The 55,419-nt window shown below is 41.2% G+C and carries 58 protein-coding genes; 27 read left to right on the top strand and 31 right to left on the bottom strand.

Features of this window, described 5'->3' with window-relative positions:
* Both JHD79_RS14095 and JHD79_RS14090 read left to right on the top strand, forming a co-directional pair.
* A partial coding sequence (locus tag JHD79_RS14095; protein ID WP_199119944.1) for an NAD(P)H-dependent oxidoreductase occupies positions 1-584 on the top strand: 584 nt, incomplete at its 5' end.
* Positions 581-865, top strand: coding sequence for a putative quinol monooxygenase (locus tag JHD79_RS14090; RefSeq protein ID WP_233164709.1), 285 nt, complete (start codon positions 581-583; stop codon positions 863-865). The genes JHD79_RS14095 and JHD79_RS14090, both read left to right, overlap by 4 nt.
* 100 nt (positions 866-965) lie before the next feature.
* Here JHD79_RS14090 and JHD79_RS14085 read toward each other — a convergent pair whose 3' ends face one another.
* Entirely contained in the window at positions 966-1,844 is an 879-nt protein-coding gene (locus tag JHD79_RS14085; RefSeq protein ID WP_199119943.1) for an NmrA family NAD(P)-binding protein, read from the bottom strand.
* A gap of 79 nt (positions 1,845-1,923) precedes the next feature.
* Here JHD79_RS14085 and JHD79_RS14080 point away from each other — a divergent pair, with 79 nt between their 5' ends.
* Together JHD79_RS14080 and JHD79_RS14075 are read left to right on the top strand one after the other, a co-directional pair.
* Positions 1,924-2,298 (top strand): helix-turn-helix domain-containing protein, encoded by a 375-nt coding sequence (locus JHD79_RS14080; RefSeq protein ID WP_199119942.1) that lies wholly within the window; start codon positions 1,924-1,926, stop codon positions 2,296-2,298.
* Positions 2,299-2,661: 363 nt separating this feature from the next.
* Positions 2,662-3,780: a PAS domain S-box protein gene (locus JHD79_RS14075; protein ID WP_199119941.1), complete on the top strand. Its 1,119-nt coding sequence runs from the start codon at positions 2,662-2,664 to the stop codon at positions 3,778-3,780.
* An 89-nt stretch (positions 3,781-3,869) separates the two neighbouring features.
* On the opposite strand, the gene JHD79_RS14070 is transcribed toward JHD79_RS14075, so the two are convergent.
* Both JHD79_RS14070 and JHD79_RS14065 read right to left on the bottom strand, forming a co-directional pair.
* A complete protein-coding gene (locus JHD79_RS14070; protein WP_199119940.1) occupies positions 3,870-4,748 on the bottom strand; it encodes a YXWGXW repeat-containing protein in 879 nt (292 codons plus the stop codon).
* A gap of 346 nt (positions 4,749-5,094) precedes the next feature.
* On the bottom strand, positions 5,095-6,516 hold the full coding sequence (locus JHD79_RS14065; RefSeq protein ID WP_199119939.1) for a PLP-dependent aminotransferase family protein: 1,422 nt from the start codon (positions 6,514-6,516) through the stop codon (positions 5,095-5,097).
* A 100-nt stretch (positions 6,517-6,616) separates the two neighbouring features.
* Here JHD79_RS14065 and JHD79_RS14060 point away from each other — a divergent pair, with 100 nt between their 5' ends.
* The 4 genes from JHD79_RS14060 to JHD79_RS14045 all read left to right on the top strand — a co-directional run bounded on the left by JHD79_RS14060 (position 6,617) and on the right by JHD79_RS14045 (position 9,496).
* Entirely contained in the window at positions 6,617-7,117 is a 501-nt protein-coding gene (locus JHD79_RS14060; RefSeq protein ID WP_199119938.1) for a cupin domain-containing protein, read from the top strand.
* Between the two features lie 21 nt (positions 7,118-7,138).
* Complete coding sequence (locus JHD79_RS14055; protein ID WP_199119937.1) at positions 7,139-8,038, top strand: dihydrodipicolinate synthase family protein; 900 nt, start codon at positions 7,139-7,141, stop codon at positions 8,036-8,038.
* 200 nt (positions 8,039-8,238) lie between these two features.
* On the top strand, positions 8,239-8,685 hold the full coding sequence (locus JHD79_RS14050; RefSeq protein WP_199119936.1) for a GNAT family N-acetyltransferase: 447 nt from the start codon (positions 8,239-8,241) through the stop codon (positions 8,683-8,685).
* Positions 8,686-8,755: 70 nt separating this feature from the next.
* Positions 8,756-9,496: an AAA family ATPase gene (locus JHD79_RS14045; RefSeq protein WP_199119935.1), complete on the top strand. Its 741-nt coding sequence runs from the start codon at positions 8,756-8,758 to the stop codon at positions 9,494-9,496.
* Positions 9,497-9,679: 183 nt separating this feature from the next.
* Here JHD79_RS14045 and JHD79_RS14040 read toward each other — a convergent pair whose 3' ends face one another.
* Both JHD79_RS14040 and JHD79_RS14035 read right to left on the bottom strand, forming a co-directional pair.
* Complete coding sequence (locus JHD79_RS14040; RefSeq protein WP_233164708.1) at positions 9,680-10,498, bottom strand: YoaK family protein; 819 nt, start codon at positions 10,496-10,498, stop codon at positions 9,680-9,682.
* 549 nt (positions 10,499-11,047) lie between these two features.
* Positions 11,048-11,797: a hypothetical protein gene (locus JHD79_RS14035; protein WP_199119934.1), complete on the bottom strand. Its 750-nt coding sequence runs from the start codon at positions 11,795-11,797 to the stop codon at positions 11,048-11,050.
* A 443-nt stretch (positions 11,798-12,240) separates the two neighbouring features.
* Here JHD79_RS14035 and JHD79_RS14030 point away from each other — a divergent pair, with 443 nt between their 5' ends.
* On the top strand, positions 12,241-12,960 hold the full coding sequence (locus JHD79_RS14030) for a LytTR family DNA-binding domain-containing protein (protein ID WP_199119933.1): 720 nt from the start codon (positions 12,241-12,243) through the stop codon (positions 12,958-12,960).
* A gap of 245 nt (positions 12,961-13,205) precedes the next feature.
* Positions 13,206-14,249 carry a sensor histidine kinase gene (locus JHD79_RS14025; RefSeq protein ID WP_199119932.1) on the top strand — a complete coding sequence of 348 codons (1,044 nt, stop codon included), beginning with the start codon at positions 13,206-13,208 and terminating at the stop codon, positions 14,247-14,249.
* 1 nt (position 14,250) lies between these two features.
* Here the strand turns inward: JHD79_RS14025 and JHD79_RS14020 are convergent, their stop codons facing one another.
* The 6 genes from JHD79_RS14020 to JHD79_RS13995 form a co-directional block, all read right to left on the bottom strand.
* Positions 14,251-17,193 (bottom strand): DNA polymerase III subunit alpha, encoded by a 2,943-nt coding sequence (locus JHD79_RS14020; protein ID WP_199119931.1) that lies wholly within the window; start codon positions 17,191-17,193, stop codon positions 14,251-14,253.
* 3 nt (positions 17,194-17,196) lie between these two features.
* Positions 17,197-18,354, bottom strand: a complete 1,158-nt coding sequence (gene dinB / locus JHD79_RS14015) for a DNA polymerase IV (RefSeq protein WP_199119930.1) — start codon at positions 18,352-18,354, stop codon at positions 17,197-17,199.
* Positions 18,355-18,514: 160 nt separating this feature from the next.
* Positions 18,515-20,506: a conjugal transfer protein MobC gene (mobC, locus tag JHD79_RS14010; protein ID WP_199119929.1), complete on the bottom strand. Its 1,992-nt coding sequence runs from the start codon at positions 20,504-20,506 to the stop codon at positions 18,515-18,517.
* Positions 20,507-20,515: 9 nt separating this feature from the next.
* Positions 20,516-21,766 (bottom strand): relaxase/mobilization nuclease domain-containing protein, encoded by a 1,251-nt coding sequence (locus JHD79_RS14005; protein WP_199119928.1) that lies wholly within the window; start codon positions 21,764-21,766, stop codon positions 20,516-20,518.
* Positions 21,751-22,143, bottom strand: coding sequence for a plasmid mobilization relaxosome protein MobC (locus JHD79_RS14000; RefSeq protein ID WP_233164707.1), 393 nt, complete (start codon positions 22,141-22,143; stop codon positions 21,751-21,753). Before JHD79_RS14000 ends, JHD79_RS14005 begins: the two co-directional genes overlap by 16 nt.
* Before the next feature lie 124 nt (positions 22,144-22,267).
* Positions 22,268-23,182, bottom strand: coding sequence for a CHC2 zinc finger domain-containing protein (locus JHD79_RS13995; protein ID WP_199119926.1), 915 nt, complete (start codon positions 23,180-23,182; stop codon positions 22,268-22,270).
* Between the two features lie 225 nt (positions 23,183-23,407).
* Between JHD79_RS13995 and JHD79_RS13990 the strand changes: the two genes are divergently transcribed.
* A complete protein-coding gene (locus tag JHD79_RS13990; protein ID WP_199119925.1) occupies positions 23,408-24,430 on the top strand; it encodes a kinase in 1,023 nt (340 codons plus the stop codon).
* 12 nt (positions 24,431-24,442) lie between these two features.
* Here the strand turns inward: JHD79_RS13990 and JHD79_RS13985 are convergent, their stop codons facing one another.
* A complete protein-coding gene (locus tag JHD79_RS13985; RefSeq protein ID WP_199119924.1) occupies positions 24,443-25,162 on the bottom strand; it encodes a LytTR family DNA-binding domain-containing protein in 720 nt (239 codons plus the stop codon).
* Complete coding sequence (locus tag JHD79_RS13980) at positions 25,152-25,808, bottom strand: sensor histidine kinase (protein ID WP_199119923.1); 657 nt, start codon at positions 25,806-25,808, stop codon at positions 25,152-25,154. The genes JHD79_RS13985 and JHD79_RS13980 overlap by 11 nt, the downstream gene beginning before the upstream one ends.
* Before the next feature lie 526 nt (positions 25,809-26,334).
* On the opposite strand from JHD79_RS13980, the gene JHD79_RS13975 reads away from it, so the two are divergent.
* From JHD79_RS13975 to JHD79_RS13965, 3 genes are all read left to right on the top strand, one after another.
* Positions 26,335-26,484, top strand: coding sequence for a hypothetical protein (locus JHD79_RS13975; RefSeq protein WP_199119922.1), 150 nt, complete (start codon positions 26,335-26,337; stop codon positions 26,482-26,484).
* Between the two features lie 408 nt (positions 26,485-26,892).
* Positions 26,893-27,174 (top strand): hypothetical protein, encoded by a 282-nt coding sequence (locus JHD79_RS13970; RefSeq protein WP_199119921.1) that lies wholly within the window; start codon positions 26,893-26,895, stop codon positions 27,172-27,174.
* 185 nt (positions 27,175-27,359) lie between these two features.
* Entirely contained in the window at positions 27,360-28,781 is a 1,422-nt protein-coding gene (locus JHD79_RS13965; RefSeq protein ID WP_199119920.1) for an ion channel, read from the top strand.
* 168 nt (positions 28,782-28,949) lie between these two features.
* Here JHD79_RS13965 and JHD79_RS13960 read toward each other — a convergent pair whose 3' ends face one another.
* The 3 genes from JHD79_RS13960 to JHD79_RS13950 form a co-directional block, all read right to left on the bottom strand.
* Complete coding sequence (locus JHD79_RS13960) at positions 28,950-30,179, bottom strand: DUF1016 N-terminal domain-containing protein (RefSeq protein ID WP_199119919.1); 1,230 nt, start codon at positions 30,177-30,179, stop codon at positions 28,950-28,952.
* Positions 30,180-30,226: 47 nt separating this feature from the next.
* Positions 30,227-31,462, bottom strand: coding sequence for a hypothetical protein (locus JHD79_RS13955; protein WP_199119918.1), 1,236 nt, complete (start codon positions 31,460-31,462; stop codon positions 30,227-30,229).
* Between the two features lie 222 nt (positions 31,463-31,684).
* Positions 31,685-32,287 carry a hypothetical protein gene (locus JHD79_RS13950; protein ID WP_199119917.1) on the bottom strand — a complete coding sequence of 201 codons (603 nt, stop codon included), beginning with the start codon at positions 32,285-32,287 and terminating at the stop codon, positions 31,685-31,687.
* A 225-nt stretch (positions 32,288-32,512) separates the two neighbouring features.
* Between JHD79_RS13950 and JHD79_RS13945 the strand changes: the two genes are divergently transcribed.
* Positions 32,513-32,857 (top strand): hypothetical protein, encoded by a 345-nt coding sequence (locus JHD79_RS13945; RefSeq protein WP_199119916.1) that lies wholly within the window; start codon positions 32,513-32,515, stop codon positions 32,855-32,857.
* Between the two features lie 179 nt (positions 32,858-33,036).
* Here the strand turns inward: JHD79_RS13945 and JHD79_RS13940 are convergent, their stop codons facing one another.
* The 9 genes from JHD79_RS13940 to JHD79_RS13900 all read right to left on the bottom strand — a co-directional run bounded on the left by JHD79_RS13940 (position 33,037) and on the right by JHD79_RS13900 (position 38,128).
* On the bottom strand, positions 33,037-33,798 hold the full coding sequence (locus tag JHD79_RS13940) for a hypothetical protein (RefSeq protein ID WP_199119915.1): 762 nt from the start codon (positions 33,796-33,798) through the stop codon (positions 33,037-33,039).
* Positions 33,799-33,974: 176 nt separating this feature from the next.
* Entirely contained in the window at positions 33,975-34,274 is a 300-nt protein-coding gene (locus JHD79_RS13935; RefSeq protein WP_199119914.1) for a hypothetical protein, read from the bottom strand.
* Positions 34,275-34,378: 104 nt separating this feature from the next.
* Positions 34,379-34,756, bottom strand: coding sequence for a hypothetical protein (locus tag JHD79_RS13930; RefSeq protein ID WP_199119913.1), 378 nt, complete (start codon positions 34,754-34,756; stop codon positions 34,379-34,381).
* 100 nt (positions 34,757-34,856) lie between these two features.
* Complete coding sequence (locus tag JHD79_RS13925) at positions 34,857-35,225, bottom strand: hypothetical protein (protein WP_199119912.1); 369 nt, start codon at positions 35,223-35,225, stop codon at positions 34,857-34,859.
* A gap of 28 nt (positions 35,226-35,253) precedes the next feature.
* The gene (locus JHD79_RS13920) at positions 35,254-35,589 is read right to left on the bottom strand and encodes a hypothetical protein (protein ID WP_199119911.1); all 336 of its coding nucleotides are present in this window, start codon (positions 35,587-35,589) and stop codon (positions 35,254-35,256) included.
* Positions 35,590-35,622: 33 nt separating this feature from the next.
* Complete coding sequence (locus tag JHD79_RS13915; protein WP_199119910.1) at positions 35,623-36,084, bottom strand: hypothetical protein; 462 nt, start codon at positions 36,082-36,084, stop codon at positions 35,623-35,625.
* Positions 36,085-36,104: 20 nt separating this feature from the next.
* Positions 36,105-36,587 carry a hypothetical protein gene (locus JHD79_RS13910; RefSeq protein ID WP_199119909.1) on the bottom strand — a complete coding sequence of 161 codons (483 nt, stop codon included), beginning with the start codon at positions 36,585-36,587 and terminating at the stop codon, positions 36,105-36,107.
* An 18-nt stretch (positions 36,588-36,605) separates the two neighbouring features.
* Positions 36,606-37,001, bottom strand: coding sequence for a hypothetical protein (locus JHD79_RS13905; RefSeq protein ID WP_199119908.1), 396 nt, complete (start codon positions 36,999-37,001; stop codon positions 36,606-36,608).
* 68 nt (positions 37,002-37,069) lie between these two features.
* Positions 37,070-38,128: a DUF932 domain-containing protein gene (locus tag JHD79_RS13900; RefSeq protein WP_199119907.1), complete on the bottom strand. Its 1,059-nt coding sequence runs from the start codon at positions 38,126-38,128 to the stop codon at positions 37,070-37,072.
* Positions 38,129-38,147: 19 nt separating this feature from the next.
* Between JHD79_RS13900 and JHD79_RS13895 the strand changes: the two genes are divergently transcribed.
* Both JHD79_RS13895 and JHD79_RS22995 read left to right on the top strand, forming a co-directional pair.
* On the top strand, positions 38,148-38,309 hold the full coding sequence (locus JHD79_RS13895; protein ID WP_199119906.1) for a hypothetical protein: 162 nt from the start codon (positions 38,148-38,150) through the stop codon (positions 38,307-38,309).
* Between the two features lie 105 nt (positions 38,310-38,414).
* Complete coding sequence (locus tag JHD79_RS22995) at positions 38,415-38,780, top strand: metal-binding protein (protein WP_370583337.1); 366 nt, start codon at positions 38,415-38,417, stop codon at positions 38,778-38,780.
* Here the strand turns inward: JHD79_RS22995 and JHD79_RS13885 are convergent.
* The gene (locus tag JHD79_RS13885; RefSeq protein WP_199119905.1) at positions 38,777-39,247 is read right to left on the bottom strand and encodes a JAB domain-containing protein; all 471 of its coding nucleotides are present in this window, start codon (positions 39,245-39,247) and stop codon (positions 38,777-38,779) included. The genes JHD79_RS22995 and JHD79_RS13885 overlap by 4 nt on opposite strands.
* Before the next feature lie 566 nt (positions 39,248-39,813).
* Here JHD79_RS13885 and JHD79_RS13880 point away from each other — a divergent pair.
* A complete protein-coding gene (locus JHD79_RS13880; protein ID WP_199119904.1) occupies positions 39,814-41,205 on the top strand; it encodes an HNH endonuclease in 1,392 nt (463 codons plus the stop codon).
* Between the two features lie 26 nt (positions 41,206-41,231).
* Here the strand turns inward: JHD79_RS13880 and JHD79_RS13875 are convergent, their stop codons facing one another.
* Positions 41,232-41,690 carry a hypothetical protein gene (locus JHD79_RS13875; RefSeq protein WP_199119903.1) on the bottom strand — a complete coding sequence of 153 codons (459 nt, stop codon included), beginning with the start codon at positions 41,688-41,690 and terminating at the stop codon, positions 41,232-41,234.
* 215 nt (positions 41,691-41,905) lie between these two features.
* Between JHD79_RS13875 and JHD79_RS13870 the strand changes: the two genes are divergently transcribed.
* Positions 41,906-42,418: an RNA polymerase sigma factor gene (locus JHD79_RS13870; RefSeq protein ID WP_199119902.1), complete on the top strand. Its 513-nt coding sequence runs from the start codon at positions 41,906-41,908 to the stop codon at positions 42,416-42,418.
* Here JHD79_RS13870 and JHD79_RS13865 read toward each other — a convergent pair.
* Positions 42,415-42,624, bottom strand: a complete 210-nt coding sequence (locus tag JHD79_RS13865) for a hypothetical protein (protein WP_199119901.1) — start codon at positions 42,622-42,624, stop codon at positions 42,415-42,417. The two genes, JHD79_RS13870 and JHD79_RS13865, sit on opposite strands and share 4 nt — an antisense overlap.
* A 174-nt stretch (positions 42,625-42,798) precedes the next feature.
* Here JHD79_RS13865 and JHD79_RS13860 point away from each other — a divergent pair, with 174 nt between their 5' ends.
* The 4 genes from JHD79_RS13860 to JHD79_RS13845 all read left to right on the top strand — a co-directional run bounded on the left by JHD79_RS13860 (position 42,799) and on the right by JHD79_RS13845 (position 50,058).
* Positions 42,799-43,941: a FecR family protein gene (locus JHD79_RS13860; RefSeq protein ID WP_199119900.1), complete on the top strand. Its 1,143-nt coding sequence runs from the start codon at positions 42,799-42,801 to the stop codon at positions 43,939-43,941.
* Positions 43,942-44,011: 70 nt separating this feature from the next.
* Positions 44,012-47,329, top strand: a complete 3,318-nt coding sequence (locus tag JHD79_RS13855) for a SusC/RagA family TonB-linked outer membrane protein (protein WP_199119899.1) — start codon at positions 44,012-44,014, stop codon at positions 47,327-47,329.
* Between the two features lie 11 nt (positions 47,330-47,340).
* Positions 47,341-48,723 (top strand): RagB/SusD family nutrient uptake outer membrane protein, encoded by a 1,383-nt coding sequence (locus JHD79_RS13850; RefSeq protein WP_199119898.1) that lies wholly within the window; start codon positions 47,341-47,343, stop codon positions 48,721-48,723.
* Between the two features lie 15 nt (positions 48,724-48,738).
* Positions 48,739-50,058: a TlpA disulfide reductase family protein gene (locus JHD79_RS13845; RefSeq protein ID WP_199119897.1), complete on the top strand. Its 1,320-nt coding sequence runs from the start codon at positions 48,739-48,741 to the stop codon at positions 50,056-50,058.
* Positions 50,059-50,105: 47 nt separating this feature from the next.
* Here JHD79_RS13845 and JHD79_RS13840 read toward each other — a convergent pair whose 3' ends face one another.
* The 3 genes from JHD79_RS13840 to JHD79_RS13830 all read right to left on the bottom strand — a co-directional run bounded on the left by JHD79_RS13840 (position 50,106) and on the right by JHD79_RS13830 (position 52,649).
* The gene (locus JHD79_RS13840; protein WP_199119896.1) at positions 50,106-50,450 is read right to left on the bottom strand and encodes a hypothetical protein; all 345 of its coding nucleotides are present in this window, start codon (positions 50,448-50,450) and stop codon (positions 50,106-50,108) included.
* Between the two features lie 82 nt (positions 50,451-50,532).
* Positions 50,533-51,003: a MauE/DoxX family redox-associated membrane protein gene (locus JHD79_RS13835; RefSeq protein ID WP_199119895.1), complete on the bottom strand. Its 471-nt coding sequence runs from the start codon at positions 51,001-51,003 to the stop codon at positions 50,533-50,535.
* Positions 51,004-51,467: 464 nt separating this feature from the next.
* Positions 51,468-52,649: a hypothetical protein gene (locus JHD79_RS13830; RefSeq protein ID WP_199119894.1), complete on the bottom strand. Its 1,182-nt coding sequence runs from the start codon at positions 52,647-52,649 to the stop codon at positions 51,468-51,470.
* 291 nt (positions 52,650-52,940) lie between these two features.
* Between JHD79_RS13830 and JHD79_RS13825 the strand changes: the two genes are divergently transcribed.
* From JHD79_RS13825 to JHD79_RS13810, 4 genes are all read left to right on the top strand, one after another.
* Complete coding sequence (locus JHD79_RS13825; RefSeq protein WP_199119893.1) at positions 52,941-53,543, top strand: RNA polymerase sigma-70 factor; 603 nt, start codon at positions 52,941-52,943, stop codon at positions 53,541-53,543.
* Between the two features lie 96 nt (positions 53,544-53,639).
* Positions 53,640-54,014, top strand: coding sequence for a hypothetical protein (locus tag JHD79_RS13820; RefSeq protein ID WP_199119892.1), 375 nt, complete (start codon positions 53,640-53,642; stop codon positions 54,012-54,014).
* 93 nt (positions 54,015-54,107) lie between these two features.
* Positions 54,108-54,527 carry a hypothetical protein gene (locus JHD79_RS13815; RefSeq protein WP_199119891.1) on the top strand — a complete coding sequence of 140 codons (420 nt, stop codon included), beginning with the start codon at positions 54,108-54,110 and terminating at the stop codon, positions 54,525-54,527.
* Between the two features lie 169 nt (positions 54,528-54,696).
* Positions 54,697-55,146 carry a hypothetical protein gene (locus JHD79_RS13810; RefSeq protein WP_199119890.1) on the top strand — a complete coding sequence of 150 codons (450 nt, stop codon included), beginning with the start codon at positions 54,697-54,699 and terminating at the stop codon, positions 55,144-55,146.
* Positions 55,147-55,419: the final 273 nt, after the last annotated feature.

Genomic DNA, 55,419 nt, shown 5'->3' with positions numbered 1-55,419 from the left:
AATTTGCCCATTCAGGAGGGCAGTTTAATGAGACCCTTACCACTTTCACCACCAATTATTTCAAATCATTGGAAGGTTATGAAGTAAAAATGACCAACATTAACGATGATTATGACGCTCAGGAAGAGGTTGAAAAATATGTTTGGGCCGATATCGTGATTTACCATACCCCAATTTGGTGGTTTCAATTGCCCTACCGTTTTAAACAATTTATAGATGAGGTTTTTACTGCAGGACACCAAACCGGCATTTACCATAGCGATGGCCGTTCGTCTAAAAGCCCAAGCCTTAATTACGGTACCGGTGGCATGCTTAAAGGGAAACAATATATGCTTACCACCTCTTGGAATGCGCCCAAGGAAGCATTTACCCTGCCAAACGAGTTCTTTATGGAAACCAGCGTAGATGATGGCCCTCTTTTTGGATTTCACAGAATGAATGCTTTCATTGGAATGACCCCACTGCCTAGCCTACATTTTCATGATGTAGAGAAAAATTCGAACATCGAGAGGGACCTTGGCCACTACCAACAACATCTACAAAACTTATTCCCTTTACCAACCAACGAAAAAGTACAATCATGATTTACTTAAATGCCATCATCAAAAGCAAACCAGAAAAGCTAGACGAAGTAAAAACAATGCTATCCAATTTGGTACCTCTTTCTAGGCAGGAAGTAGCCTGTATCCAATATGACCTTCATCAGGACATCAAAGACCCAAGTATTTTCTTCTTTTACGAAATATGGAAAGATGAGCAAAGTCTGACCCTACACCATTCACAGACCTATATTATAGCCTTTGGGGCGAACATTAAAACATTAGTTACCGAACCAATAATAATTTACCAAGGCCATTTAATATAAGCTGAAAAGAGAGGATCCAAAATCATTAGCTACTGTCATTCAGTGTCCCAATAGCTGCATGAACTAAAATGCCTTTGCATCCTCTCCTTTATTTAAATCATTAGCATTTTGCGGCGAATTCCTTAGCAAAATCCTCCAATTTGATCTTTCCATCTGCCACGCTCCCTCTTTCCTTAAAATCTGCCTGTATTTTACCTGTTCGCAGGCCAACCCCCATTTCTGTATAAAGGCCAGCCATTTCTTTCGGCAATCCGGCCTGTACCATTCCTTGTAAGGCCTGTTCATCGGTAAACTCTACCCATGGCAATTCTGGCAAGCCAATAGCAGCTCCAAGGGTCTTGGCCACATCATGAGGGGTACGTACGTTGCTCACCATATAACGTATATTTTTACCCTCAGCAGTTTTTTGTAACTCCTCTGCGGCGGCGGTGGCAATATCCTCTGGGTGTACTAACGGAACCTGAATGGTTGCTGGATAATTGGCTCCAGTAATGCCCATGCCTTTGATAAGGGGAATGTCGTTGTAAAAATTCGTATAAAAAAATCCAGCCCTGAGAAAAGTAACAGAAATAACATCGAGATGGTCATAAAGCTGTTCAATTTCATGTAGACCCGCTATAGGGCCATTGCCATTTGGTAAATCGGCACCTATACTACTCAGCATTACTATCCGTTTTACCCCTGCTGCCCCAATGGCTTTGGCAAAAGCTTTTCCAGCATTAATGGTATTGGCTATAATGTTACTTCCCCCCATATTGGGCGGTGTCATCGCAAAAACAGCATCGGATCCCTTAAAAATTTCAGCTAAGAAATTGGCATCACTTACCGAACCAATTGCGGCGTGGGCACCTAGTTTCGCTATCTCTTCTTTCCTATCGGCTTGGCTACTGACCACGGTAACTACATGTCCTGCTGCCACCAATTTTTGGGTCAGCGGTTTTCCTATGTTCCCTAAAGAACCTGTAATGGTAATTTTCATTTTTTTATACTTTTATTTAGCTTAACAAAAGTATATTTGTACTTACTTTTTCACAAGTACTTACCCTAAAGTATGTATAATGACCCGTATTAAAGAATATTCTACCATACAGGAAAATAAGCGGTTTGCCTTGGCACAATGTCCTGTAACCTATGTAATGGAAAAAATAGGTGGATATTGGAAACCCATTATACTTTATCAGCTTTCAATTAGCGACAAAAGATATAGTGAGCTGAGACGGGCTATTCCAGCCATTAGCGAAAAAATGCTGATCCAACACCTCAAACAGTTGGAAGCAGATAAATTGATCATCAGGGAGGCAAAACCAGTGGTTCCACCATTTGTTACCTACAGGCTAAGTGCTTCGGGCCATAGCTTAAAGACGATTATTGGAGACATGGCTGCATGGGCCATTGAAGATGCAAAAGGAACTTTTGAAAATGTAGAGGGATAATTTAACCCAATAAAATTATTTGATTTCAGAGTATTAAATAAGAAAGCGGGAATGATCTCCGATCAATTCCCGCTCTTCATCTAAATTAACGCTCTTATAAGGAAAGACGCTAAACAGCACTAAATATTGTATGACCAATTTTTTTTTTTAAAACAATATCCAACACAATTAACCCTTGGCCGATTACGGAGCGCGCTATTCAGCAATAAGCCACTACTCGCCGAATCTGTAAGATAAAGCGTAAAATTTACCTGACCGTAGGTCTGTTGCCCATGTTGTTTCTAGTTTAAATTCTTTTACCTATTTTTTAAATTAATTTGTAAATTAAGTCGCTGCTATCTTATTTGCAGCAATTAAGAATTAATGGCTTTCAATCAAGAACAAACTGATGCAAGTGCATCCTTAAAAATGGAGGGTTTAAAGATCATAGATGCCAATGCAGAACTTAAAAATGCATTGTTGTCTTCCATTGTAGAATTTTCGGACGATGCCATTGTGAGCAAAGACCTGAACAGTATCGTAACCAGTTGGAATAAGGGCGCAGAACGTGTATTTGGATACAAGGCTAATGAAATGATAGGTCGGTCTATATTGACCATTATTCCGCAAGAGCGAAAACATGAAGAAGCCATGATATTGGACAAGCTCAAGAACGGCAACCATGTTGACCATTTTGAAACCGTAAGGCAGCGTAAAGATGGAGCTATGGTCGATATTTCGCTTACTATTTCCGCATTACGCGACAAAAAAGGGAACATCATTGGGCTTTCTAAAATAGCTAGGGACATTACAGAGCGAAAACAACAAGAACAAATGAAGAACGAGTTCATGTCTATGGTGAGCCATGAACTGAAGACTCCTTTAACGGCCATCAATTCTTATCTGCAACTGTTATTGAAAAAAGTACCAAAAGTACTGCCCAAGAATGTCTTCATAAACCATGCCTTAAGTCGTGCAGAGACCCTTAGCAATAAGATGGTAGCCATGATCCATAATTTCCTTAATCTCGCCCGGTTGGAGGTTGGTAAATTAGAGCTGGTAAGAAATGATTTTGACCTAGATGAGTTGATAAGAGAGATTATTGAAGATTTCGAACTATTGGCCGCTACGCACTACCTAAAGTTTGAACAAGCCAGTGGAGGCTTTGTGAATGGAGATAAGGAAAAGATCAGTCACGTCATTCAAAATCTGATAAGCAACGCCATTAAATATTCTGCGCCAGAAAGCCAAATCGAGATCAGCACAGAGCATGTAAATGGCAAGACCAAGGTTAGCATTGCCGATGAAGGCTTTGGCATAAACCCAATAGACCAAGAGCAATTATTTGAAAAATTCTATAGAAGTAAATGTCCAAGGGCAGGCCATGTAGCAGGTTTTGGTATCGGTCTTTTTCTTGTCAGTCAGATATTAACCCTGCATGGCTCAAAAATACATTTAGAAAGCGAGCCAGACAAAGGTTCTACCTTTTGGTTTTACCTCTAAATCTTCCATTTCTTAAGATACTTATGCCCTTCTTACCGAACGATATTTAAAAACCAGTGAACATTGTTGTTCACTGGTTTTTAAATATGCTAACCCCTACCTCGGCGATCTCCTCCACCTTGCCTTCCCCCCATTTGCATTTCACGGCCACGTTCGTCAAATCTTTGGCCTCCAGGTGCACTCATACTGTGTATTGCAGGTCTAGGATTTGCATTGTGAAACTGACCTTTCTCATTACGCATATTTTGTTCATGAACCCGTTGGTCTTTACTGGCGGGGTTATGATTTTGTATGCCTCTCAGTTCATCTTTATTAGGACGGTAATTCACTCCTCCAGCCCCATTAAAACTCACTTTATTTCTATTACCTACATTTATGTTTACTTTGGCTACATAAGTATTACGAATATTTTTACCTACACGGCACACTGCGGTATTATACATAAAGTGTCCTCTATCCCATCTGCCACCATAAAATCCGGTACCGAAATAGCCAAATCCGTAATTAATTCCCCCATAATAGCCTACTTGCGAACCCCAATAACCAGGATACCAACCATAAAACCCATCAATAAAGGCCCAGTATCCTGGAGTCCATAATAAATTAATGGCAGGGGGCATCACCCAAACACCTGGTACCCAATAATAGTCATCCGTGGCCCACGACCAATAGCCGGGAGTCCAGAGATATCCATCTCCCGGGCAAACGGGCTGGACATAATCAGGTAATGGTGGTGGTGCCTGTCGTGTTCTGATGGTAATGGAAGTCTTGTCTCTCGTATAATAACCAGTATCTTGGGCGTTAATAGCTGGTGCAATAAATAATAAAATTACGAATAATAACATAATTCTCTTCAAAATCAGAAGATCAAAATGGATCGCTTTTTTGGCCAAATCATCATTTGGACTTTCAATAATTAATTTCTTTAGAAATGATCTCTGAAGAAAGTCAGGCACTTGTTTTTTCATAAAATTTATTTTTTAATTTAATAAATACACCTAACCCAGCATCAGGCTATTACCTGATTTACAACGCAATAACAACCACGTTTAAAATAAGTTTTATATTTTTAAGTTTAGCTGATCAGCTATTTGTTTTCACCGCCCCTCCGCCTATGATGATCTAGTGATAGTGGAAGACTTTTTAATTATATCAGTGAACATGGAGATATTCCGAAAGACATTGTAACGACCTGCGGTGCCACATCCTTTTATACTTGTTTGTCACCTATCCCTACAAATGCCTTCTTTCAAATTTGCGTTTAATGTAGTAGATATGTACATCAATTAGTTTTTAGCTTAATCAAGCTGAATATCACAACATTTTACCCAAAGCAATAATACCCTCTTCCAATTCTTTTTCAGAAAGCGACCCATAGCCCAATCTTATACCGTTTATGGTTTCATCGAAGCTATAAGTGTCGGGCGTAATGATTTTGATGCCCTTGCTTTCTAGCCTCTTGGAAATCTGCAAGCAGTCCACTTGCTTATTTGGAACAATCCAAAAAGCCAAACCACCTTCAGGAATAGCGTAAGTTGCTTTGTTCGCAATATATTTATTCAGCACAGTAGCCATAAAATCCCTTTTGGTTTTATAGTAATTAGTTGCCTTTTTGATATGCCGTTTTATTGTGCCGTCTTTGATAAGTTGCAAAACTGCTTGTTCCATTATGCTGTCGCCCTGCACATCAATAATCTTTCGTAAACTGCCCACTATTTCAATCAAAGAGCTGTTATTACTTGCCAAATAGCCGATACGTAGAGCAGGGGCAACAACCTTACTCATTGTACCAATATAAACGTAGTTTTTCAGTTCAGTAAAACTTGACAAAGGCAATACAGGACGATAACCGAAATGAAACTCATTGTCATAATCATCTTCAATAATCGTAAAACCGTATTTGTTAGAAAGCCGTATCAATTCCAATCTTCTTTTCAAACTCAATGTTGTAGTAGTCGGATATTGGCGGTGCGGTGTAACGTAAATTGCCTTTATCTTTTTCCCCGATTTCAGATAAGAAATAACATCATCGATCTGCAAACCGTCTTTATCTATGCTTACAGGCAACAGCTTTGCACCCGCATTTTCAAACGCAGACCAAGCAGGTTTATATCCAGGATTTTCAATTATTACATAATCTCCTTTTACAAATAAGCATTGTGCTATCATATACATTGCCATTTGGCTGCCACGAGTAATGCAAATATTTAGTTCGTTTATCTGCATACCTCTCTGATGATTGAGCATCTGAACAATAGACTTTCTAAATTCCAAATCGCCCAATTCATTGCCATAGCCCATCATTTGCCACCTCGCTTTTTGGTTGAAGATTTGACGGTATGCCCTTGCCAATTCTGTAGTGGGCGCAATTTTGCTATCGGGGTGTCCGTCATCAAATTGTATATGACAATGTTTACTTGCTGTATTTTTTATAGCAGAAGTTACCCACTCGGTCTTTTGTACACTTTTAAAACCGGGCAATGTATCGGCTACAAAAGTACCCTGCCTTTCTTTGGAAACCAGCCAACCCTCAATAAGCAATACATTTAGAGCTTCTACCACCGTATTCCGGTTGACCTTTAAGAGCTGTGAAAGGTTTCTACTGCCAGGCAAAGCATCGCCGGGCTTTAACCTGCCCGAATGAATATCTTTTATAATGGCATCGGCTATCTGTAGGTAAACAGCTTTACCTAATTTTTCATCTAACTGTATTTCAAATTTCCAACCTCTTAGCATCTGGACTATCTACTTTTATGAAAACTGTATCATTACGACAGTCCAAAGATAAAATACTTTTATATCGCAATAGTGCAAAAAACAATAAAAAAATTCAGTTATGTCAAAATTAGAAACAGCAACAGAAGTAAAAAAATCAATCCATGTAGCGCAAAAGCAATTCAGCTCAAAAGACTTTCATCAAACATTCGCAAGACCAACGTATGCGAAGCCGTCCCACTTACTTCATAAAAACGTTGAAAATGCAGGCGTACACAACCAGTTCTCGGCAGAAAGAAAGCACCCTGTTTTCTTTGTGGACTTACCGAGCAAAAATGTAAGTATGACGATAGGCGGTTTGTTGCCCAAACAAAAAACACATCTGCACCGCCACACCTACGAAACCGTTTTGTATGTCATTGAGGGCAAAGGTTGGACACGAGTAGAAGACGAGATTGTAGAATGGGAAGCAGGCGATGCCCTTTATATTCCTTCTTGGGCTTGGCACCAGCACCAAAACCGTAGCGAGAGCGAACCAGTAAAATACATCGCTTGCGAAAATGCCCCACAACTGCAAAACTTGGGTGTCGCCTTACGTGAAGAAGAGGGCAGAGATTTTTAACTTTTGAAAACAGGACAATAAATGAACAAAGTACCATTTAAAGGCGTAATCGCATATCCGGTTACACCATTTGACAACAAAGAGGATATTGATATTCTCTTATTTAAAAAGCAAGTAGAGCGTTTGGTTACGGCAGGTTCTCACGGTATCGCCCCATTGGGAAGCACAGGTGTAATGCCTTACCTCAATGATGCCGAAAAAGAAGCCATAACCGAAGCGACTATGCAACAGGTAGCAGGCAGAGTGCCTACATTGGTCGGTGTTTCCAACCTTACTACGGAGAAAACCATTTACCACGCACAATTTGCCGAAAAAGCAGGAGCAACGGCTTTAATGATTATCCCGATGAGTTATTGGAAATTGACCGATGATGAAATTGTGAAACATTATGATGCTGTTGCTTCCAAAATTTCCATTCCCATAATGGCATACAACAATCCCGCAACAGGTGGGTTAGATATGTCTCCTGCATTATTGAAGCGCTTGTTGGAAATTCCGAACGTGACGATGATAAAGGAAAGCACAGGCGATATTCAGCGTATGCACTATTTGAGAAAAGCGTTGGGCGAAGAAGTAGCTTTTTTCAATGGCTCTAATCCGTTGGCATTGTCAGCTTTTTCAGCAGGTGCAAGGGGTTGGTGTACCGCTTCGCCCAATCTGATACCCGAACTCAACATTGCCCTTTATGACGCCATACAGGAAAACGATTTGGAGAAAGCCCAAAGAATATTCTACAAACAGATCGATTTGTTGAAATTCATTGTGGAAAAAGGTTTACCACGTTCCATAAAGGCAGGTTTAGATTTGTTGGGAGTTGGCGGAGGTGGTTTTAAAAGTCCTTTAAAACCGCTTAGCGAAACTGAAATAGCGGAACTGGACAGCATACTTTCGGCTATTGAAAACGAAGTCTATCGACATTAAACATAATTCTAAAACAAAGTAAAATGGCAAAAGCATTTTTTATCACGCAGATTATCCTGTAATGTGTAAGTGCAGAAAAATGGTGTAAGCCGAAAAACAATAAGAGTTTTCCTGGACTAGCTACTTATCCCTAAACTGTACCACCAAGCTAATCCTACAACCTGATACTTTTGTGCCATTAATCAAAATAATTTATCGAAATGGAGTACAACATTAAAAAAGTAGGGCTAAAAGATTTAGACACAACAGCAGAGTTATTTAATCTTTATCGGTGTTTTTACCGCCAAGCGGACGATTACGAAAAGTGCAAAAAGTTCATAGAGGAACGATTGAACAATGACCAATCGCATATTTTTGTGGTGTACGCAGGCGACAAAGCAGTCGGGTTTGTTCAGTTGTACAAATTGTATCATTATATCAAATTGGCAAAACAATGGTTGTTGAGCGATTTGTTTGTTCACCCCGATTACAGAGGAAAAGGCCTTTCGGTAGCATTGATAGACAGAGCAAAACAATGGTGCGATGAAACAGAAGCTTGCGGATTAATGCTTGAAACCGAAAAAACGAACGACATAGGCAACAAATTATATCCACGTTGCGGATTTGAATATGACGGCAATCACAATTATTACTATTGGTGGAAATAACGGACAGGGCGGACTTAATTGGTTCGCCTTTTTTTTGAATTAATGTTATTGAAATAGTGCAAACGATAGTATGAATATCTTCGACCTAATCATAAACGACAAAGAACAGGTATCATTAAATGATATATTCCTTGATAAAGCTAACAGGCAAAAGTTTGAACAGCTTATCAAAGAGCATAAATATATTGAAGAATTAAGCCAATACGGACTGCCCGTAAACAACAAGATATTGCTTCAAGGCAGTTCAGGTTGTGGCAAAACAATGTCTGCCAAAGCCATCGCAAACGCATTGGGTAAAAACATTCTCATACTAAATTTGAGCAATGTAGTCTGTTCACGCCTTGGCGAAACATCGCAGAACATCAAACAGGTATTTGACAAAGCAGGCAGGGAAAAAACCGTTTTGTTTTTAGATGAATTTGACCAAATCGGAAAAGCAAGGGACAACAATGATAAAGACATAGGCGAAATGCGAAGATTGGTAAACACCTTAATACAATTAATAGATTACTATTCCGAAAAAGCATTATTGCTATGTGCGACCAACCACCCCGAAATTATTGATACAGCTTTATTAAGGCGGTTTCAGTTGCAGATAAATTTTGAAATGCCCACAGCCGAAATTTTAGACGAGTATTACAGCAAACTATTATCCCGATTTCCAACGGAATTACAGAGCATACAACGTAAATACAATATCTCATTTGCCGAAGCCAAAGACCATACGTTTACATTGGTAAAGTCAGTACTGATAAAAGAATTGGAAGAAAAATCAACCTGTCATACAAGCAAGACACTCAACCTGCAATAAAGAGAAATAAAATAATGAGAATTTAAAACAGACAAATGAAAAGCGAAATAATAAGAGAAATGAAAGAGCAAGATGTTCCAATTCTCTTACACTTATGGGCTATTTCTCCGACATGGTACAAAAATAAAAAAATTAGAGGTTCGTGTTCATCCCTGCGTAAGAACAAGCGTTTAGCAAATCGCCTTATCCCTGTAAATGCTTTCTTTCAAATTTGCGCTTAATGTAATGGTAGCGGAACAAAAGCCTGTCGTACCATAGTGCAACCAGTAATACGGCCACTGCCAGCAACAAGGTCTTAAGCCCAAAGTAGATATGTACAAAGCCCCCAACAGTGCCCCCCAAAAAGAAACAGCCAATAATCATGAGTTTAAGTAAAATTGCCCGGCGCAGCTTTGTCCTTTCGCCAGGTTCTCTGTAAAAGAAAAGCTGTGAAAGCTCAATGCCAAGGTCGGTGAACAGCCCGGTAAGGTGCGTGGTACGTACCACCGATTGCGACACCCGTGTAACCAGCGCATTCTGCAAACCCATGGCAAACAACAGCAGACAGGCCAACAATATGGGAAACCCTGCCGACCACGACCCCGAGGCGGCAACCGCCAACAGCAGTACAATTTCAATAAGCACAGGAACCACATAGGTAGACATGCGTTTACGCTTGGAAACCACCTCTATCATAAAACTGGAAACAAAAGCACCCAGCAGAAAACACAAAATGTAGAACAGAAAGGTAAGAGCATGGGCATAGCCCCTTAAGAACAGCTGCTCGGCAAAAAAGGCAAAGTGCCCGGTTACATTCGTGGTAAGTACCCCGAGCGAAAGCACCCCAGTAATATTTACCAGCCCGGCAACGCCAGATAGCATGGAGGCCAGTTTGAGATTATGCAAAAAGGTACGCCCTTTACCCGTGTGCCTAAACATATTAAGAAGCTTTGCACAAAGATAAGAAAACGGTTGACCTTTGGGGCCAGCTGTTCTTCTAAAAGGCTGTTCTTCAAATTTCATATGATTTGGCAAATGGGGTCCGACCTATGGTTTTCAGAATTCGTGACCTCTAAGATAAAATCCTTAAATGGGTCACGAAATAGAGTACAAATTCCGCTTGACCATGGAACGAACTGTTTTTATTGGAAATTTGATGAGTAGTTGATTATAAACGATAAAAGCGCATCCTTTGATGCGATTTTATCTTGATCTGTGATCCCGCTGGGATTATTTTGAATGATCCCTCCACAATGACCGAGTACAATCAGCCTTTCTGGTTAATACCAGAAACTGTTTTGCATGGGTGTCGCTGTCTAAAGTAAACTTTGGCACCTTACCAATGCAAAACAGCCTCCAAGCTTTAAGCTTGAAGGCTGTTTGTGATCCCGCTGGGATCATGTTATATTGCCTAGAAGCCTTTACAGGCTTGAACTTCATATTATCTCAAACAACAGGTAACCGAATAGGTAACCGATTTAAATGACGTTGTTTGATGTACTTTGAAAAGAACTTATTTCTAAATTAAAGATAAAAAAAATCATTTGATTACTAAAAAATATTAGCAAAATTCTATATACGGTTAAGTATAACAAGTTGATTTGTGAGGACTATTCCCTGCTTTAGTGATATTGTCATCAAGTCAACAATCTTTAAGATTTCCGCTTTTCTTTCCTCTTTCTTTTGTTTATCATTCGTTAGGATTTTTTTTACTTTCCACTTGGTAATAAATCCAACTTTTTCAGCTAAATCAATAGTCAGACTTTCAATTTCTGTAATAGCAGTAACATAAGTGCTGCTTTCTACAATCGTTTTCAAGATTGCATCTGCGGAATTATGTTGTTCCGCAGGTAGGTGTTTTTCAAAAAGTTCAGCAGAGAAATTCTTTACTAATTGGTCAAACTGTCCCACTATTGATGCTTTTCCCCTAAGAGAATAGGCAATAATTGGATCAACTGGTGCAAGGGATTTAACCGCCTGTTCATAATCATCATTGATATCCTTAAGTTCATTATAAAAATGCTCCTTAAGCATAGGTATCACAGAATTATTGAGAATGCTTTCCATTTCAGGTGGTGGGTCTCCCATATTAAGTTCAGGATTGTTTTTTGAAAACTCAACAAAAAGTTCCATAAGGTCTTTAGAATTGATGTCAATTGCCTTTCGTAGAACATAACTAATTTCAAGTAATTGAAAAATTGTTTCATTACGGACACGGTTGTCTTCTTTACGCCCTTTGTACCAATTTGCACCTTGCGTTAATATCCAGCCAAGTACAATACCACCAAAAGCGACAAGTAAGGTCAAGGACTGCCCATTCATAATAATACAGTTTAGTTTTAGTAAGGTTATTGAAACTACTTCTTATCGGCGAAGTGACCAAATGATGCTGTGTGTTAGTTTCGGCCTTACGGAACTAAACGGGTAAAAGCGATATCATAGTGGGTGTATACCCTGCAAGCGCTCATTCTTTTGTGAGCATCTATATTACTGGGACTAGCAGGTAACCTATTTGTTGTCTACGTCTTCATTTTTGATAAAATTCTGTCCTCATTTTCCATTGATTAAGGTCTCAAATACCTGTTTCTACATTCTATCAGTGTGTTTTATCGGTTTTTTCATTTGGGAGATAAATAGTAGGTCATTATTTATTTACATAAACATTCAAGCTTAAAGTAGAAGATTTATTATATTAATAAAATCAACAAGCTACATATAACTGACTGATTTTATTTTTAAATTAGCAAGGAACCAACTGCCTCACAATGGAAATTTCTTGTATAGTAATAGATGACGAACCTCATGCGGTTTCCGAGTTGACTGATCTAATCGGTATGGTACCTGGAATTTATCTACTCAATAGTTTTGAAAATGTAAAGGATGCAGTGTCATATCTAAGTAGCCATAAGACAGTTGATGTGATTTTCAGTGATATAGAAATGCCTACGCTAAATGGCATCTCTGCGGCCAAAATACTACACCAATACTGCGATTACCTGATCTATGTGACTGCCCATAGAAATTTTGCACTTGATGCATTTGATGAAAATGCAGCCGGTTATCTGCTTAAGCCCATCAGTCAACATACGATGGTGAACCAGGTGATGAAATTGAGAGAACATCTTAAAAAAAGAGTAAATAGCCAAACAGAAGGCATGGTTTTCATTAAGGGAGGCAACAAGAATACGTTTATTAAACTTGAATGGGATAAAGTTATTTATGTTAAAGCACTATTAAACTATGTAAATATCCATACTTCAAAAGGTGATGAGGTGACCTACATCGGATTGAAATTACTAGCAGAACTTATAAAAAAACAAGACCATTTTTTTCGCATATCGAAATCTGTCATTGTTAATTTGAATTACATAGAAAGGGTTGAAGGAAACATGGTCAGGTTAATGAACGATAATACATTTACCATTGGAGATAAATATAGAAATGCGTTTCACGAATTTCTTCGGAAACGCACTTTAAGACCTTAGCGCACTTTAGGTACTGAATTGGTCATGTTGTCTGTGACTGTTACTGTTGTAGCCGTGACCGTTGTCGGATCTGTGCTATTACGGAGAGGCGAATTTGCAACACCTGAAAAGATAAAAAGAGATTTCTTTTTGATCTTTAATTTTTTGTCTTTAGCATTCATAGTCATTTTTATCTTGTGAATGCCAAGGATATTTTAGGCGGTTTTCTTCTACATTTTTATTATAGTAAGTGATCGGAATATTATATGAAAGCCATAAAAAACAACATGAGGGAGATCAATATCCATGCTTTGTGCTGGCTTGTCTATATTTGTTATGAGGTATTGGTTAGCGGTATACTTAGTGGAAATTTTAGCCACTTTTACTACTATTTTTTCTTTTACATACTCAACATCTCCCTGTTCTACAGTCATGCACTATATATCATGCCCAATTCCTTCAGGAAGACACCATATACATTATGGAAACTGCCGTTTTTGTTTTTACTGCAAATGGGTCTTTATATTTTAGCGACCATTGTGATCAGCCAGTTGCTTGAAGTTCTTCATGCCCGCCGTTCTCCATTAGTGATCAACAAGCGGTTTATTACGGGCACTGTTTGGCGTGGAGCCCTGTTTATCCTTTTCTCTACGGGTTATTATTTCTTGGTTTCGTATTTCTACAAGAGAAAACAGGAGATGCAAAATGAACTGGAAGTGCAGAAGTTAAAGCTAAGTTTAGTAAGCATGGAGATGGATTTTGTACGCTCACAGATCAACCCGCATCTACTGTTCAACACGCTAAACTTTATAAAGTATGCTTCTAAACATGATCCACAACAGTCTGATGAAGCGATTATAAGACTATCGGAAATTATGAGTTTTGCGATTGAAAAAAGTATGGACGGCCTAATTCTGTTAACGGATGAGCTTAAGCAAATAGAGAATATCATTAGGCTTAACCAATTGCGATTTGGCAACAAACTGCATATACAGTTTAAGTTTACAATAGATGATGAAAAGGTAAAGGTATTGCCCATCATCCTGCTTACATTGATAGAGAATATTTTCAAACATGGTAATCTTCACCAGGCTTCCAAACCTGCAACCATAATCATAACGTGCAGCGATAACCAACTTGAGTTCTGGACTGGCAATTTGCCGAATGCAAATACATTCGCGAAAAGTACGTCCGGCTTAGGTATTCCCAATATCATTTTCAGATTAAAAAACACTTATGGCGACAGGTTTATTTTCAATTATGGCAATGAGGGAGATTTTTATAAGACCTATTTACGTATACCGCTTTAAACTAGCTTAGTATTGGATTAGGTACAATGGGCAGTTTGGCAAAGCGTACTACCTCAATGCTCGGATAACCAAAATCTTCTACCACTTTGCCCAAAATGAGGTAGCAACCTTTACCACGAAAAGGGTAGCGAGGCGCCGAATTGGGAAAGTGTGTGGTATCGAAAAACTGTCCATCCTTATCCAGAAAGGTACCAAACCACATGGTCTTGTTGTTCTTCGTATGTACGGTTTTGTCGCATACATATTCGCCAACCATTTTTACTGTTTTGCCAATACACCCCATCAGTTCACTGGCCATCACCTCGCCCCTAAAACCAGTTTTCAATAATTCGGTCATTGGTATACTTATGGTGAAACCCAGAATTTCCAGTTCCTGATAAGCATTTTCGATCAGGTCATCGGGCAGGTCGGGGTACTGATAAGATTTGACTGGTACATTGAATAATTCCATTCCTTCCAACTTCTTACTTTTCTGTCCCAAGTAGTTGTGCACTTCCCATAAGAGTTCCTTTTTGGTATGTCCGGTAAACCGAAAAGCTCCTGCCCGTATAAGGATCAGGCACTGTTCCAGGGTGATGCTGGTACGGCAAATAAAATCTTCCAAACCATTGAATTTTCCTCTTGCTCCACGTTCGGCCGGTATCAGTTCTATAAATTTTTGTTCTAGTCCCTGCATACCAATAAAGCCAAGGTAAGCCTGATCACCTTTAATGCACACTTTGGCCTCACTTTCATTTACGCAGGGCAGATGAACTGTAGCGCCAGCTTTCTGCAGCTCATGCACATATAACCAGCGGGAGTAAAACCCACCATAGTTGTTCAATACGGCTACCATAAATTCTTTCGGATAATACGTTTTCAGTAACAAGCTCTGATAACTTTCCACCGCAAAACTTGCCGAATGTGCCTTTGAAAAACTATAACCAGCAAAAGATGAAACTTGTCGCCACACTTCTTTGGTTGTTGGTTCAGGGCGATCCAAGGCCTTTGCCCCGTTGTGGAATTTCTCTACCAGTTTATCAAATTCAACTCTAGACCGGTATTTTCCACTCATGCCACGCCGCAATATATCTGCATCTGAACCGTCCATGCCGGCATAGTGCATACACACTTTGATCACGTCTTCCTGGTACACCATTACACCGTAGGTTTCCTTTAGCTGTTCCTTCATTACGGGGTGTAAATATTCTACCTTATCAGGATGATGAAAGTAAAAGATATAGTTGCCCATCATTCCAGAACTGGCAACACCTGGTCTGATGATCGAGCTTGCTGCTACCAAAGTCCTGTAATCTGCACACCTGAGTTTCTTCAATAACTGTCGCATGGCAGGGCTTTCGATATAAAAACAACCAATGGTATCGCCCGATTTCAATTGCTCATTCACCTTTTCATCAACAACAAAAGTCTTTACATCATGTACATCAACCTTTATTTTTCGGTTTTTTAGAATAATCTCTACCGCTTCCCTTATATGTCCAATACCTCGCTGACTGAGTACGTCAAACTTATCCAGGCCAATAAGCTCGGCCTCGTACATATCCCATTGTACGGTGGGCATTCCCTTTGGGGGCATGTCCAATGCCGTATAATAATAGATGCTTTCTTCCGAAATCAATACGCCACCGGCATGTATGCTGCGCTGGTTTGGCATATCCTCCAGCAGCTTTAATACTTCTGTTATCTTCCTGAACATGGGATTGCTGTTATCATTATCCGCTCTGGCAGGATCAGAAAAACTATCAATCTCTGCCTTTGGCAACCCCAATACCTTACCAATTTCCCTAATGGTAGATCTGGCCTTAAAGGTGGTCATGGTACCCAACAGTGCAGTATGTTCTTCGCCATAGCGTTTAAAGATATAATCCTGTACATCCTCTCGTTCATCCCAACTGTAATCGACATCAAAATCGGGTGGGCTAGTGCGTTTGCTGTTCAAGAAGCGCTCAAAATAGAGATCAAGATAAATGGGATCAACATCGGTAATGCGCAGGCAGTAAGCAACAATACTGTTTGCTCCCGAACCCCTACCCACATGATAATAACCCCTACCCATGCTATAGCGAATAAAATCCCAGGTAATGAGAAAGTAGGCACAGAAATCCAGTTCTTCAATCACCTTCAGTTCATGCCTTATCCGTTTAAGCGCCTCCTTATTTTCCTTTCCGTAGCGATAGGCCAACCCTTCGAGCGCCAGCTTTTGCAACAGGGCAACATCATCTTTTTTAGTTCCAGTAAATGTCTTTTTATTAAGCTTTCCGAAAGTATATTCCAATGTAGAACAGTTGGCCAACAGTTCTACCGTATTATGTAGAATAAATGGATATTGCTCAAACTGTGCTGCAATTTCTGTGGCAGAAACAAAATGCTCATCAGGCCTACACCTCTGGTCTGCCCCTACCTTGGTAAGCAGGGTATTATGATCTATCGCCCTTAAGTATTCATGCAGGCGGTATTCTATTTTTCCGGCAAAAGTTACACTATGCAATACCACCAACTTGTCATTAAGGTGCGCATACCTTTTGCCAAAAAGCCTATTGAGTTCCGAATGTCGGATGCCCACATACTCATTTGCGGCCAATATTTCAGGCCTGTTGTTGAACGCATAAATGACATAGGCATTTTCAAATGCGGGAGGTCTTTCTGGTAGTTCTGTTGCACTGATATTATGATAGCTCAAAAATTTATTGAGTTCGCGCATCCCTTCCTTATTCTTGGCAATGCCGATGTACTTCAGCTCATCATTTTTGCGAAACTCTATACCAATTACAGGTTCTATCTGTCTTTCCCTGCACTTGCGAATAAACTCCATGCAGCCTGTAGAGTTATTAATATCGGTAAGGACCAGTTTGGTAATACCCAATTTGCAGGCCGTATCTACAATGGTCTGAATATCCATTGTACCATAGCGAAGGCTATATTGCGAGTGTACGTTGAGCCACATAAATTAATAGTCCACGTCAACAATCTTTGCAATTTTAACCGCATCTACGCCAAAGCGGTTACGTATCTTATCCATTGTTTGGGTAAGGTTATACTGCTTTTGGTTGTTCCCATAAAGTTCCATCTGCTCAAAGCCTGGTATAAGTGCCGATAGCCTAACCCCGATCAAACGCAACATCATTCGTCGGTCATACAAGGTGGCAAACAGTTCTTTGGCCTTATTGATCAAGGTGGCATCCAAAGCAGTATAAGGTATTTTTGCCTGCCTGGTTACGGTTTCAAAATTGGAATAACGAATGGTTACGGTAATGCAGGATGCCAGCCTTTCCTTCTGCCTAAGCTCAAAGGCAATGGCTACTACCATAGCCGTAAGCATTTCGGTCATGCCCTGTATATCCATGCTATCCTGCTCAAAGGTGCTCTGCGTACCAATTGATTTTTGTTCCCTATAAGGTACTACCTCCGAGTGGTCAATGCCCTGCGCCTTTTGCCATAACGTTAGTCCATTTTGACCCAATAACTTGAACATCATTTCTTGCGGAATGGCCTTGAATTTATGGATATACCGTACCCCCATTTCACTCAACTTGATATAGGTTGCCTGCCCCAAACCGGGGATTTTCCTTATAGAAAGCGGATCAAGAAATGAAGGTACTTCGGGCCAGTTTACCTGCAACTGTCCATTGGGCTTACATTCGTTGGTCGCCATTTTACAAACGGTCTTGTTTATCGAAAGCCCAAAAGAAATGGGCAGTCCCGTTTCCCTGATCACCTTTTGGCGCAGCTCCTGGGCATACTTCCAGCAACCGAAATGCTTTTCCATGCCGGTCATATCTATATAATGTTCATCTATGCTGGCCTTCTCCAGTAAGGGTACCTGTTCTATCAGAATATCGGTAATCTCATGGCTGGCCTTGCTGTATTCATCCATATTTCCACGAATGAAAATAGCATGCGGGCAGAGTTGTTTCGCCATTTTGGAAGGCATGGCCGAATGTACCCCATACTTACGTGCCTCATAGCTACAGGAAGCAACTACACCACGATCTGAAGTACCACCAATAATAACAGGTTTACCTATCAGGGCGCTATTTTTTCGTACCTCAACAGAAACAAAGAAAGCGTCTTGGTCCATATGAATGATCGTTCTATCCTTTTGCATACCCTTTTAAAATAAATCGGCACTCCAAAATTATGCTAAAAATATTAGCATTTTAAAACAAGAAGCAAAGAAAAATAACACCTTCTAGGAATACACAGTTAACTAACTATAGCACAGTCGATAACAGATAACAAAAGACAAAAAACACCTTAAAAACATTTTAGTTCTTCCTGATCACCAGGTGTTCCAATGCCGGATCTGACAACATCCGTTGAATTTCCACTTGCATTATGTCTTGTATGTCCTGCTTTACCTGTAGGTAATTACGTTGCACCATTGCCTGGTCAACCTGTCGTATCACCGGTATTTCCTTGTAGGCTTTTTCTTCACGTTCAATGGCCGAAAAATCATTTTGTATCTCGCAATGAAAAGCTTTCAGTTGTATCTTTTGGTCGGGCGTATCGGCAACCATGCCTACAAATTCACCTGAGCTCAATGCAGAAATACGTGAAGCAGGCACGGCATATTCCAGTTGTTTGCTCTTGCTTATCGAAGTATCGCCACTGTTTATGGAAAGGCTTTCCCTGTCCTGCATAATCTTGCCAATGCGTTCGCTCAACTGCTTGGCACTATCTCCGGTTACCTGTCCAGATATGATATTGCCCACTGTATTCATGATCACATCGGCCTGTTCCTTGCCATAATCCTTGCGCAGTTGGCTTACATCCTGTATGCCCAGGCATACGCCAATCTTATTGCTTCGGCCCGTTGCAATGGTGGGTATTATATCTGTGGTAAGGGTGGGGAACTCATCAAACACTAGCATGCTCTTGAGCTTGTTCTTCTGGTTTACGATCTTCAACATACGGTTAACATAGAGGGAAAGCACAGCACCATAGGTCTGTATCTTCTGCGGGTTGTTGCCCATACAGATCACCTTAGGATAGGCTGGATTATTAAGATCGAGGCTAAAATCATTGCCACTTAATACATAATATAACTGCGGTGAAGCCAAACGTGCAAGGGCTATTTTGGCACTGGCAACCTGCCCTTCAAGTTGTTCCATTACATCGTTGAGATAGGCCGTAATAAAAGGATTGATCAACACTTCGATTTCTTTTTCCATGCGCAACAAGGTGAAGAGATTATCATATTCCAACTGTATGAGTTCTATAACATGCGGTAAGGTGCAATATCTACCATCCTGATATTTGCGCAGAAACCAGATGATGGCCGTTACGAAATTGATGGGACTTTCTACAAAGAAATCGCCTGTTTTCTTTTGCCATTCCCTATTCAGACCAAGCAATATGGTACGGGCACTTTCAGAGGCATCGGTAATATCGGTCATGCCCAAAGGGTCGAATACATTGCCCCTATGCGAACGGGAAAGATCATCGAAATTGATAAAGATACAATCTGATTTTCCCTTGTACCTGTGCTTGTTTTTCAGCCAATGGTTATAGGCAATGATAGATAGATCGGGGAACTTGAAGTCATAGACAAACATGGTATAGGGATCGGATTTCTGTAACGCCTGGGAAATGAAATGACGGATGACGAATACCGATTTACCTGCTCCCGGACTACCCGTTACCATTGTTGCGCGAAAGGGTGCAATGACATTGATCCACGAACTGCGTATCTTGTTCTTCAACCTGTATTTGGCCGGAAGGTTGATCGAAAAGTCATTTTCCAATAGGCGCTCCTCCTGCGGAAAAGTTTCGTTTTCGGAATTGAAAACGTTGTTGTCAAGCTTGTTTTTAATGATGCGGGTAAGCAGTGTGCCCCCACTCAGTATAAACAGAAAACCAATACCTGTAACGATCATGTACAGGGTAGCTTTCGCCATTACATTGCTGCTTATATATAAGGTAAAATAGCTGATAAAGAAAGTGATCAGTCCGGTAATGAGGTAGGCCATTGCCGTTTGCAGGTTCAGCTTTTCGCTCTTTTTCCCCTTTGCTCCGAGCAATGAGATAGCCAAAAAGCCCAAGGAAAGCAGTTTGGAATTATGGAAACGGGTAAACAGTCCCGTGCCTGCAATATTGCCCAATATACGGTCGGTAAAGGCAGTAGTTAACTGCCATTGCAAAAAGGCAGCGTACAAAAAAAAGTAGAAGTGCAGGACCAGCAGAACAATGCTGATCAGTCTTGTCATGTCCAGGATCTTGCGTAGTGCCTGTTCGTTTTCTCCAGTCTGGTGTGCCATAAATTCGTCTTATTGATTAGGATTGATATTCTTTTTCTTCTTCTTTTTCCGCTTTGATCGCAAGGGATGGGGTACACTTTCGTTAAGGTGTTCTGCCTGCATAAGCAGCTCCAATACATCGGGCATGTCTGCATTTGTTGGGGTTGATGGGGTAGTGGAGAAAGGTTCCTGAAGTTTTTGCACCACTGTTCCCGTAGCGGGTTTGGGTGCCATTTCCAACTGTTCCTGAATGGCATTTGCGCTATATTGTTTGCCTAATGCACTGCCATTGAACACACATTTATTCATATGGTCTACGTAGGTGATGCCGTACAACCTGCCCGTTGCATTGATACGGGCAATGGGCCTTATACCCGACTTTTTCAACCTGTTGTCCAATACCTGCAGACTGGTCAGTCCCTTTGTTTTCAGTGCCAGGTCAATGGCCATCTTTACCTTTTCTGCAAATGGTTTACGAGCTGCGTGATTAACGAGAAAGCGCTTTTCTAGAAAGGTGCGTGTAGGCCTGTTATGGAAAAGACTGGCCTTTATGGGTACCCCTACCGGCTGTCCATTACCGTCCAATAGCCTATAAAAAAGTCCTTTGTGCTGGCGTGTACGTGAAGTTTCGCTACCCGGATCTGCATGGATATTATAGCCGTTCAGCACGGCATTGAGTTCGGTTAGCGATGTATATTTATAGGTATTCAGTACATGCGAAAGAATGTTGGCAATGGCACGGCGGGTATCTGTTTTGCCATACTGTATCTTCTCTATGTTGAGCGGCTTTAGCTGGAAGACTTCTTTTTTATGGTCTTCTGCCTTTACCAATCCATAGCGTTGCTCAATATCTTTTCGGGCCTTTTCAGAAACAGTTCTGCCGATGTTCTGCATACGTATGCCCTTGCCCTGGGCGTTTACCAAAGTGGTGGCAATGTGTATATGCGGATGCCCTGCATCATTGTGCTGATAGACCAGGTAAGGCTGCCCGCCAAAACCAATAGCCTCCATATATTCGTTGGCAATGGTCTTTAACTGTTCACCGTTCAGTTGTTCACCTGGGGCGAAATTGAGTGAGATATGTACGCTGTTACGGGAAATATTGGGGTTGCGTTCGGCAGTTTTCAGGAGCATATTAAGCCGCTGTACCTCGCTCATCTTACCGGTTTCCATTGGATAGTTCTGCGCCATAAGCAGCGTTGCAACACCTTCCTTTACCTTGTTCTCGTTGTAGTGAAATGTGCGCCTAATGGAGTGTCCAGTCTTTATGATTGCAACCATTGTCCCGCACATTTATTCATGAAATCCCTCATGTCCTGCACCTCTTTCAGCAGTTTGCGCTTGTCCATTTCATAAGCGGTAAACAGGGCGGAAAACTCTTTGTCATGCCGTAGCGTATGCAGTTTGTGCACCACTTGGTTAAAGTTGTTGCCTATACCATTTAATGTTTTTATCAACTGTGCAAACTCCGTTACCAATGCATCTGTGGTAAGGTTGCGGTAGCCGCCAATCATGGGCCTGCCCAATAAGATCTTACGGCTATAGTCGCTAAGTTTGCGTTCTGTAGTGCTGGCAAAGGCCTTGTTAAGCTGTGTATATTCTTCTTCCGTAAGGCGCAGGTGTAGCCATTTGTTGCGGTTGTTCTTCTTCTCTTTCATCACTAAATCTTTTTCACGTTCAAGCCCCCGACTTTGGAGGAAAGGGCTATCAATTTTTCTGCATTGTGATACAATGCGACATCTTGCAGTTTCCGGTACGCAGGGAAACTCCCTTTAAGAAATTTTATAAACCTTTACGTGGCTTCTTTATCTTTTGCTGTTGCAACTGGCTATCGGGAGTTTGCAGCTTGCCGAAATTGCAATGAAAATCATTGAGGTCATCATGGTTGCGGTAAAGGGAGCTTTCGTCTATATAGCTTTTGCTAAGTGAGGTAGCATAGGTGGTAAATTCCTGGCCCCGTTTACCTTGGTCAAGATAGAGGTGTCTTTGCTGGTACTGTTCCATTACAGGTCTTGCCCTTTCAAAAAAAGAAAGAGAGTTGAGGATCATAAAATCGAAGCTATTTTCGGGGAGGTGTTGGTGCAGTGTCCTGAACGAAAGAAAATCAAAGAAGCCTTCAAACACACAGATATTTTGTGCACCGTTTTTTATGCTGGTAAAGCCCTTTGGTGAACTGCTGATCTTTACATGAGCGTTGCGTATTTCAAAACCACCAAGATCGTTCTTAAAACCAATGCCATAATACTGCTTACCCTTCATGGTATAGAGCACTTCTCTGCAATACTTTTCGGCAATGGCCAAGGGTATGTTACGTTGCTTAATGTAATTGATAAGAGCATAAGACCAAATGCTTCGTTCACCAACAATTTTAATAGCCCTTTCTTCTTCGACAAATGTTTTTTTTACAGATCCAGGTTTTTGCATGAGTAGGGTTCCCTTCAGGCCCTGCAAAAATTCTGCAACGGTACAATTGTGGTAGCGCATGGCAAAGTCTATAAGGTTGCCTCCCTTCCCTTCGCCCCAATCGTACCAAACATTCTTTTCCCTGTTTACTTTGAACGATGGTGTTCTCTCTTCCCTAAATGGGGAATGGTACCAAAAATCATTTCCCCTTATATTTTTCGGCTCTATGCCCAATTGCGCCAGGTAATGCACCAGGTCAATGTTCCTGATCTGTTGCCAATCTATGTTCTCCATTCCTTTTCACTTTTATCTCTTTCACTATCGAAGTGATACAAAAGTAAAAAGCGCTGTACATAGACAGGCTACCCCCTTAAATTCTAAGGAGGTAAAATAAAAGAGGCCATAAGCAGATCAAACTGGTGAAAAGAAAAAAGCGCTGCGCTATAGCCATTGGTCGTGGGTATGAAATGACTTTAAAAATAATTTTATAGATTTAGGTGAATATCAAACCTACTTTCTATGGCCGATCATCTCTTGTACTTCCCTTATATTAACCTGCCCGAAAATAACTGGACCTTTCGCTCACTGTTATATTACGACACCATAAGTGCCATTGTACCCAGTGATCATGTCCATAATCCTAATCTATTAGATCCTTTTATGAGGGAATTGGTTCGGGAAAACCTTGTGATACCGTTAGATCCTATGGAGACCCTTGATCGTCCGGGGCACCTCACAAAACCATTTATGGACTTTATACAAGCCCCAGGGTATGGTATCAATTTGAAAAGACAAAATTTCAACAACCAACAGCAGGGCAGCCAACGACCGTATGGTCATACTTTTTCAGGACATCATGAGCCATCGTTAATTAGTAGGGAGAAATTCAATGCTGATCTGATGTATAACCTACAGAAACTTGGCTTGGCAAGACCGCATCACGATAACTTTTATGAAGTAGAAAAAACAACGGCCAATTACCTCATGTCTTATCTGAGCAACATTGTTGCCGATAAACTCGAGCTATTGCCAGTAACTGATATTGGTTTCAAAAGGCCGTCATTTATGCTTTCCTATAAGAAAAAACCGATTGATGAGCAAGTAACGATAAGGAGAAATACCGCCTTAGCTAAAATTATGCCTGGGCCTGCCTATATTGAACTAGCACAATTGCTAGATTTTAAGATTAAATATCAAAATGAACTTAGGGTATTTCGCAATGTGATAGAACAGATAGCGTTGGATGACCGCTACGACAACGAGGAGTTGATGCGTAATAGAGTAGAAGAACTCAACCAATACAAAGAGCTGCTTACGGCACGAATGACCGAAAGCAATTGGAAGGACATTGTATTTAACACCGTGTTTGGGCTGATCAATGCAGTGATCGGGATCTCTACCGTCGGTAATTTGAAGGGGGCCATATTGGGTGCGCCAGGTTTTATCAACTCGGTATATTCGGCCTTAAAGCTAGAGAACCCTGAAAAGATATACGATACTACAGGCATGAAATACCTTGCCCTGGTCCATAAGAAATTATAAAGGTACCCTGTATCATCTCGTTCCACCGCTATTAGTGGCCTTCATAAACTCGTCCCTATAATTTTTACCCAAGGGTATTTCGGTATTCTTACCAATTACAATGGTATTGCCAAAAAAGCGGATGATCTTTGCAAGGTTCACAATGAACGACCTGTGCACTCGCAAAAAATCCCGGCCCAACTGGTATTCCATTTCGCTCAGGCTAATGTGGGTCTTAATAGATGGCAGTTTTTCAGAATAGACTATACAATAGTTTGAACTGGCCTCTACGTGGGTAATGTCCTTTAGCTCTACATAGGTGATGGCATTGTTGAGGCCGTGGCGCAGGGCGATCTTGCCACCTGTAGCTGGAGTAGGTTCACTGGCTTCGGCCACATACTTTTTAATGCGGTTTATACAACTTGTAAAACGCATATAAGATACAGGTTTAAGCAGATAGTCTATCACGCCCAATTCATAGGCCTGTAGCGACTGTGTATCATTGCCAGTAACCAGTACAATCTTGGCCAAATGGCCTGCCTGCGCTGCAAAGTCAAGGCCGTTTATTTTGGGCATCTCAATGTCCAGAAAAATAATGTCGGCAACAATCTCCCTTGACAGAATTTTGCTCAAGGCCTCCAATGGGTCGGTAGCCGAACCCACCAGTTCCAGATCAAGGGTACGTTCTATAAAGCCCGAAAGAAATTCAACAGCATAGGGTTCATCGTCAATGACGAAGCATTTAATTTTCATAGTTCAGCTCAATTTCAAAGTAAAGGTGATAATGGTTATTTTTTACAGATGACCGCAAGGTATAACGGTTGGGATAAAGCAGGTCTAAACGTTTGGTAACATTGGCCATTCCAGTGCCTGTGGTTCGGTAAACCGGTTCGGTTCTTTTAAGGTTTCGTACCTGCATGGATAGTTTTGGGCCATGAATTTCTATATGCGCAGTGGCCGGATCTTCCTGTATGGAAAGATCACCATGCTTAAAAATATTTTCTATAAAATTGATGAGGATACCCGATGGCAGTTTCAGGCCAGCGGCCGCTTCATCCTGGTTTATGGTAAGTTCAAAAAATTGCCTATTGTCGTTGCGCAGCCGAATAAGCGTTACATATTGTTCGATATAAAACAATTCCTCTTGCAAGGGTACGGCATTGTTTTGGGCGGTAGCCTTTAGGGAGTAGTGCATAATCTCGCCCAACAACTGTACCGCCTGTACAGCCTTGGCAGAACCTCGCTCTACCTGGTACTGGATAAACTGCAGCGTATTGAACAATAAGTGTGGGTTGATCTGTGAACGTAAAAAGGCATTTTCCAACTCGGCCTGGTTGCGCTCCTGTTCCATCAATTGAAGTTCGTGTTGGCGGGAAATTTTGGCCTTTCTTATACCCAAAAGAGTTTGGTAGTAAGCATAACTAAATCCGGAAATGTAAAACCAACGGACCAATACTTTTTTATAAAAGACTGACCTCGTTGGAATATAAACTTCTCCGCTCCTGTAGTATTGAACAATTATACAAGCTAGTGTTTCCGCAAGAAGAAAACAAGCTGCATAAAGTATGAACCTAAAAATAACCTTGCTCCACCTCTTGTTTCTTTCAAATTTTATGGGAAATAGAAAGTAAGCACATAGATAAAAAAATGGAACATCAGCAAGGTAATATATCAATTCGGGCACGAGTAATTTGTGGTAATATATAAGTATAGTACCCTGTTCATATGCAATCACAGCCAATACAGCGAAGAAATGGTTCCGAAATGTTCTTTTTGCTATCATAAAACGTCTATAAGCGGTCTTCTCAATTATTTTCACATCAGCAGAACTGTCATTTACACAAGGACAGGTGCTTTCTGCATAATACCATTGGGCAAAACATATATCATGATTAATTTAGTTATGAACTTTAAAAACGGAGATTATGAAAAACCTAAAAATTCAAAAAAAGACCCTATTCAGCTTTAAGAGAAATGTAGACGCTGCAAAAAGGGGAGCACCAAGTGATCCACCAACCACAACAATTGCCTCAATGTATCCAACTTGTCCTGCAGGTACTGGTTTTGTGAAGTAGGACCTGAATGTTTACAAAGCTATATGTGAACACTTAATTCTTAAATGTAGATGCATTGGCAAAGGATAGGATTTAGGAATGAACCTATCCCTTGCACTTCTTCTTCAAGTTACTCTCTTTTTCATATTCAATAATTATTTGGGCATGAGGATTTACCCCTATTTTTAAAGATAAATCCCTCTTCCTTTTTCCGTTCTTATTCAATACGGCTATGCCTTAGTGTTTTATCATTTCCCTATTTCTTTTTCAATTACAAAGACCGTTATAGCAGGCTTTGGGAGTAGAACAAAAAGATTAATTTCTACCAAGGGTAAATACGCAATTTGTTTATCGAGTACCTGTTTAAATTCTAAGGAGGTGAAAGCCATGTCCCTTTGCTAAATTTGAAGAAATTAAAATGTGGTAAAGATGACGGGGAGCGAAATGACCAAACTGTACGATACACTGCTCTGTGTACCGGGAATGAACGAAAATGTAAGATTGAACCAGGCCATAAGCCGTAAGCAACTGCTCTTGTTGAGCCAGGTACTGGAAGAAGGCCTACAGGCAGCCGCCAAGGACAAGGGTAGCGTGCTTTCCTTTTTTCCGCCAGAAGCAGGCAGTGAACTGCAGGCCATTATTGGCGATTGCCTTGAAAAAGCTGGACTTAACGGCCTGAATGAAAAGCTGAAGGGGTTTAGTGCAAAATAGCTTTTCGCCTAGGGCTTGTCTAAGTTAAATGGGCAGGCCATAAGGTATCTTTTCAATAAATATGAAATATCAATAATAGTTTGTCGGTGGAGATAATAACTAAAACTTTTAATATCTTGTTAGATGATGGTTGTCAAGAAAGCTAATAATAGGGATATTAATAACTAAAAAAAGACAATAATTTAATGATTAAGCCAGCGGATCTGTGGAAATTACCACCTTTGGAATTTAACAAATGGAGACGTGAAAATGACCTTAAACATCTATTTGATTGTTTTCAAAAAACACTTCCACATTTTGACGAGTGGCTACACTTATATGAATTTTCAATTGATTTTATACTGAACACAAATAAGCCTGGCTCTTTTTTCTATTGGAATAAAGAAACTATTTTATTCAAGACCAACGAATATGGAAGTGACGACTATTTTTTTGTTCCAATTGAAGATAAGTCCCACGATAAAAGATTAAAAAAAACATACGAAGGAGAAAAAGAAAAAACAGTACAGTATAGATTTAAGCCTTATTTTTTTTGGGCCAAGGAAAAACTAAAAACCGACAAAATTGTAAAAACAAACTTTAATGGCGAATTTGATACTTTTAGATATATTGCTTTTAACACCCCCGATGCTCCAGAAATTTGTAGTGCGACAATATCTCCAGGTATAACCGTTTTAAAACTGGGCGGAACAAAGATCAATGGATGGGATGATATATTATTCCGCAACCTTGATTTTACAGATTTGGATTTTCTTGAAATTGAAGGAAAAGATAGTTTGAGTAGGGAAACTAATATATTTTATTCTAGTTGCAGGCATTTGAAGTTCAATAACTGCATCGTCAATTTCTCCAAATTTTACGCCTGTCACTTTGAAGAGTTAAAAAGTCTTAACTCTCGTTTTTATTGGACAGAATTTTATGATTGCGACCTTTTTGCTGCTGAGTTTGAAAACTCATCGCTCATAAACTTTATAGTCAAAGATTGTTCGGCTTCTAGGTTTTCATTCAATAGAGTTGAGGTTGACAACTTAATCTACACGCCTCCAAAAAAAGAATGGCATACGGGAGTGGTTAGAACATATGGCATGACAGCAGAAAATTATAAGAGATTTAGGGTTTTATTTCAAAACAATGGTCATAGAAAGGAAGCAGGTGAAGCATATTATAAAGAGCGATACTATGAACTGAAATACAACTTTGCACAGTTAGAATTTAAGAGAGCGGTTGAGTTAATCTGGAAAAATCATTTTGATAATGGCCTAGTAATGCTAAAGCATAATTTTTCAAAATTAGGTTCTACTATTTCAGATTTTCTTTCTTATTTGCTTTGGGGTTTTGGAGAAAGACCTTTTAGGACTTTTCTATGCTCTATGTTCATTGTGTTTGCTTATACCGGTTTGTATTTTATATCAAATATTGAAGACATTCGTGGTAACCTGACCAATTCATTTTATCTTTCATCAATTATGTTTACAACTCTTGGCTTTGGGGATTATAAGCCCTTTCATGTTGGTGAGTATAAATTATTATTAGCTTCTGAGGCATTGTTGGGGGCATTTACCTTTGGTTTATTTATAGCTGGTTATGCAAACAAGTCAAAATACTAATCTCACATTTTTTTAACTTCAAAAAGGAAAAAGATGATCAGGTTGGTGTGGCCACTTAGCTAGGTAGTCACACTAGATTTAATAAGAAATCAAATCCAGCGCTTCGCTCTTCTGTAATGACAGATATACCGACTTCCAAAAATCCGTTCTTAAACTAAAAACTACAGGTTAGGCATCTTTCAAAAAAGCCGTAATATCCATATTTGCAAAAATATTCATGTTCATGTCGGGTTCTGTGCTTATTTGCTGCTCAACTGCTAGGACTGTCGTCACTACCTTAATATTTCCTTTTTTTGATATGACCTTACGGATCTTTTCAGGAGGTTCGGGCGTTTTTGTTAAATCACTCACTGGCTTAGGACTTGTTTTTCCTTCGGCTATATATGTTGCTAGCTGTTCGGGCGTTAATCTTTTCTCATAGGCCACTGTAGCATATCGTTCCCTTTCCAATTTGTCAGCAACAGTTAGCAGTACCTTAATGTGGGCAAAACTTACTAAGTCGAGAAAATCGGCAAATTCATTCTGGTAGGCTTCTGCAAATTTCAGGCAGGCCAAAAGCCATGCCTTGTCTAAATAGCGGTTGTTAAGTTGCGTGATAACCTTGTTTAGCACTTCGTCCTGTGTCATTGTAGTTGCTATGGCCACACTTGCAGTTGACACTTCGCGACCTATCTCCTGAAATGCGTAATTGAGGCGTGACTGTAAAGCGTCATAGCAGAGCGCTTGAAAAGCGTATACACGTTCCTGAATGTCCGACAACAGTTTCACTTCCAGTTCATCCTTTAGTCCGGTATAAGAAACCTTTTCTTTGGGTATGAGCAAGCTCCGAAAATCGTTGGCTTCTTCCTTAAAGAATAGGTCAACATCCATGATCATTCTGTGATGCAAGTCTTTATGATCTATCCGTAGGTAATGTAGGTCCTGTTCTGCTCCATCTTTGAACGTAGGCGTATCCTTATCTATAAGGTCCTGTAGCTGATCGGGAGTTAAAGATTTTTTATACATAAGAAGTATGTAATGTGTCCATGCGTTGGGGTCTTGCAGTTGGTTAAGCACCCTAATGTATTTCCAACTTACCTTTGACGTAATGGCCTGTAGTTTTACACAAGAACATACGTTAGAAAAATCTTGCATAATGGACAGGTTTTCTGCAGAAAAGCATGTACCATATACCGGCATGAGCGTAGCGGCCACCCCTTCTCTTATCAGTTGTGCCGGTGTAGATTTTTTTTCGTACAGGGCATTGTTCAGCAGGCCTCCAATAGACCAAAATAATTCCAGTATTTTACTGTTGACCGATAGGAGTGTCTTATACTGTTTCGACTTGATGACATCTACTATATTATCTATGCGAAATTCGGCATAATCTTGGTCGGTGACTATCTTCTTCCTTTTCATCTATTTTATATACTCGTCTTTTAATGCTTAATACCTGTAGCTAATGCTTATAACGGAACAGTCATAGGTGCAACGTATCTGAAAGGTATTTGGCGTGTTCTACTTGAGCCATTAACGTAAGCCCACCTATAATTTACCTCACACCTCCACCAAGCTGTAAATGAGATGGCACTGGTTATAAACGTACCTTCATCTTTATCGACCAAACTTACCACTCTTACTACTGTACCCCATGTTGGATGGGTATAGGTTATATCGGATGGCTCAACTGTAACAGGCAGTGCTTCAAGTTCAGCTATTGAACGGCTAACGGCGTAATAAACCAAACGGACCCTACACGTGTATAGGAGTGGTGTAGGTACGCCATATGCAGGCAGTGGGTTATTGTCTGCATCATATTCGGTCTCCATGTCTTCGGTAATCTGCAGATCGTCATGATCCCAGGACTGTTCGTTAACTGAGCTTACCAGTACTGTACTCAACGTGGCATCAATAGGGTCATCAGGGTCGCCACTATCTCCGCCTATGCCACCGCTGCCGCCACCGTCCGGATCGTCTGTTACTTCGTCATCGCATTCGGTATAAAGATACTCGGAAGTCTGTAAGAAAATTGTTCCATCTTCCCTAAAGTATGTGGTTACCAGGTAATATGCATAGCATCGCAAAGTGCCCCTGGCCATAGGGTCGGCACCTGCAACGTCACCCTTTTTTCGGGGGCTGGCATAAGAAGCCAACCTGTTGTCCTTATATTCCAACTGATAAAGCAGCTTGCCTTTCAGGTCGAAGAATTTGTACAGTCCGTTATCTTGTACGGGTTCATTGTTAATGATTTGCTGTAAGGTTCTGTCTCGCAGCTTGTTTGTTTTCTTGCCGCCTTCCGGCATAAAAGCAACGACCATTGACCATCGCAATTTGCCGTTGTTGCCCTTCACCACAAGCAGGTTGAGCAGGTAATCATTGGCGAGCTTTAATTTTTGGTTGACGGCCCGGTTTAGTGGAATGACGATAAGATCTTCTCCATTCTTCCGTTTTTCCACATGGAGATTTTCATATACAAGGTTGTTTTTAATGAACTGCACGTTTCCCGTTTTTATTGGGCTGCTATATTGGTGGTCATCTATCCAACCCAAGATTTCTTCTTTTTGTGCAAGTACGGTTTGTGTCTTTTGGCTCCTTAACAGGTCTTCTGCATTTTCGGAGAGGTCATTTTTTCGGCAGGCGAAGGTTAAAGAGATGAACACGGCAATTAAGGCCAGGAGTGAGCGTTTTGAGCGATTTTTCATGAATGTGGTAAGCGCTAAATAAAAACTGAAGCGGACTAATATAGCAATATCAGCATGATAATTTCAAATTGTTTTTGATTTTTAAATTGAAACCAACAAGGTAAGCGGTGGAGTTATTGGAGGTATGCAGGCCAAATGGAATTTCAAAAAAGCGTGTATACCACACCCTGAAAACACCGCTTCGCACTTGTGAGGTGAGGAATAATATTTAACACAGTGCTATCAAAATAGTGTTAGCTGCACCTGTGCATTTTGGAAAGCGGCAATATCGGCAAGTGTTCTGGTAATAATGGGCTGTTTATAGTTCAAGGTATCGTTATTGCCCAACACTTTGGTGAAACGGTTCTTCAGGTCGGCAATACCAGCGGCCAAAGCTTCGTCTCTGCCAGATTTAGGTTGCTGATATACGGATAGCCCCCAGGCACCACCAGCGGTACCAAAACTATAAAACAGACCGTATGTCCATTTATGGTTGGGTCCCCTGCCCAGGGTAAGTGTGCTATGTTCGCCGTAATGCTGCTTGTTTCCGAAAACAAGATCTTCTGTTTCCAAAAATTGGGCACGTTTGAGCCATCCATATTCATCAAAGATAATTTCATCGAAGCCAAACTTAAGTCCATTGCGGTAGGCATATGTATTCAAATAGATATGCTTTAGGGAATGGCCGAACTGGTTGAAATGGTTGAGCATTTGGGCATCACCTTTTTCAATAGCGGTGAGTATTTCTTTAACGATTGCCTGTTCGTGTGCGCAAAGGTGATGGTCTTGTAAATTGTCGAGGACTTCTTTTTCAGATTGGAGGGTTAGGCTGAACTTTTTCATCATAAATCTATTTTTTAGGCAATGGGAATAATGGAGATGCGGCCAACGGTCAAGGGCGGCTGGCACAGCCGTTCATATACCCTTTACGGTTGGGTACGCATCGGAATACCTTTGCCGAAAAAAAATAAAGGGATGGAAAAGTTGGCCTTTCCCATCAAAAGGAGTTACTTGTATATTCATCAAGCCCACATTTGCCAAATCGTTAATATTGCCTAAAGTTTTTGAAAAATGGAAGACGTGAATAAGCAAGGCCAACCGTCGGGACAAACCATAGACATACCATCTACATTGGAAGAAGCTGCAAAGGCACTACGAGATGCAATTAGCGAATATAACATGGCCAGGAAAAAAGTGGACGAATTGAAAAAAGCATATTTGGCAATGGGTGGCACCATTGAGCGCAAAGACCTGGGGCCAAGAAACCTGCTGCTCTATGAGCAGTACAAAGAAGGCGTTTCCCTGAATGAACTTAGCAATACTTTTAAACTTACGCACGAAACCATAAGGAACATAATCGGCCGGGAGAAAGTCGGCGAAAGTCGGCGTACTAGATCAGGTAAATCCGTTATTTGAAAATAGGCTATGAATTAGCTTTAGAAAAACGATTATATAGAATTTGGTACTTAGTATTTTATCGGACTGTTCAGGATTAGTGTTTTAATTTTCAAAAGCAATTGGATTAGAAAAAGAAAGCTGATTTGCATACTTTCCCCCTTTACTCTTCTTTCAAATTTGCTAAAAATGATTATATATTATTGACGTGTATAAATATCCTTTTTTTGGTCATTTTGGTTACTAACAATGATTTGATTTTCTCCTTTCAATATTATTTCGGGCTCGTCATCACAACTTGACATAGCATTATGTTTAGCCTTAAGAATACCCTGTTTTAATTTCCCTACATAGTATGCGCAATTCTCTAACATATTCATGTGGTTATTGACCTCCATTTCTTTCGTAAATTCTTTAGACCAATCAACTGATATGGAAAATTGACCTTTGTCATAGCTTATGATATAATATTCTCTATTGTTACTTGAATTAGCTTTCCATTTACCAATAAATTTTTTATAATCATTCTCCAATTCGCTAGTTGTGCTATTTGTGTTCTTTTGTAAATCATTTAATAATAGCCATCCGCTTATTTCTTTTCCCGATGGGGATATATAAATGGTATATCCGAAATCTCCTTCCACTTTGTTAACTTTGATTTCCTCTCCATTTACTACATAACCTTTTCTAATTGTTTTTAAATCTGGTGAGTTGAAGAAATATGATTTTTCAACTTTAACGATATATGTGTTAGCGGATTTGGTAGAAGTATTCTTTTTAGAGTTTGATGTTCCATTATCTATGGCCAAATCTTTATATATTTCTTTTTCCTTTAGTTCAAGTTCTTTCTCCTTTATCTGTAACTCTTTTTCCTTAAGCTCTAATTCTTTCTGTTTAGTGGTATTTTGACCGCAAGCGGCTAGCAAAATTGTAATGATCAGGATTTTGACAAGGTGGTTCATGATAGTGAGGTTTTGATAAAGAAAACTAAAATTGTTAGAATGACAAATTCTGAATGGAAATCTCAGTAATATAATCTATCCTATTGTTTGATAGAATAAAATCTAAGGATCAATGTCTTATAGCAAGCAACATCAAGAATAGCTAAAAAAGATCATTGGCGGATTTTGCCAATGGCCTATTGCCCGGGGGTTTCCCTGATCTGCTCCTGCCTGTATTTTTCTGCGGAACGTTTATTGAACCATTCCACGGCATACAAGAAAAGACCGGCCAAGAGCAAAAGCGTGCCAATCAACTTTAGGATTTTTTCAAACAGGGTAGTGGCCAAAGCCCTGTTATAACTATCGTAATGCTGTAAGCCTCCAACTCCACGACGGTTAAACCTATTTCGGCCAACGATATAGCGAAGGATCAGGCCGACTGCTATCAAAATAATTCCGTACCACTGTACGGTTGTTATTGCTAATAATGTTTTCATAGCTTTAAGATTTAAATTTAGCTAGACATCCCTATGCGGCAATACATAGCTAAGGTATCAATTTTGAAAAAAAATATCAAGTAAAAAGGTTATTGTTAAGCTCTTTAACCAATAGCATGGCTATCCCTACATTGTTGCACCAGTTCAGTAGCCTGCTGTTCTGTTGCACATTTTTTGATGTCGGCCACCAATTTTTCAATGGCCTCAATAGGAATTAGCGGTGAAAGGGTAAACTCCAAACTCAGGTCTTTTATCCTTATCAATACTTCATAAGGCCGGGTCATGTACCTGCGCAGTTTGAGGGCCTTTAATGCGGTATCAACATTACCTGTAAGCTCATATTGTTGCAACAGTTTTTCCATCCGTCTATACCTGCCAAAGCGGGCCAGCGAACTTTTAACCGCTCGTTTCTTTTTGCGGCTGCGCAGCCGCAGATCATCCACAAATTCCTGAAAGCTGTAGGCAGGATATTCCTTTTTCATAAGTTCAAAGGCAAAGATCGGCGCTTGCCGAAACAAGCGCCTGGCTTTGCGCAGCCTACGAATATGGAACAGACGTTCGGGGGAAAAAGGTCTATATTGATCAATCGTTGCCATAATTCCATCTCTTATCTATGACCAGTTCCCGAATGGTCTCCTGATCATAACCGATCTCGTTCAGCTCTTTTTCATAGGCGGCCATCTTCTGTTCAAATTCCCTTTGCCCCTCTTCACCCCTTAACAATAACCTATGTGCGGTACTGTTCTTTACCGCCTTGCCAATTGCCTTTATTAATTCCTTTGCATAGCGTTTCTGTTGTCTGTATTTGGGTTGGTCGGTCCAAATGACAAACTGGTTAAGAACATCGAGAAAGACAAAGGCTTTCAGGAAATCATTTTTTCTTCTTGCTTCTACGTACCTGTTATACAGCCAGTCCGTAAAGTCATAATTTGGTGTTGTGTAAGCCATCATCGTAAAATTTAGGTGTTAATCAATGGAACTAAGCGGGCAAAAAGTCATGCCCCACTTGCTGCAACAATTTCAATAGGGCGATCAAATCCCAATGGCCTATCTCATTATCTGAAATGCAGGAAGAAAGATGTTTTTCTTCCAGGTCGTCAAATGAAGTATCCAGTACAGGCTGTTGCTCTTCGTCCAAACGGATGGCCAGGATATAATCTTTTATGTCCTCACGGAAGGAAACGAAATTCAATTCTTCCATTGCCACAGTGCGGCCGACCTGCCCTAACTGTCCGGCTATACTTTCCGTGACGTCGTTTTCAAAATTGGCCAACTGTTCTTCCAGTTCGGCCAAACCTTTAGGTTGTATTTTCATTGCTTTAAAAGTTTATGGTTGATTAAGGGCCATTTAGGAAGCAACATGGTCGTTGTCAGACTTTGGAAAGAGGTTGACGATCTCTTCGAGGTCAAAGTCTTCTGTCCAAAATTCTTCTCCTGTGTGTTTGCCGAATGCCCTATACTGGCCGCCCTTATGTTTTGAGATTACGAACTGAAAAGTGTCGAGTGTATTTTCGGGATTGGAAAATTTATCTATTTCTCCCTCTTCGAGTGTAACGTATACCCAATCCTGATCCCTAGCAAGCAGACCGTCATCTATGGAATTGGCAAAAAACCCCAATGGGCTTTCCCAATAAACATGGCTGGCAAAATAGGTGTCCTTAACAAAGTCTTCGATATGGTCCATCCTTTTTGCCATCATATCCCTCCATTCTTCATCTATGCCGACCAGTACAAACTCGCAAGTGTCCCATTCGCTGTTAGTCCTTGCCCGTACCAATAGGTACGGGGTTGGTGTGATTGATTTTTTCATGATACAATAAGTTTTAAGATTTAATTGATCTTGTTATTTTTTTCCGCTGTGGGCAGCTCCCATAGTTTTTTCAGATCGTAACCTTCCTCTTCAAAAAGGGGAGTGAGGTAGCTTGCCACTTTTCTTTTATTATAGTTAAAGGACATTTTTTTGTCTATATAGCTGGCTTTGGTAGCCATGATCCATTTACATACGGCTATAGCATCGAGCGCCTCAATAGGGTTTGATGTTCCCGAAAGTTTAAAAGAAAATTCACCCACCCTCAACCAAAAAAAATTGTTGTGTAAAGTCTCTTTGGTGATTGGGCGCTTGAAATGTGGCAATTGCCCCAGTCCTTCGGGGTCAGCATTCATAAAGTCTGCTTCACGCTGTAGGTATTCCCATGTATTGAAGTTGAGGTCATTCTTTGCACCATAGCTAACGACCAGTTTTTTATTAACCAGTTTGGCGAAAGCGTCATACCTGAGGTTCTCCCTTAATACCACTGTCATATAAGTTCCCATTTTTGAATTTTTATTGATTTAAAAATTGATGATCTTTTCGCCGAACTTTTGGAGGTTCTTGCTCCGCATCTCTATGGCGTAGGGAATGACGTAAGTATTGATGTACCCAATTATTGGTGTTCCCTTTTTTCGTTCCCTTGTGATCAGGTCGGCATCGTCATTGATCTCGTACCATTTGAATGCCTTTGTTGCGGGATGGGCGAAAATTTCGGAACGGTACATTTCGTCACGATCGGCAGCGGTGGCCATCCTTAAGCGAACGACATCACGGCTATTCCTTAGTTCCTGTTTTGCTGCCCTTATCATTTCAGCGGTGTGCGCTTTGGTGGGAAAAAGAACAAACTCAGCGCCTTTACTGCTGACTATATTTTCGGTAAATTCAATACCGTTGGTTGTGGTTTCTGTAAATGACATGATATGCTATTTTAATCCATTAAGAAATTGGTAAAGACAACCGCCCGCGAAGGCGGTTGTCATTTTTTCTAGTTCAGCAATAAGGAGGCTTCCCCATCCCTCATAAAATCGGCGCACAGGTTAAAAGCGGTCTGTGACCGTTGTTGTGCCGTTCCGCCCATGATGATGGACTTTAGTTTTGCCTCGCCATTCTTGAAGCTGCACACGTTCTGAAAGTAACCTGTTACGGCATTGTAAGCACCGAACAAAGTACCCTTTGTGGTTTCCATCTGTTGGGTGTCGCTGGTGAGTGCATAGCTGTAAACCCTATCAATGGTGTTCTTGTAAATGGTTGAAAGTTCATCGTGGTTTCCTTTCTGCAGATTGAGCAATGCCTCCTTATTGGGAACCATCGCCACCTGTATGAGCTTTAACAACTGCTTATCGGTAATGCGAACCTTTGCAAATCGGTTAAACCATTCCCCCAACTGTACGCTCAGGGTATCGGCTATGCCCATAACCTTATGTGCCTCTGCCAAACGATCCTTAGCACCTTCGGTATGGCGGATGCGTACCACATTGGACATTTTGCCCAAAGCGGCATTGAGGGTATTCTGACAAACGATACGAATGGGTGTAAATGCAGCGGTGATACTGCCCTTGCCATCGTGTGAGGTCGTCATGAATATGTATTTTTCGGTCACGTCGTCACCGTTGCCCACACGTATGTAACCGGGAAGTTTGGCCGTTATAAAAATGCGTTCGCCTTTTCCCAATGCCCCTGCGGTTTCATACAGGATACCATCACCCCCACCTACTATGGCATCGAAAAATGAAAAGGCTTCATGGTTCTGCACGATCTGGTAATCGTTGCCCACTACGCCCAATAGCTGGTAGTTATCGGTGCGGAGCGTAGCATTGTAATCGGGTACTTCAATGTAGTTACCTAAACTTACATCGTTGTCCCTGTCGTCCTTAATGAACATGGTTCTTTTCTGTACTTCATATTGAAGTCCCGCAAACTGAATGGCTTCGCTACTGGTGGGGTACTGGTCAACGATCTGTCCCAATCCGTGCCATGCCTTTTGTTTTACGCTAAAAAAAGCGTGCTGTCCCGTGATGCTGTTTAAATTAATGTTGTGTGCCATAATCGTGTTTTTTAAGTGAATGATTTTTTTCTTTTTTTTCTTTCACCTGCTTCCCGATGGCTGCTTCGGGAAGGGTAAAAAGAAAGCAAGTGATCATGGCGGCCCTTGGGAAAGGCCAAAAGGAAACGGAATAAAAGAGGGGCTGTGTGCGGGACTAAATGCCCATACCCCTATCCATTAAAAAATAATGGGCATGTGTTTATGCCGTAGTCTTTTGGACAGGGCTGTGCGGTAGCGGGACGACATAACTTGGCTGCACTTTTTACCCTTTCCCTAGCAGTTGAAGGTGGCAGAGAAAATGTTCCAGCAAGTTTCGGGTTCCAGAGAACGTTTATATTTTTTAGTATTGGTCATGATGGAACATATGGCATTGGGCAATAGCCCGCAGGAAAGAAGCAGGGTGGTGGCCTCCCTTATCAGAAAGGGCAAGATCACCCTAGGCGGTTACCGAAAGAAAAAGACCTACGGGCTACTTAACTGCAAGATGGGCAAGCGCATGAAGGTGGAGCATCGTGTATTCTTTATAGATGAAGAGGAAGCATGGCATGAAGGCTACCGTCCCTGTGGAAATTGTCTGCCCACATTGTACGAAGCATGGAAGCGCAGAACCAGCAAAGGACAAGATACAAGCCTGGGCAAAAAAAAGGGCTAGAGCAGCCCATTATCAGCGAAGGAATAATAGTGATCTACCGAGACGATCACATGATCCAGCAATTTGACACCAAGCAGTTCGCCAGCCTGTTTGATCTTTTCAGTCATCTTCTTATCGCCCTCACTAGGTTGTACAATTCCAGAGGGGTGGTTATGTGCAATGATAATAGCACAGGCATTTGCCTTCAATGCGGCGGCAAAAATCAAACGGAGATCACATACGGTGCCGGAAATTCCACCTGTCGAGTGATCAATGATCCCCAATACCTTGTTCCTGCGATTGAGCAATACCACCTTGAACTGTTCGAGCAATTCAATCTGATCGGGGTTCCAGGAAGCCATTAAAATATCGTAGACCGACTGTGAAGAGATAACCGTTGGCCGCAGGGATGCCCTTATCTTAGGTCTGTAAACGAGTTCGATTTCCGATACGGTGTTAACGATGTCATTGTTGAATGAAGTTTCCATGATGTTCTTTTTTTAGTTGAAAAAATGAATGATGGAAACCATCTTCGGAAAAGGCCAATACAGGCCAAGAGGAAACGGAATAAATGTGGGCCTGTGTTTGGGGGAAGCCCATACCCCTACCCAATAAAAATTATGGGCGTGTTTATGCCGTAGTCTATTGGCCGCTCCAACAGGCCTTTTCCGAACTTTTGCAATCAGTCAATGCCCAACTAAAAAAATAGGGAGTGCTATCTTGCCGGAAGACAAGTGAAGAAAAAAAAAGCAAGCGAGGTTCATCCGTTAGGGATTGCAGTGGAAATCCCGCAATGGAACGCAGTGGAGTGAGGAATTGAAACGTAAAGCCCGCCCGAAGGGAACGGCCATACATTTCTATATAAAAAGCAACCATCCCTGTTCGTGCGGACTTCATCTTTCTACGTCCTACCCTTACCATCAATCCATCTAGGAAAAAAAATAAAAGTGTTAAGGATTATTAAATAAATAACAACTGTAAAGACCTATAGTTATCAAAACAAAACAGCATCTAAGTTTTTTTTTCTAAATTACAAGACAGGTAAACTCATTCAATGAATATGCAATGTATCTTTTGTAGTAATGAACTTGATGGTTCGGACGAGCATATCATTCCCCAATGTATCAACGGAAGGCTACATTCCAGGGAATTGATCTGTTCAAAATGTAACAATAAATTCGGACGGAAACTTGATCCGACCTTCAGGGAAACCTTTAAGGTCGTGCTGCATGTCTTAAAGATTGGAAATGTAGAGCATCTAAAGCTTCAGGCCGACAATGATGCAGCTTATATACGGAGCAATAGCACAGGGACAATCAAAGCCATTCCTCAAGGAGTAGAAATAACCAAAACAGAGGACGGCAAAATAGCGCTCAGTATCACGGGCCCCGACCATATCGAAACCTATAAGGCAATTGCGAAGAAAAGTATAAGGATGTTCGGGGCAAAAGCGCTAGAAGGGAAATTTGAAGTGATCAAAACGCAAACTCTTTCCGGCCCTTTAAAAACATCCATAGGAATATTGCTTACGCCTAGTCTAAGGCTTGCCCTCAATAAAATCATTGTTGAATATTATTGCCATTGCGGACTTGACAGGACCTCTATCAAAGCAATGATCAATGCTGTTGACCAGTTGGACGAAGGCATTGAAAATATACGTTACTGTAATAGTTCCCAATTGATGCGCAAGCCATCTGACAATGAAATATCGCACCTGATCATCATTCGTTCGGATAAAAATAGAAAGATCTTATATGCCTATATCGAACTGTTCAATATTGTGTGCGGATTTATTATGCTCCAGGAAAACTACCAAGGAAATCCTGTAAACTATGTGTACCATCAGGACGCTATTACCAGGAAATCTTTAACAGAAGAAGTAAGTGTTGACCTTGACCAGATGGAGGATATCTTTGCAGGCATCGAGCACAATGTTGACACATTTGCCGAACGACACCAATCAAGGATCGTAATGGATAGCATTAAAGAAAGAAGCTCAATCATACTGGAAGAGCTGGAGACCGAACATAAGGAAGGGCGTATTACCAGTGAGCAGCTTAAAATGACCTATATGGAACGATCCGCCTACCTTGTAGCCCACGCCAGTATATTTGAGTTTCCCGATCTTATCAGTGATTTCAATGAGGCGGAGCTTAAAAAGATCAATCACATTCACTCGTTGATCAGAGCGGATAAAAAGGAAGCGTTTATCATTTATTACCAAGAGTTTATTGGACACAAGTTTGAGTTTGAGGATAAAAAGGGGTTATATACGATGAAGGAATTTCATTTTGCACACCATAAAAAAAGGGAGGATATAGAAATGCTGAAAGTGTATTGCCATTTTATATCCCAGGAAGATGGCTCAAACGACTTAATTCCTGCGACCAACATATTCAAAGCAGTAGGCATTCCCTTTATGGAAGAACTATTTGTATGGCATTAGAAAAAGAAACGACCTGCAACTTATAGTCATCCAGCTTTCTTCTTCAATAATTTTCTGATCTCTTTTTTGGAAAGCCCTTCCTTTTTGTTGAAGGCTTCATATTTCTTATCGTGTTGACGATGGAATGCCATCAGACTTTTTCCCAAACCTTTCTGTACAATCAAAAGATCGGCCTGTCGTTCTTCTTCCATGTCCTCTTGTACCCATCCCAGGAACCACATTAACCTCTTCGGGAACGAACTTTTTCCGTCCAGGGTAATGTGTGCGTATTCATGGGCCAGGCAAGCGCTAAAGGCTTCCTCCGAAAACTGTAGAATTTCACTTTCGACTTCAATGCGATAACCGAAGAGGGTCTTGGCGGTGGCCATATAAAAATCAAATTGGCTCCCCTCTACGAAAAGAAAGCGGATGCGCCTATGGGAAATTTCGGGAAAGCTATCAACAAGAAGACTATGGGCAATGTGTATGGCCTGACTTTGGGTCACGAAAACCAAAATTAGCATAAGTTATAAAAGGCTATCAAAAAAGAAACGGGACGCAAACTGTAAAAGTCCGCATCCCGCCATCTAAATTAACGCTCTCCCTGCAAAGATGTAAAAAGCTTACGAGCTTAATGTAATCTATAGGTCAAAACACTTAAATGTGAAAACCCTTATCTTTAGGGTCTTGACCCTATCCAGTTTTACAAAAACTGATATTCATGCGGCAAAGCGAATTTGACCATATTTTCCTAAGCTATCACGCTGCCCTTTGCAGTTATGCCAAAGGCATAGTAAGGGATGCGCATATTGCCGAAGACCTGGTTGAAGATGTGTTCATGACCGTGCTACAACGCAATCCATTAAAGCCCCCCATTATCGACTGGCGTAATTTCCTATATGCTGCCGTACGCAAGACCTGTTATAAGCACCTTGGCCGCACGGCACCATTACAGCCATTGGAAGCAGCCGCACTCGAAGCCAGTGAGGAGATAGATAATGAACAATTATACAGGGAAATCTACAGACAGGTGATGCAGGCACTGGATGAACTGCCCGATAAATGTGGCAAGGTGATCCGCATGTCCTTTATGGACAATAAGAGCACATCGGAAATTGCCCAGGAACTTGGCATTACCGAAAGTACGGTCTACAACCACAAAGCGAAGGGGCTTTCGCTGTTAAGGAAGATGCTTTCCGGTGTGGCTTTCTATAGTTTCTTCCATCTCCACTAATGATCTGCATAATTCCTTTCGGAAAAACAGGACAGGTCTATGCCTATGCCTTCAAAACCAATTTCACCCATTAGGGTCACTTCGTATCGTGTATCCGTACCTTCCCTTTTGAGCAACCAATGTTTGGAAACAAAGTAATCCAATAGCATATCGAGCAGTTCAAGATCATTGGGCAGGCAACTAAACACTACAGTCCTCATGTCCATGTTTTTTAAATATGTAGTGCCATAGGCTGAAAATCTTCGGCCAGCGCTGCAAGAAAAAAAACAAAAAAAACTTTCAAAACCAGTAGAGATTTTGGTCACTATCGGTACTTCATAGAAGTAAACCTATCCATCACTGCCCGACGGGGCAAAGCCAACCCAGGAAAGCAAACAACGATGAAGACATTAAAACTGGCCGATGCCCTTGCAAGGAAAATGCAGGGCATTGCAACGGAAGCAGATGATGCACTGATCAATGATTGGCTGAATGCCAATCAGGAAAACAGATGGGTGTACGAAAGAATACTGAACGATGAAGAAGGTGTGCTGGAAGAACTAAGACAGGTAGACAGCCATAGCGCACTGAACAGAGTACACCGCAGGGCGGCAAAGGCAAGAAGAAGAAAGCGCTTGCTGGTGGCCGTAGCCGCAGCTATCCTGATGGCCGTAGGGATCTTCGTGATCCCGAGGACTAACCATAAAGAAATACCAAAGAGCCTTGCCCAAACAGATAGTATCAAAGAGATACTGCCCGCAAGCGATAGGGCCATACTGATCACGGGCGATGGCAGTCGGCTTGAACTAAAAGAAAACGGCGATACTTCCTTTGTCTATGGCGATCTACAGATCGTTCAGGAAGCTGGCAGGCTAAGTTACCGTACAGATGCGGGCAGTGCCATTGTAGAACAACAACTGATCACGCCCAATGCGGGCAAATATAATATGGTACTTCCCGATGGTTCAAGGGTGTGGCTGAATGCCGCTTCGACATTGAAGTTTCCGAACCGTTTTACAGGCAAGGAGCGGGTAGTAGAACTGGATGGCGAAGGATTTTTTGAAGTCAGCAAAGATGCACAACATCCATTCATGGTATTGACCAACGGAGGTAGCAAGGTAGAAGTATTGGGTACGGTATTCAACGTGAAAGGTTATGGTATGGAAAAGATCAGTACCACGTTGTTGGAAGGATCGGTAAAGGTGAGCAGTAACGGCGCAACGGCCATTATCAAACCCGGTCAGGTGGCCGATGCACTGGCCACTGGCATCAAGGTCGGCATGGGCGATATTGCGGCAGCTACGGCCTGGCGAAAGGACAAGTTTATCTTCCATAATATGCCGATATGGGAAATGATGGAAGAGCTATCGAGGTGGTATGATGTAAAGATCGTGTATGATGAAAGCTATAAGCAGCAGCAAGAGCTATACAATGGAGAGATCGGCAGGAGCGTGACGTTGGAAAAACTGTTGGCGATGTTGGAGCAAACGGGCGTAGCCCATTTCAAACTGAAGGAACGAACGCTGTATATACGGCCCTACTGAAAAACCCAAAAAGAAGATTAGCCACAGGGCGATCCATTAAAGGTGGGTGGTCCACAATTTAACTGCAAACATGACACGTAAAGAAACTGCATCCCGCAAGGGACGGGCAAGCTATTGCCCAAAGAAAAAACTGCTACTTCCCCTACTCGGTATATTATTGGGCTGGTTGCCACTCCTTGGCCAAGATGATGGGAACAGGTTCACCATTTCACTGAAGAAGGCATCGCTCAGTACGGTCTTCCAGCAAATAGAGCAACAGAGCAGCTACCGTGTGTTCTATGTAAAAAGCCTGGTTGACAAAGCCGGTACGGTCACCATCGACCTTAAAAATGCCAGTCTTAAAGAAGTATTGACAATAGTTTTTAAAGATCAGCCATTGATCTATAAGATCGAAGCGCATGCTATATTGGTACAGCCAAAAAGTCAAAACCCAACTTTACCAAGCGACACACTGATTACCGTTAAAGGCAAAGTGGTCTCTATAAAAGATAATATGCCCTTAAGTGGAGCAACCGTAAAGATCAAGGGAACGACCAATACTACCTTTACGGGAGTTGATGGATCATTTGTTTTAAAGACTAATGAAGGGAATTATCTTGAAGTGAGTTATGTTGGCTTTGGAATGCAGGCCATCAAAGCCAATAAGGAAGAAATTTTAATAAGCCTTAACGAAACGGTAAACAATCTGGACGAAGTGGTAGTGATGGCCTATGGAACAACTACCAAACGGCTTAACACAGGAAATATCAGCAAGGTCACTGCCGAAGAGATCAATAAACAGCCGATAGGAAACCCGATCACCGCTTTACAAGGTCGCGTACCAGGCATGGTGATTACTCAGACCAGTGGTATTCCTGGTGCTTACGTAAATGTCCAGATCAGAGGAAAAAACTCGTTGCTACAGGGAACGGAACCTTTCTATGTTATAGATGGCGTTCCATTTGCGCCTGCAAACGAAAAAATAAACCAACTAAACCAAGCATCGTTCTATGGATTAAGTCCCTTAAATCTATTGAACCCTTCGGATATAGAAAGTATCGAAATATTAAAAGATGCTGATGCGACCGCCATTTATGGAAGCCGTGGGGCCAACGGTGTCATATTGATCACTACCAAGAAAGGGAAGCAGGGCAAAACCCAGGTCACGCTGAATACCTATAATAGTTTAAGTAGTGTAACACGGACTATGGATATGCTAAATACAACACAATATCTGGAAATGCGCAGGGAAGCATTCAAAAATGACGGTCTTAACCCCAATCCCGGCAATCCGCTAACCGACTTATCCGCCGATCTATTGACATGGGACACCACACGTTCAACAGATTTCAGAAAACTGCTTGTGGGAGGAACTGCCCTTGCTACAAATGCAAGCCTGTCCGTAACGGGTGGAACACCCCATACACAATTCCTTATTGGCGCTGGTTATCGCAAAGAAAATACTGTATTTCCCGGTGATTTCTCTGACCGTAGAGCATCGCTAAACATTAATCTTAACCATAGTACAGAAGATAAAAAATTCACTATTGGGTTATCCGCATTCTATACCTCAAATTTCAGCGATATGTTGTCAACAGACCTGTCCAATGCCCTAAGATTGCCTCCCATGGCCAATCTTTATGATAGCTTGGGCAACCTGAACTGGAAAGAGGGCAATTATTCCTATACCTCATTGGGACTTGTAAATCCAATGGCCTACCTAAAGAGAACCTACAAGGGCAAATTTGATAATCTATCCAGCAACATGCAGTTAGGGTACAGGTTATTTCCCGGCATGTACCTAAAATCAAGTTTTGGATATAACCTTGTGCTGACCAATGAGAAAAGAATAAATCCCAGCACTTCCTTTGATCCGGCAAGTAACCAACTTCCCTTTGCTTCATTCTCAAATGGTACACAAAGGAGTTGGATCATTGAACCGCAACTAGAGTACAATAGATTGTTTGATTTTGGAAAAGTGAATATTCTTTTTGGCAGTACATTTCAAGAAAACAAAAGTGATAACTCTTCCAGCACAGGTACAAATTATTCGAGTGACATCCTGTTGAACTCCATTTCGGGTGCGGGCCAAATATCTACGGTAAACAACTATAACCAATATCGTTATAATGCTATTTTTGGAAGGGTTGGCTATAGCCTCAAAAGCACATACCTGTTAAATTTGACAGGCAGGAGAGATGGTTCGAGCAGGTTTGGTCCCGGCAAACGCTTTTCCAATTTCGGAGCGATAGGCGCCGGATGGATTTTTTCAAATGAGCGCTTGATCAAGGACTTTATACCATTGGTAAGTTATGGTAAAATGAGGGCCAGTTATGGCATTACGGGGAACGATCAGATTGGCAACTATAAATATCTTGATACCTGGACGGCCAGTTCCCAACTGTATCAGGGGGTAAGCAGCCTAAACCCAACTTCATTATTCAATCCAGATTATGCCTGGGAAAAAAATAAGAAAATAGAAATCGGAATTGAATTAGGCGTTCTTAGCGATCGTGTTTTAATCTCCTTATCCGCATTTAAAAACAAGAGCACCAACCAACTGGTGAACTATAGCCTTCCCATTCAAACTGGCTTTGCCTCGGTACTGCAAAATCTTAATGCCGAAATAGAAAACAGAGGACTTGAAATTGAACTGAATACCAAGAATATCATTAGCAAAAACTTCAGTTGGACAAGTGCCCTAAATGTTACCCGTTCCAGAAACAAACTACTTGCTTTCCCAGGCCTGTCAACATCCACCTATGCCAATACCTATATCATTGGCCAATCAGTCAGTAGTCGAAGAGTATATCAATATTTGGGCGTTGATCCAACCAACGGGGAATATCAGTTTACTGATGTAGATAGAAATGGAACATACAATGCTACAGACCGCATATCGGTGGTGAATACAGATCCAAGCTATTATGGAGGACTTAGTAACGAGTTTACCTTCATGGGCTTTAACATATCCTTCTTGTTCGAGTTTAAAAAACAGATGGGCCAAAACTATTTGGCCAACCAAACAACATCTGTACCAGGCTACAAGTACAACAATCAGCCCGTTGTCGTATTACAACGCTGGCAAAACCCAGGGGATATTTCAAGTGTACAAAGATTTACAGCCAAGGGCAACACCTCGGCCTATCTTGCCGCGGCCTCTCTATTGGGCTCTTCAGATGGTGTATATTCAGACGCTTCCTACATTCGATTAAAGAATATCTCCATTTCGTATGTGCTAAACAATTCAGTACTGAAAAAACTTCAGCTCCATGCAGCCAAATTTTTCATGACTGCCCAAAACCTGTTTACCATTACCCATTACATAGGGGCAGATCCAGAAAATCAGAACCCTTTAATATTACCCCCTTTAAAAACCATCGCTATTGGTATTCAGCTTCAATTCTAAACCATATTAACATGAAAGATAGACAAGTTATAAAGTCAATCTATTTGCTTCCTATTCTTTACCTCTTGGGTATTGCCTCCATTAAATGTGAAAAGTTTGTCGACATAGCACCTTCGCCAGACCTTATCGCCACATCAGCCATATTTCAGGATAACAAGACTGCAACAGCAGCGATAAATGGAGTATATTATCAAATGCGCTCATCTTCACTGTCGTTGGCGAACGGGGCCATCTCACTCTATCCGGGGCTTTCTGCAGATGAATTTTTCAACTCCGCCTCCAATGCGAATACAGATCCGTTTCTATTAAATGCTATCCTGCCTACCACCGGAATAATCGGTGGCAGTTTTTGGCGGCCAGCATATCAGAGCATATATAAGATCAATTCCATTATTGAAGGATTGACCAGCAGTAATGCGTTGACAGATACGGTAAAGAAACAATTATTGGGAGAGGCTAAATTTCTGCGGTCCTTTTATTATTTCCAATTGGTCAACCTGTTTGGTGACGTTCCCCTGATCCTTTCCACCAACTATCAGGATAACGCAACTGTTCCCCGTACCCCCATCAACACGATATATAAGCAAATCACAACAGATCTAAAAGAAGCAAAGGAGCTTTTAAAATCCAATTATCCTGCCTCCTTACGATCCAGACCTAACCGATGGACGGCTACAGCTTTACTTGCCAGAGTTTATCTTTACCTCAAGGACTGGAACAATGCCGAGATCGAGGCCACAGCAACCATCACTTCTGGGGCATACAGCTTAGCTTCCTTAGCCACGGTTTTCCAGGCGTCGAGCAACGAGACCATATGGCAAATTTTATCTGAAGGTGCCAATACCGCTGAAGGTGCAACCTTCATCCCTTCTTCTACCACGGTAAGGCCGCCATATATCATCACCAATGACCTTTTAAACCGTTTCGAAACAGGTGACAACCGAAAGGGCAGTTGGCTATCAAGCAATACCGTAACGGGGCAGGTCTATTACTATCCATTTAAATATAAACTAAGGACGAATACACCCATAAACGAATACGAAATTGTATTTAGGTTGGCAGAGCAGTATCTAATAAGAGCCGAGGCCAGGAATGAACAAAATAATTTCAACGGCGCAAAGGATGACCTGAACACCATCAGAACAAGGGCCGGATTGGGGAATACGACGGCAAATGATAAAAGCTCCATTTTTCTGGCCATTGAAAAGGAAAGACAGACAGAAATGTTTGCAGAATGGGGACACCGGTGGTTTGATCTTAAAAGAACTGACAGGGCCAATGACATACTTTCCATGGCAAAGCACCCAAACTGGAAATCAACTGCCGTATGGTACCCCCTACCTCAGAGTGAACTTCTCATCAATACCTTTCTTGTACAAAACCCAGGATATTAATCTCTATAAAACATTATGAAAAAAGCCCGTGTAGTATTAAGTATTCTTGCTTTATCCCTCGCCCCATCATTTGTATGCTTCTCACAAGAAATAAAGGTCGGCGAAAAAGTGCCGGATCTTGTTTTCAACCAGGTGCTGAACTACACCACAACAACACTCAGGTTATCAGATTTTAAAGGAAAACTGATCGTACTCGACTTTTGGGGCTTTAATTGTTACTCCTGCCTCACCTCATTTCCGAAGGTGGATAGTCTGCAGGAGTTATTTAAAGACAAAGTTCAGTTCATTCTTGTAAACCTAAATACCAGCGATGAAACCAATAAGTTTTTTGGCAAGTATAAAAAAGTATATCGCCCAAATGTCCCTATGATTGGTGATACCACCAATACACTTTGGAAAATGTTTCCTTTTTGGGGAGTGCCTTTTCATGTATGGATTGACAACAATATGGTATTACGGCAAAGAATAAGTGGTGAATATACCACCGATCAATCCTTAAATGACTTTCTTAGTGGTTCAGGAACACTCCTTCCCCAAAAGCCTAATAAAATTATCAATCAAAAGTCACTATTCGACAGCAGTTTTGCTTCGGGCATAAAGTATGCCTCTTACGTCTCCAGGTGTATTGACGATCAGTTTTTTCCTTCAGGAAACCAAAATTCTTTTGAGATAAAAATTAAATGTGCAAAACTCACTTACCTGTACGAATACGCTTATAATGCACTTAAAACGGAGTATTACTCCAGTCCAGGAAGGGTTATCGTAGAAACAGTGGATAGCCTGCGTTATTTTCCGCTGGTCAACACTAGCGAGAGACCACAATGGTTCAACAACAATTCCTATCTGTACCACTTAATATTGCCCAAAGAAAGAGAGGGAGTAGCCTACGACCTAATGAAGCAAGATCTGGACAGGTACTTCAACCATGAAAGCGCAGTTGAAAAGAGAAAGGTCAACTGCCTTACATTGGTAAGGACAAGCAAAAGGAATAAGCTACTAAGTAGCGGGGAAGATCAGAAAGACAATCTGCTGGCTTACGGTCTCCGCTCTTCAGGAGACATTAATGACACACGGTACTTCATCAACAAACCTTACAAAATTTGGCAGTCAAAATTGCAAAGGTTGATCGAAAAAACACTTTTGTTGCCTTTTTTTGATGGTACTGGCCTTATAGAAAAATTTGGGAATTTTAATATTGATTTTGAAGTTACGGCTGAAGTATGGAATGAAGATCTAAATCTTGAAAAGCTAAAATCCGCTTTGAAGAAGTATGACCTTGATCTTATCTACAAAGAACATAAAATAGATGTGCTGGTTATTCGGGACAAAAGGTAGGTAGAAAAAAATACTACAGGAAACAAATTGTTTCCTGTAGTAGCAGGTTAGTTGCTTTTTGTAAGTCGGTTGTCTGCAGTTGGAGCAGATGGTGTGGTACTGGTTTGCTCATAGTTATTGGTCGCCTCACCTACATAACAAACCTCAGGTTGACTGTTATCGCATAATTGTGGATTAGACAATATAGCATCAGCCAGTTCCATTGCCGAACCCCCGGCATTGAAGGCAGGGCCGCTAATCTCTCCAGTGATGTCAACCGGATACCAAAATAGAGGGGTTGTCCTCACATTGGTTTGTTGATGTGTTGGTTTGGCGCTGGTAAATGCGCTAAGGCTAAGGCCCAAGCCTGCTACTATAGCAAGCATAGGTAAGAATTTGAATAGTTTTTTCATTTTCTTTTTTTTGTTTAAGTGAATTATGATGTGATTTTAGTTTTTCCAGTATAAGGGTACCAAGGCGGGAGGATACGTACGCTCAATTTGTATGCTCCCTTGCCCTGGTTGATTTATAAGTAGTCCATAGTCCAATAAATGCGATCAATGTAAAGATGATATTAAATGCAAGATGCTGCCCCCATCCCCATTTTGGAATAGGGCCGCCACAGGCACAGGGCAGGTGTTCGTGAAAGGCCAGCATCCAGGCAATATAAATGGTAAACGAAAGCATGAGCAAGAACGAGAGCATAAAGCCTAAAAACCTTGTCCTGTTAAAATACAGCAGGGGGACACAAAGTAATTCTATGGGCAAGAGTAGGTAAACGAGTATTTGATTTATCCATTGTGGCAATGGTTGGGCAAGCATCTGTATCCTGAACTTTGGAAATTCAATAAGTTTATTACCAACCGTGAATATCCACATCATGATAAGTAGTGAGGCTAACAAGACCAATATTTGTTGATTGTTGCCCCAATTTCTTTTTGCGTATTGTAGCGGTTGTGGCTGCATGATTTAAAAGTTTGGTTTATTAACTGTTTAAAATTCTGTTTTAGTTTATACATTAGTTTTCTCAACGCTGACCGTCAACGGGGGGTGCTTTTGCACTCCCCTCAACGGTCAAAATTTACGCTCGCTCCCATCCGAAAGAAAAGCCCATCCATTTACCTTTACCAAAGGTCGTCATGAATACCCATGCCTGTCAAGTGACAAACCCTGGACCCATCGAAATTGGAGCGTGTGAACAGTATTTAGAGAAAATTATAGATACAGGAAGCTGAAAATAACAACCTCTTTTTATCCATAAGCGAAAGTTAGGGGCATAAAAAAACCGTTGTGAAGCAAGCCACTTCACAACGGCACTATCTGATCGCTCCATCGAGATGGTTGCATCGTTTATCCCTATTCAAATTCACCACAAACAGCACAAATAGCAAGAGACAAAGCCTGTGCAGTTATAATGCTATTAGAGATAACTATCCATGCACATAATGCAATTGTTCGCTGTACCTCTTTTCCAGGTGTTCTATCTGGTTGCTCAGCCAAAGATGTAGCCCCTTTACGGTAGTGGGATCGTAGGGATCGAGTTTTTTTCTTGCACTACCATAGCTGATCGGGCCGGGTTTCAGGGTACGGATGTAATTGGCCATTACCTTCACTACATGGTTAGTGGGGTGGTAGGGTATGGTGCCCAACTCTACATTGATCTGCGCCCAAAGGTTTAATTTGCGCACGGTAAGGTCTACAATGAAATAGTTGTCATCCGAATTGGCAATTTCGGTGAGCAGGTTGTTGCGGTGCTGCTGCAGCCAAGAGAGTTCTTCTTCCAATTGCTCAATGGTATAAGCCTTCAGCGAAATGCGGTCGGCCAGGTACATGAAAGTCGGGTTTTCTTCTATCTGCCGTACATCCTTTAGAAAGGTCAACAGTTTTTCTTGCACAATAAGGTAAGGCTCGTTGAGCTGTCCCATTTTTTTCACCTTGGCAAAACTGTAGGCCAGTATATCTTTTTTGTTGAAGTTGAGGTATACCATCAAGTGCCAAAGCTTAAAGGTCCATTCTTCCCTGGGCTCCCTTTCTATCATCTTATGAAGTCCTCTCAATAATTTTTCGGCATACCTGAACTGTTTTTCAAACATTTCCTCTGTAGGTTCTACCAGCTTACTAAAGAATGCACTCAGGGACTGGATCAATGAGCTGTCCACTTCTTCTTTTTTCAAAGTCTGCTCTACTGCCGCATAATCAGCAAACAGTTCATTTCCCCAATCATCTACAATGTACCGGCTCAGTGGGATATCGGGATCAATATAATTGGCGGCCAATGCTTCAGCGTGCTGCATCAGTTCATTGATGTTTTCCAGTGCCATTTTTGCCAACAGATACTGTTCGTCCCTGCTGGCTTTTTTAATGGCATCGTACACCTGGTTGGAAAGCTGTATCAAGCGGATATGGCCGTGCCGTATCTTTCGCTTAATGATCATATCGTCCTGTGAACTGCACAATAGCTCACTCAACTGGCTTTCCAACTTAATGCGTTCATTCCTGATCCGTTCCTGTGCGGTCAGGTAATTGTTTTCATTGAAACGAGCGTGGTCAACCTTTGTCAATACATGCCGGGTAACCAATTGCTCCAAATGTGATGTTTCTGAATGTGACATAAATATATGATTAGCGTTAAAGTGTTTTACAACGTTAAGTGTTATACAAATAGTCGGCATTAATGAGCAGTCGATCAAACTTTATTATAGCAAGTCCCTTTTTTATGATATGAAAAGACATATCTCTGATATAAAGACACTTATATCCAATCATTATGCCAAGCAATGGTTGCCCTTGGTATAAGGTAATATAATAAGAGTATCCCTGTAGGGCTATGGTATAGCTTCATGATCACATCGTAATAATTCCTTGACATTAAGCAAACATTTTTTTAACTTAGTGATGTTCAATTGATACCATTCGTTGAACCCAACATGAAGTCTTATGGTACCCTTTCAGATCGTGAACTACTCTTGCTCTTGCAGGACGATAGCCATGCGGCCTTTACAGAAATGTACAATCGTTTCAAAGGTGTGCTGATTATTCATGCCTATAACAAGCTTAACAACCGTGATGAGGCCAAGGATATTGTTCAGGAACTTTTTGCAACCATTTGGAACAACCGACGACATTTACAGGTGAACGAAAGCCTTTCATCTTATCTATATGTGTCTATCCGTAACCGTGTAATCAATTACATAGGCAAGAAAAAATCGGAAAGCACCTATCTGGGTACACTGAACGAGGTGGTCAATATAGATAGTTCCCCTACCGATTATTTGATACGCGAACACCAGTTGACCAAGAGAATTGAACTGGCCGTTGACCAGTTGCCTGCAAAAATGCGGGAGATCTTCATCATGAGCCGTAGGTACAATATGAGCCATAGGGAAATTGCCGAAGAGTTGGAGATTGCAGAAACCACCGTTAAAAAACAGGTGGCCAATGCGCTAAAGATATTGCGTACCAAGTTGGGGCTTTTCGCCTATATCATCATGCTGATCAGGTACTGATCCTAGCACTGATCTTGCAGATTTGGTGTTTTAACCGTAATTTAAAAAAGGGCCATGTAAGGCCCAACGAATACGCACCACTAAATTAACTTTACCATGACCAAACATCAAGAAAAGCTGCTCCAGTATTTTTGGGACAAAAAAAGGCATACGTATTATGAAGCGCTGCCCACCCACCTCATTACCTTTTTAGAACATGGCACCGTTGGAAATGCCATGATGGATAGCCAACTTAAGCTACAGCTCCTGGAACTGGCTAAGCAACGCTACCTGGACTTTGTTGACACCAATGCCGATGTATTCAAACTAACTGACGAGGGCAAGGTTTTCCTCAGCAAACGGAACAGCAGCTTTAGGGATAAGATTGAACAGTTCAATATGAGCTTTCCACCAATGGTTACGCTCATTACCAGTATGGTGGGCATTGTTTCGGTTGTAGTTGCCATTATCCAGCTTATCAAACAGTTTTAGCTAGAAACTAACGATACGATTGTATATAAGCATTTTGCTTCTACTCCCTTGCCCCTTGTTGGCGGTCATTTGTGCTGAACAAATAACCCATCCATGATCCATATCGACAACAACCAGCAGGTTTATTTTTATACAAAGCTTTTTGCAAAACAGGGCTGCCACCTCTACAATTTCAATTTGCTGGTGGCCAACAAAAATGCCTGTTGGATATTGGTAAACGAAGTGATCATTTCCTACAAGCTTATTTCTTATAAGGAAAAATCACACGACCGCTTTACCTTGGTCTTCGAGTTTCTTGCCCATATAGTTACGCACGAAATAGAAATTATGTTGACTTTCCTCATAGAATATTTTGGCGAAAGGGTAACTGTAGTGTCTATAAAAAACTTTGTTTTAAGCATAACGCCAATCAGTTTGGGCGAGCTGCTGCGCTTTGTCGATACGCCAAATTTCCAGGACCTGAACAGCATTCGTTTGTCCTCCAGTTCAAACTGGATGGTGTTTAGGGCATAGGTGATTAGCACATAAAATTACCGTTTTTTTACCCTTTTATTTATTCAGAAAATTTTTGATATTTATAAGTAGAAGTTACCCTAGTTTTCCGCTCCCTTTTTAACTATCCTTCCGCTATCTTGCTTCGTCCGTTTATACGCTTGCCAATCAACCGTCTAAATTAACCATCATGAGAAAAATGATCAAGAACGTAGTTGAAGAACTTAAACTTTCAGAAAAAACCGAAAGCATATTTGAATTTCAAAGGGGGAAAAACAAGTCTTATAGGGCAAAACTTAGCCGGGACGATAATGGCATAATTAACGTCGAACTCTTTGATATCATTGGCTACAATGAGAAGTATCTCTTCAAGACCGTTAATAATCTTCTGGCGTCGAGTATCCTTCCCGATGCACGACCGGGGCAGATCATATGGATACTTTACATGGATGAAGAGCTCATACCTGAAAAAGAGTATCTGCTCGAAGCTGATGTCTATTACTACGGTGTTGGAAATACCGTTCAAAACTGCAATGGCAGGCCCTTGGGTGAAACCTTCAATGCCATCTATAAAAGAAGCGACCTTGGACTGTGTGGCCCTGGAATGGGAAAGACCTTTTTTCTCTTTAAACTAAAATGAAATGAAAAATATAGTCAACGTTGTAGGCCTTCTATCTGTAATGTTATTGGTTGCCTGTGGGAGCAGCAACAAACTGAAGCCGAGTTATAGCAATCTTCGAAAAGGCACCTACAGATATTCCACTTTAGACAACAAGAATAAGGTGATAGACTGTCTCTTATACACATCTGACGCTGCCGACGATCGAGCCAGAGTGTAGGTGTGGGGGGGGGGGGGGGGGGGTGGTGGGGGGGGGGGGGGGGGGGGGGGGGGGGGGGGGGGGGGGGGGGGGGG

This window comes from Pedobacter sp. ASV28, from assembly GCF_016428855.1.
Lineage (GTDB): Bacteria > Bacteroidota > Bacteroidia > Sphingobacteriales > Sphingobacteriaceae > Pedobacter.
This window is presented reverse-complemented; position numbering and strand designations above follow the sequence as displayed.

What these genes read in the sequence shown, in the direction of transcription:
- JHD79_RS14000 (WP_233164707.1), bottom strand. Translation starts at nt 22,143, where the DNA reads ATGAAAGAGAAGAAGAACAACCGCAACAAATGGCTACACCTGCGCCTT.
- JHD79_RS13970 (WP_199119921.1), top strand. Translation starts at nt 26,893, where the DNA reads ATGACGGGGAGCGAAATGACCAAACTGTACGATACACTGCTCTGTGTA.
- JHD79_RS14075 (WP_199119941.1), top strand. Translation starts at nt 2,662, where the DNA reads ATGGCTTTCAATCAAGAACAAACTGATGCAAGTGCATCCTTAAAAATG.
- JHD79_RS14030 (WP_199119933.1), top strand. Translation starts at nt 12,241, where the DNA reads ATGGAAATTTCTTGTATAGTAATAGATGACGAACCTCATGCGGTTTCC.
- JHD79_RS13965 (WP_199119920.1), top strand. Translation starts at nt 27,360, where the DNA reads ATGATTAAGCCAGCGGATCTGTGGAAATTACCACCTTTGGAATTTAAC.
- JHD79_RS14040 (WP_233164708.1), bottom strand. Translation starts at nt 10,498, where the DNA reads ATGAAATTTGAAGAACAGCCTTTTAGAAGAACAGCTGGCCCCAAAGGT.
- mobC (WP_199119929.1), bottom strand. Translation starts at nt 20,506, where the DNA reads ATGGCACACCAGACTGGAGAAAACGAACAGGCACTACGCAAGATCCTG.
- JHD79_RS14050 (WP_199119936.1), top strand. Translation starts at nt 8,239, where the DNA reads ATGGAGTACAACATTAAAAAAGTAGGGCTAAAAGATTTAGACACAACA.
- JHD79_RS13895 (WP_199119906.1), top strand. Translation starts at nt 38,148, where the DNA reads ATGATTTTTTTCTTTTTTTTCTTTCACCTGCTTCCCGATGGCTGCTTC.
- JHD79_RS13865 (WP_199119901.1), bottom strand. Translation starts at nt 42,624, where the DNA reads ATGGACATGAGGACTGTAGTGTTTAGTTGCCTGCCCAATGATCTTGAA.
- JHD79_RS13920 (WP_199119911.1), bottom strand. Translation starts at nt 35,589, where the DNA reads ATGAAAATACAACCTAAAGGTTTGGCCGAACTGGAAGAACAGTTGGCC.
- JHD79_RS13930 (WP_199119913.1), bottom strand. Translation starts at nt 34,756, where the DNA reads ATGAAAAAGGAATATCCTGCCTACAGCTTTCAGGAATTTGTGGATGAT.
- JHD79_RS13850 (WP_199119898.1), top strand. Translation starts at nt 47,341, where the DNA reads ATGAAAGATAGACAAGTTATAAAGTCAATCTATTTGCTTCCTATTCTT.
- JHD79_RS13815 (WP_199119891.1), top strand. Translation starts at nt 54,108, where the DNA reads ATGATCCATATCGACAACAACCAGCAGGTTTATTTTTATACAAAGCTT.
- JHD79_RS13915 (WP_199119910.1), bottom strand. Translation starts at nt 36,084, where the DNA reads ATGAAAAAATCAATCACACCAACCCCGTACCTATTGGTACGGGCAAGG.
- JHD79_RS13985 (WP_199119924.1), bottom strand. Translation starts at nt 25,162, where the DNA reads ATGAAAATTAAATGCTTCGTCATTGACGATGAACCCTATGCTGTTGAA.
- JHD79_RS14070 (WP_199119940.1), bottom strand. Translation starts at nt 4,748, where the DNA reads ATGAAAAAACAAGTGCCTGACTTTCTTCAGAGATCATTTCTAAAGAAA.
- JHD79_RS13810 (WP_199119890.1), top strand. Translation starts at nt 54,697, where the DNA reads ATGAGAAAAATGATCAAGAACGTAGTTGAAGAACTTAAACTTTCAGAA.
- JHD79_RS13835 (WP_199119895.1), bottom strand. Translation starts at nt 51,003, where the DNA reads ATGCAGCCACAACCGCTACAATACGCAAAAAGAAATTGGGGCAACAAT.
- JHD79_RS14065 (WP_199119939.1), bottom strand. Translation starts at nt 6,516, where the DNA reads ATGCTAAGAGGTTGGAAATTTGAAATACAGTTAGATGAAAAATTAGGT.
- JHD79_RS14060 (WP_199119938.1), top strand. Translation starts at nt 6,617, where the DNA reads ATGTCAAAATTAGAAACAGCAACAGAAGTAAAAAAATCAATCCATGTA.
- JHD79_RS13840 (WP_199119896.1), bottom strand. Translation starts at nt 50,450, where the DNA reads ATGAAAAAACTATTCAAATTCTTACCTATGCTTGCTATAGTAGCAGGC.
- JHD79_RS13940 (WP_199119915.1), bottom strand. Translation starts at nt 33,798, where the DNA reads ATGAACCACCTTGTCAAAATCCTGATCATTACAATTTTGCTAGCCGCT.
- JHD79_RS14035 (WP_199119934.1), bottom strand. Translation starts at nt 11,797, where the DNA reads ATGAATGGGCAGTCCTTGACCTTACTTGTCGCTTTTGGTGGTATTGTA.
- JHD79_RS13960 (WP_199119919.1), bottom strand. Translation starts at nt 30,179, where the DNA reads ATGAAAAGGAAGAAGATAGTCACCGACCAAGATTATGCCGAATTTCGC.
- JHD79_RS13860 (WP_199119900.1), top strand. Translation starts at nt 42,799, where the DNA reads ATGAAGACATTAAAACTGGCCGATGCCCTTGCAAGGAAAATGCAGGGC.
- JHD79_RS14020 (WP_199119931.1), bottom strand. Translation starts at nt 17,193, where the DNA reads ATGTGGCTCAACGTACACTCGCAATATAGCCTTCGCTATGGTACAATG.
- JHD79_RS13845 (WP_199119897.1), top strand. Translation starts at nt 48,739, where the DNA reads ATGAAAAAAGCCCGTGTAGTATTAAGTATTCTTGCTTTATCCCTCGCC.
- JHD79_RS13995 (WP_199119926.1), bottom strand. Translation starts at nt 23,182, where the DNA reads ATGGAGAACATAGATTGGCAACAGATCAGGAACATTGACCTGGTGCAT.
- JHD79_RS13990 (WP_199119925.1), top strand. Translation starts at nt 23,408, where the DNA reads ATGGCCGATCATCTCTTGTACTTCCCTTATATTAACCTGCCCGAAAAT.
- JHD79_RS13830 (WP_199119894.1), bottom strand. Translation starts at nt 52,649, where the DNA reads ATGTCACATTCAGAAACATCACATTTGGAGCAATTGGTTACCCGGCAT.
- JHD79_RS13885 (WP_199119905.1), bottom strand. Translation starts at nt 39,247, where the DNA reads ATGGAAACTTCATTCAACAATGACATCGTTAACACCGTATCGGAAATC.
- JHD79_RS13870 (WP_199119902.1), top strand. Translation starts at nt 41,906, where the DNA reads ATGCGGCAAAGCGAATTTGACCATATTTTCCTAAGCTATCACGCTGCC.
- JHD79_RS13950 (WP_199119917.1), bottom strand. Translation starts at nt 32,287, where the DNA reads ATGATGAAAAAGTTCAGCCTAACCCTCCAATCTGAAAAAGAAGTCCTC.
- JHD79_RS14005 (WP_199119928.1), bottom strand. Translation starts at nt 21,766, where the DNA reads ATGGTTGCAATCATAAAGACTGGACACTCCATTAGGCGCACATTTCAC.
- JHD79_RS13905 (WP_199119908.1), bottom strand. Translation starts at nt 37,001, where the DNA reads ATGTCATTTACAGAAACCACAACCAACGGTATTGAATTTACCGAAAAT.
- JHD79_RS13900 (WP_199119907.1), bottom strand. Translation starts at nt 38,128, where the DNA reads ATGGCACACAACATTAATTTAAACAGCATCACGGGACAGCACGCTTTT.
- dinB (WP_199119930.1), bottom strand. Translation starts at nt 18,354, where the DNA reads ATGCAAAAGGATAGAACGATCATTCATATGGACCAAGACGCTTTCTTT.
- JHD79_RS13880 (WP_199119904.1), top strand. Translation starts at nt 39,814, where the DNA reads ATGAATATGCAATGTATCTTTTGTAGTAATGAACTTGATGGTTCGGAC.
- JHD79_RS13975 (WP_199119922.1), top strand. Translation starts at nt 26,335, where the DNA reads ATGAAAAACCTAAAAATTCAAAAAAAGACCCTATTCAGCTTTAAGAGA.
- JHD79_RS13935 (WP_199119914.1), bottom strand. Translation starts at nt 34,274, where the DNA reads ATGAAAACATTATTAGCAATAACAACCGTACAGTGGTACGGAATTATT.
- JHD79_RS13910 (WP_199119909.1), bottom strand. Translation starts at nt 36,587, where the DNA reads ATGGGAACTTATATGACAGTGGTATTAAGGGAGAACCTCAGGTATGAC.
- JHD79_RS13945 (WP_199119916.1), top strand. Translation starts at nt 32,513, where the DNA reads ATGGAAGACGTGAATAAGCAAGGCCAACCGTCGGGACAAACCATAGAC.
- JHD79_RS14025 (WP_199119932.1), top strand. Translation starts at nt 13,206, where the DNA reads ATGAAAGCCATAAAAAACAACATGAGGGAGATCAATATCCATGCTTTG.
- JHD79_RS13925 (WP_199119912.1), bottom strand. Translation starts at nt 35,225, where the DNA reads ATGATGGCTTACACAACACCAAATTATGACTTTACGGACTGGCTGTAT.
- JHD79_RS14055 (WP_199119937.1), top strand. Translation starts at nt 7,139, where the DNA reads ATGAACAAAGTACCATTTAAAGGCGTAATCGCATATCCGGTTACACCA.
- JHD79_RS14090 (WP_233164709.1), top strand. Translation starts at nt 581, where the DNA reads ATGATTTACTTAAATGCCATCATCAAAAGCAAACCAGAAAAGCTAGAC.
- JHD79_RS13855 (WP_199119899.1), top strand. Translation starts at nt 44,012, where the DNA reads ATGACACGTAAAGAAACTGCATCCCGCAAGGGACGGGCAAGCTATTGC.
- JHD79_RS13820 (WP_199119892.1), top strand. Translation starts at nt 53,640, where the DNA reads ATGACCAAACATCAAGAAAAGCTGCTCCAGTATTTTTGGGACAAAAAA.
- JHD79_RS14085 (WP_199119943.1), bottom strand. Translation starts at nt 1,844, where the DNA reads ATGAAAATTACCATTACAGGTTCTTTAGGGAACATAGGAAAACCGCTG.
- JHD79_RS14045 (WP_199119935.1), top strand. Translation starts at nt 8,756, where the DNA reads ATGAATATCTTCGACCTAATCATAAACGACAAAGAACAGGTATCATTA.
- JHD79_RS13955 (WP_199119918.1), bottom strand. Translation starts at nt 31,462, where the DNA reads ATGAAAAATCGCTCAAAACGCTCACTCCTGGCCTTAATTGCCGTGTTC.
- JHD79_RS14080 (WP_199119942.1), top strand. Translation starts at nt 1,924, where the DNA reads ATGACCCGTATTAAAGAATATTCTACCATACAGGAAAATAAGCGGTTT.